At 35.0% G+C, this 57671-nt stretch carries 45 protein-coding genes (1 of these 45 cut by a window edge); 11 read left to right on the top strand and 34 right to left on the bottom strand.

The genetic code is table 11. From position 1 onward, the window contains the following. The 5 genes from C8P67_RS07400 to C8P67_RS07380 all read left to right on the top strand — a co-directional run. Positions 1-582, top strand: partial view of an MlaD family protein gene (locus tag C8P67_RS07400; RefSeq protein ID WP_115811887.1) — the 3' portion only. Its footprint begins 177 nt before the window's first position; 582 of the gene's 759 nt are visible here — the last part of the coding sequence; the start codon falls outside the window, past its left edge; the stop codon is at positions 580-582. Positions 583-705: 123 nt separating this feature from the next. Further along, on the top strand, positions 706-900 hold the full coding sequence (locus tag C8P67_RS07395) for a hypothetical protein (protein ID WP_115811885.1): 195 nt from the start codon (positions 706-708) through the stop codon (positions 898-900). Positions 901-936: 36 nt separating this feature from the next. Next, entirely contained in the window at positions 937-1398 is a 462-nt protein-coding gene (locus tag C8P67_RS07390; RefSeq protein ID WP_115811883.1) for a sll1863 family stress response protein, read from the top strand. Positions 1399-1416: 18 nt separating this feature from the next. Next, positions 1417-1569: a lmo0937 family membrane protein gene (locus tag C8P67_RS07385; protein ID WP_115811881.1), complete on the top strand. Its 153-nt coding sequence runs from the start codon at positions 1417-1419 to the stop codon at positions 1567-1569. 19 nt (positions 1570-1588) lie between these two features. After that, positions 1589-1822, top strand: a complete 234-nt coding sequence (locus C8P67_RS07380; protein WP_115811879.1) for a YtxH domain-containing protein — start codon at positions 1589-1591, stop codon at positions 1820-1822. An 83-nt stretch (positions 1823-1905) separates the two neighbouring features. On the opposite strand, the gene C8P67_RS07375 is transcribed toward C8P67_RS07380, so the two are convergent. Then, a complete protein-coding gene (locus C8P67_RS07375) occupies positions 1906-2211 on the bottom strand; it encodes a hypothetical protein (RefSeq protein ID WP_115811877.1) in 306 nt (101 codons plus the stop codon). A 326-nt stretch (positions 2212-2537) separates the two neighbouring features. Between C8P67_RS07375 and C8P67_RS07370 the strand changes: the two genes are divergently transcribed. Both C8P67_RS07370 and C8P67_RS07365 read left to right on the top strand, forming a co-directional pair. Further along, positions 2538-3416 (top strand): LytTR family DNA-binding domain-containing protein, encoded by an 879-nt coding sequence (locus tag C8P67_RS07370; protein ID WP_115811875.1) that lies wholly within the window; start codon positions 2538-2540, stop codon positions 3414-3416. Positions 3417-3550: 134 nt separating this feature from the next. Next, the gene (locus C8P67_RS07365; protein ID WP_115811873.1) at positions 3551-4726 is read left to right on the top strand and encodes an acyltransferase family protein; all 1176 of its coding nucleotides are present in this window, start codon (positions 3551-3553) and stop codon (positions 4724-4726) included. Positions 4727-4897: 171 nt separating this feature from the next. Here C8P67_RS07365 and C8P67_RS07360 read toward each other — a convergent pair whose 3' ends face one another. The 23 genes from C8P67_RS07360 to C8P67_RS07250 all read right to left on the bottom strand — a co-directional run bounded on the left by C8P67_RS07360 (position 4898) and on the right by C8P67_RS07250 (position 40918). Further along, positions 4898-5725, bottom strand: coding sequence for a leucine-rich repeat domain-containing protein (locus C8P67_RS07360; RefSeq protein WP_115811871.1), 828 nt, complete (start codon positions 5723-5725; stop codon positions 4898-4900). 302 nt (positions 5726-6027) lie between these two features. Beyond that, complete coding sequence (locus C8P67_RS07355; protein ID WP_115811869.1) at positions 6028-8064, bottom strand: family 2A encapsulin nanocompartment cargo protein cysteine desulfurase; 2037 nt, start codon at positions 8062-8064, stop codon at positions 6028-6030. Further along, complete coding sequence (locus C8P67_RS07350) at positions 8048-8965, bottom strand: family 2A encapsulin nanocompartment shell protein (RefSeq protein ID WP_115811867.1); 918 nt, start codon at positions 8963-8965, stop codon at positions 8048-8050. The genes C8P67_RS07355 and C8P67_RS07350 overlap by 17 nt, the downstream gene beginning before the upstream one ends. A gap of 137 nt (positions 8966-9102) precedes the next feature. After that, positions 9103-10023 carry a cysteine synthase A gene (gene cysK, locus C8P67_RS07345; protein ID WP_115811865.1) on the bottom strand — a complete coding sequence of 307 codons (921 nt, stop codon included), beginning with the start codon at positions 10021-10023 and terminating at the stop codon, positions 9103-9105. Positions 10024-10293: 270 nt separating this feature from the next. After that, entirely contained in the window at positions 10294-11118 is an 825-nt protein-coding gene (locus tag C8P67_RS07340) for a serine O-acetyltransferase (protein ID WP_115811863.1), read from the bottom strand. 56 nt (positions 11119-11174) lie between these two features. Next, complete coding sequence (locus C8P67_RS07335; RefSeq protein WP_115811854.1) at positions 11175-12437, bottom strand: YeiH family protein; 1263 nt, start codon at positions 12435-12437, stop codon at positions 11175-11177. Between the two features lie 12 nt (positions 12438-12449). Beyond that, a complete protein-coding gene (locus C8P67_RS07330) occupies positions 12450-14099 on the bottom strand; it encodes an arylsulfatase (protein ID WP_115811852.1) in 1650 nt (549 codons plus the stop codon). Positions 14100-14123: 24 nt separating this feature from the next. Further along, positions 14124-15209, bottom strand: a complete 1086-nt coding sequence (locus C8P67_RS07325; protein ID WP_115811850.1) for a formylglycine-generating enzyme family protein — start codon at positions 15207-15209, stop codon at positions 14124-14126. A 260-nt stretch (positions 15210-15469) separates the two neighbouring features. Continuing rightward, positions 15470-17083 carry a sulfatase-like hydrolase/transferase gene (locus C8P67_RS07320; protein WP_115811848.1) on the bottom strand — a complete coding sequence of 538 codons (1614 nt, stop codon included), beginning with the start codon at positions 17081-17083 and terminating at the stop codon, positions 15470-15472. A gap of 14 nt (positions 17084-17097) precedes the next feature. Further along, complete coding sequence (locus tag C8P67_RS07315; protein ID WP_115811846.1) at positions 17098-17811, bottom strand: thioredoxin domain-containing protein; 714 nt, start codon at positions 17809-17811, stop codon at positions 17098-17100. A gap of 13 nt (positions 17812-17824) precedes the next feature. Next, positions 17825-20131 (bottom strand): arylsulfatase, encoded by a 2307-nt coding sequence (locus C8P67_RS07310; RefSeq protein ID WP_115811844.1) that lies wholly within the window; start codon positions 20129-20131, stop codon positions 17825-17827. Between the two features lie 5 nt (positions 20132-20136). After that, entirely contained in the window at positions 20137-21204 is a 1068-nt protein-coding gene (locus tag C8P67_RS07305; protein WP_115811842.1) for a sterol desaturase family protein, read from the bottom strand. Positions 21205-21270: 66 nt separating this feature from the next. After that, the gene (locus tag C8P67_RS07300) at positions 21271-22329 is read right to left on the bottom strand and encodes a sterol desaturase family protein (RefSeq protein ID WP_115811840.1); all 1059 of its coding nucleotides are present in this window, start codon (positions 22327-22329) and stop codon (positions 21271-21273) included. 243 nt (positions 22330-22572) lie between these two features. Next, on the bottom strand, positions 22573-24489 hold the full coding sequence (locus C8P67_RS07295) for an arylsulfatase (RefSeq protein WP_115811838.1): 1917 nt from the start codon (positions 24487-24489) through the stop codon (positions 22573-22575). 309 nt (positions 24490-24798) lie between these two features. Beyond that, positions 24799-25392 carry a DUF1214 domain-containing protein gene (locus tag C8P67_RS07290; protein WP_115811836.1) on the bottom strand — a complete coding sequence of 198 codons (594 nt, stop codon included), beginning with the start codon at positions 25390-25392 and terminating at the stop codon, positions 24799-24801. Positions 25393-25414: 22 nt separating this feature from the next. Beyond that, positions 25415-25966, bottom strand: a complete 552-nt coding sequence (locus C8P67_RS07285; protein WP_115811834.1) for a DUF1254 domain-containing protein — start codon at positions 25964-25966, stop codon at positions 25415-25417. Positions 25967-26025: 59 nt separating this feature from the next. After that, on the bottom strand, positions 26026-27933 hold the full coding sequence (locus tag C8P67_RS07280) for an arylsulfatase (protein ID WP_115811832.1): 1908 nt from the start codon (positions 27931-27933) through the stop codon (positions 26026-26028). An 18-nt stretch (positions 27934-27951) separates the two neighbouring features. Beyond that, positions 27952-29424 (bottom strand): RagB/SusD family nutrient uptake outer membrane protein, encoded by a 1473-nt coding sequence (locus C8P67_RS07275; RefSeq protein WP_115811830.1) that lies wholly within the window; start codon positions 29422-29424, stop codon positions 27952-27954. 110 nt (positions 29425-29534) lie between these two features. After that, positions 29535-32666: a SusC/RagA family TonB-linked outer membrane protein gene (locus C8P67_RS07270; RefSeq protein WP_115811828.1), complete on the bottom strand. Its 3132-nt coding sequence runs from the start codon at positions 32664-32666 to the stop codon at positions 29535-29537. Between the two features lie 774 nt (positions 32667-33440). Beyond that, a complete protein-coding gene (locus C8P67_RS07265) occupies positions 33441-34847 on the bottom strand; it encodes a sulfatase family protein (RefSeq protein ID WP_115811826.1) in 1407 nt (468 codons plus the stop codon). 86 nt (positions 34848-34933) lie between these two features. Beyond that, on the bottom strand, positions 34934-36340 hold the full coding sequence (locus tag C8P67_RS07260; protein ID WP_115811824.1) for a RagB/SusD family nutrient uptake outer membrane protein: 1407 nt from the start codon (positions 36338-36340) through the stop codon (positions 34934-34936). 19 nt (positions 36341-36359) lie between these two features. Then, positions 36360-39455: a SusC/RagA family TonB-linked outer membrane protein gene (locus tag C8P67_RS07255; protein ID WP_115811822.1), complete on the bottom strand. Its 3096-nt coding sequence runs from the start codon at positions 39453-39455 to the stop codon at positions 36360-36362. A gap of 608 nt (positions 39456-40063) precedes the next feature. After that, positions 40064-40918, bottom strand: coding sequence for a leucine-rich repeat domain-containing protein (locus tag C8P67_RS07250; protein WP_245980392.1), 855 nt, complete (start codon positions 40916-40918; stop codon positions 40064-40066). A gap of 177 nt (positions 40919-41095) precedes the next feature. Between C8P67_RS07250 and C8P67_RS07245 the strand changes: the two genes are divergently transcribed. After that, a complete protein-coding gene (locus C8P67_RS07245) occupies positions 41096-41584 on the top strand; it encodes a DUF1761 domain-containing protein (RefSeq protein WP_115811820.1) in 489 nt (162 codons plus the stop codon). Positions 41585-41642: 58 nt separating this feature from the next. Here C8P67_RS07245 and C8P67_RS07240 read toward each other — a convergent pair whose 3' ends face one another. Beyond that, the gene (locus C8P67_RS07240) at positions 41643-41921 is read right to left on the bottom strand and encodes a 4a-hydroxytetrahydrobiopterin dehydratase (protein WP_115811818.1); all 279 of its coding nucleotides are present in this window, start codon (positions 41919-41921) and stop codon (positions 41643-41645) included. 260 nt (positions 41922-42181) lie between these two features. On the opposite strand from C8P67_RS07240, the gene C8P67_RS07235 reads away from it, so the two are divergent. Further along, a complete protein-coding gene (locus C8P67_RS07235; RefSeq protein ID WP_394338643.1) occupies positions 42182-43336 on the top strand; it encodes an 8-amino-7-oxononanoate synthase in 1155 nt (384 codons plus the stop codon). A gap of 8 nt (positions 43337-43344) precedes the next feature. On the opposite strand, the gene C8P67_RS07230 is transcribed toward C8P67_RS07235, so the two are convergent. After that, the gene (locus tag C8P67_RS07230) at positions 43345-44214 is read right to left on the bottom strand and encodes a diacylglycerol/lipid kinase family protein (protein ID WP_115811816.1); all 870 of its coding nucleotides are present in this window, start codon (positions 44212-44214) and stop codon (positions 43345-43347) included. 63 nt (positions 44215-44277) lie between these two features. Between C8P67_RS07230 and C8P67_RS07225 the strand changes: the two genes are divergently transcribed. Then, positions 44278-45240, top strand: coding sequence for an App1 family protein (locus tag C8P67_RS07225; protein ID WP_115811814.1), 963 nt, complete (start codon positions 44278-44280; stop codon positions 45238-45240). Here the strand turns inward: C8P67_RS07225 and C8P67_RS07220 are convergent. Next, positions 45235-47148 carry an ABC-F family ATP-binding cassette domain-containing protein gene (locus C8P67_RS07220; RefSeq protein ID WP_115811812.1) on the bottom strand — a complete coding sequence of 638 codons (1914 nt, stop codon included), beginning with the start codon at positions 47146-47148 and terminating at the stop codon, positions 45235-45237. The genes C8P67_RS07225 and C8P67_RS07220 overlap by 6 nt on opposite strands. Before the next feature lie 74 nt (positions 47149-47222). On the opposite strand from C8P67_RS07220, the gene C8P67_RS07215 reads away from it, so the two are divergent. Further along, complete coding sequence (locus C8P67_RS07215; RefSeq protein WP_115811810.1) at positions 47223-47606, top strand: DUF983 domain-containing protein; 384 nt, start codon at positions 47223-47225, stop codon at positions 47604-47606. Between the two features lie 3 nt (positions 47607-47609). Here C8P67_RS07215 and C8P67_RS07210 read toward each other — a convergent pair whose 3' ends face one another. The 7 genes from C8P67_RS07210 to topA form a co-directional block, all read right to left on the bottom strand. Then, positions 47610-48662, bottom strand: a complete 1053-nt coding sequence (locus C8P67_RS07210; protein WP_115811808.1) for an NAD(P)/FAD-dependent oxidoreductase — start codon at positions 48660-48662, stop codon at positions 47610-47612. A gap of 80 nt (positions 48663-48742) precedes the next feature. Continuing rightward, positions 48743-49732, bottom strand: coding sequence for a type IX secretion system ring subunit PorN/GldN (gene porN, locus C8P67_RS07205; protein WP_115811806.1), 990 nt, complete (start codon positions 49730-49732; stop codon positions 48743-48745). Between the two features lie 55 nt (positions 49733-49787). Next, complete coding sequence (gene porM / locus C8P67_RS07200; RefSeq protein WP_115811804.1) at positions 49788-51347, bottom strand: type IX secretion system motor protein PorM/GldM; 1560 nt, start codon at positions 51345-51347, stop codon at positions 49788-49790. Between the two features lie 48 nt (positions 51348-51395). Then, on the bottom strand, positions 51396-52025 hold the full coding sequence (gene porL, locus C8P67_RS07195) for a type IX secretion system motor protein PorL/GldL (RefSeq protein ID WP_115811802.1): 630 nt from the start codon (positions 52023-52025) through the stop codon (positions 51396-51398). 60 nt (positions 52026-52085) lie between these two features. Further along, positions 52086-53489 (bottom strand): T9SS ring complex lipoprotein PorK/GldK, encoded by a 1404-nt coding sequence (porK, locus tag C8P67_RS07190; RefSeq protein ID WP_115811800.1) that lies wholly within the window; start codon positions 53487-53489, stop codon positions 52086-52088. Positions 53490-53756: 267 nt separating this feature from the next. Continuing rightward, positions 53757-54908, bottom strand: coding sequence for a formimidoylglutamase (locus C8P67_RS07185; RefSeq protein ID WP_115811798.1), 1152 nt, complete (start codon positions 54906-54908; stop codon positions 53757-53759). A 57-nt stretch (positions 54909-54965) separates the two neighbouring features. Further along, the gene (gene topA / locus C8P67_RS07180) at positions 54966-57485 is read right to left on the bottom strand and encodes a type I DNA topoisomerase (RefSeq protein WP_115811796.1); all 2520 of its coding nucleotides are present in this window, start codon (positions 57483-57485) and stop codon (positions 54966-54968) included. Between the last annotated feature and the right edge of the window lie 186 nt (positions 57486-57671).

Genomic DNA, 57671 nt, shown 5'->3' with positions numbered 1-57671 from the left:
TTTTCTGGAATAAATGTTGGAACGGTCAGCGAAATTGAATTGGTTAATGATTCCAGCGTTGTCGTTGTTTTGACAATACAGAAAAATGTACAAAAATATATTAAAACAGATGCAAGAGCCAGTATAGGTTCTGATGGTTTAGTGGGAGATAAAATACTTGCTATTTCACCCGGAAGTTCATCCAATAAAATCATTAAAGACAATGCTTTTATCCAGTCGACAAGTCCAATAGAAATGGACGATTTAATGAAAAGCGTTAAATCCAGTGTGGATAATGCCGAAATTATTACCGGCCAGCTGGCGCAATTTACCTACAACATGAATAACGGAAAAGGTACTTTATCTAAATTAATGAATGACAAAGATTTTGCAAAAAAACTGGATGCTACTATGTCAAATCTTCAATCAGGAACAAAAGGATTGAGCGAAAATATGGAAGCGGCAAAACATAATTTTTTACTGAAAGGCTATTTCAACAAAAAAGAAAAGCAGGCTGCGAAAAAGAAAGAAGAGTTAAAAAAACAGGAATTGAAAAAGAAAGAAGAGGCAGAAAAGAAAGCCGACTCCATCAATAAAAAATAAATTTTAAAAATTTAGTAATAGAATATGGAAATAATATAATTTATCTAAAAAGTTATGTAAGGCTTTATTTCTTAAATCGGTTCATCTTTGTAATGTACTCCAGTAACTTCTAAAACTCTAAATATGGCAAACCGACTAATTACAGCTATGGAAAATAATTCTATAATTGAAAACCCGAAAGAAATTACAGTGCAGCACAGCACTGTAAAATATCGTGAAGAAACACTAGGATATAACGAAGTAATCAATCAAGTAGATCAGGAATATTACCATAAAATTCAAGGCTGTTCGGTAAAAGAGCACCAGCAATTTGGATAAAAACAAGAAGTATTTAAACAATTAAATTAGTGAAAAATGAAAAAAATAATATCTATTCTGCTGATTTCAGCATTTAGTACAGCACTATTTGTAAGCTGTAAACCTTCTACAAAAGAAGAAGAAGCCGCACAGGAAAATGTCGAAGAAGCAAAAGAAAATGTGCAGCAGGCTAAAGAAGATCTTGCTGTAGCCAAAGAAGAAGCGAACGCTGAAGAATGGGAAAGCTTCAAGAAAAACGTGGACACTATCATTGAAAAAAATGATGCCAAAATTGAAGTTCTACAGCAAAACATAAAAAAATCAGGCAAAAAAGCCAGTGCAGAATATCAAAAGAAAGTTGATGCTTTACAGGAAAAAAATGAGGAGCTAAAAGTTAAGATAAAAACATATAAAAATGATGCACACTCCGATTGGCAATCTTTTAAGCGTGAATTTAACCACGATATGGACGAAATAGGAAATGCATTTAAAGACCTAACAGTTGATAATAAAAATTAATCTTAAAAAATAGAAAACATGAGCAATTTACTTTATACCGTAGCAGTTATTTTAGTCATTTTTTGGGCAATTGGATTTTTTGCCTATAGTGCAGGATCAATCATTCATATTCTTCTTGTCATAGCAGTTGTTGCTGTTTTATTGAGACTTATTCAAGGAAGAAACGTTTAATTATAAAATAATATAAATTATGAGCGCAGGTAAATTAATATTAGGGATTTTGGGCGGCGTTGCTGCAGGAGCTATACTAGGAGTTTTATTTGCTCCAGAAGAGGGCAAAAAAACAAGAAAAAAAATCGCTGATAAAGGAAATGACTTTGCTGGCGAAATAAAAGGAAAGTTCGAGGATCTTTATAAAAATATAAAAAACCATCAGGAAGATCTTTTGCAGGACACTAAAAATTTAGCCACAAATAAAAAGTAAAATTAAACTTTGTCAAAAAAGTGTAATTACAAAAAAAGACTATTCGTTTGAATAGTCTTTTTTGTTTACTTCAAAGAAATAATTTAAGCCATAAACAAGGCATACTTATTATAATTGTATAATACTAAATCATAAGGAACTAATTTTGCAGCTATTTTTTCTGAGGAAGCATTAAATTTTATGTTATTATGTTTCCTAAATAAATAAATCTCTTTCAAACAATTAGACAGACTCTGATGGATTAAACTTGTAAAAATTGGCAATGGCTTATCTCCTGCCAATAAATCGATCTGGTAATTAGAACTGCTTTTGGACAGATTATTTCCAATGATTCTTATCGTAAAAGTTGTTGGAACACCATTTTGCTCTCCTTGATATTGTACTACCATAACTATTATGTATTAAAATGCGGTTAATTAAACTTTAAGTTAAAATTATTTTTCTGCTGAATTCTTTATTTAAGCTTTTAAAAATATGAAATTGATATAATAACAACCATTAAATCATCAATTCATCACAAAGCTACTTAATAAAATTATTCGAAACCGATATTGAGGGCTAAATTTTTCATAAAATATACAGGAGATAAATTAGGTCTTGAAAAACAATTAAGAGCTGTAGTCAGTACGATTATACATATATTTGCTTTAGAAATAAATTAACGATTCTGCAGAACGGAAAAAAGTTAACATCATACTTTCAAGATAAATAAAAAATGAATCAACAGCGATCACTGCAAGACTTTTTGAATCAGCCGTATCCGTTTTATTATGAAGGCAAAAAACTCCTTCAGATTGTAGGTATCATTTTTTTGATCTCTCTTTTTTTCAACTATATGCTCCAGCCTTTTGAGGTGAACCCGATGGAGCAAAAAATGCCTTACTTTTGGATTTGCTTTATTCATTCAGCATCACCAATATTCATTCTTTTGTGTACCGCATTAATCTGCAGATTTTTCCCAAAAGCCACTGATGACTGGAAAATTAAAAATGAATTCATTTTGGTTTTCTTTTTAGTGCTTTTTACGGGAATAACTCAATTTTTAATTCGGGACTTGATCTATAATAATCCTATGAATTGGTCCTGGAGGTATTTTGGAGAAGAAATATCTAATTCATTTATCGCAGGTATTTTCATTTGCCCCATAATCATTTCGATTAATTTAAATCGCCAGCAGCTTAAAAACAGACAAAAAGCAGAACAGATTTCATCTTCGATAACCAATACTGAAGAGCCATTACATAATACGCTGATAACTATTGAAACGGAAGTAAAATCAGAAAAATTTATTTTTGAAAGCCATAGTTTTATTTATGCAAAAGCTGAAGGAAACTATGCCGAAATATTCCTGCATAAAGAAGAAAAAGTAAACAGACTTATTAAAAGAATCCCAATCAAAAATTTGGAAATGCAGCTTAGTAGCTTTCCATTTATAATTAAAACTCATCGGTCAGTTCTATTAAATCTCAATTATATAGAAAATGTTTCGGGAAATGCGCAGGGATATAAAGTACAATTAAAAGACTGCCCCGAGACGGTTCCAGTATCAAGAAACTTCATTCAATCATTCGATTTGGCAACTTCAAAGCGATAAAACAGCTTGTTAGTTATCCCAAATAAGTGACAGTTGTCCCAAAACAGTGCCTTTCGTCACATAATCTTGCGATTCAGAACAAGTATTTGCAGTGTTCTTTTTTTGCTCACACATTTGCAAAAAACTTTAGAACTATGCGTAGATATGATTTAGACTGGCTTCGAGTAATAGTATTTGGATTACTCATTTTTTATCATGTAGGAATGTTTTTTGTGGCTCCAGACTGGGGATGGCACATCAAAAACAACATCACCTATGAATGGATTAAATATCCCATGTTATTTTTAAACCAATGGCGGTTACCTATCCTTTTTGTAATTTCAGGCATGGGAACATCTTATGCTCTTTCGAAAAGAACTGCCATTCAATTTGCTTTTGAAAGAACCAAAAAATTACTGCTTCCCCTAGTTTTTGGAATGTTAGTAATTGTACCGCCACAGGTGTATCTCGAAAAACTGTCCAAAGGACTCATTAGTGTTAGTTATTTCAACTTTTGGCCTGCACAAGCCTTTATAGGAACCTATCCCACGGGGAATTTAAGCTGGCATCATTTATGGTTTATTCCCTATTTACTGCTTTTTTCATTGGTACTGATTCCTGTTTTTATATTTTTAAGAAACAATCCCAATAATATCATTATTAAAACCACTGCAAAAATATGCCAAAACAGATGGAAATTATACTGGTTTATAACACCGCTGTATTTAGCTGAAGCTTTTATAGAACCGTTTTACCAAGAGACTCACGCTTTGGTCGGTGATTGGTTTGTTATCACGAGCAGTATCTTTTTATTCTTTATCGGATTTTTATTAATCTCCGTGAAAGAAACCTTTTGGAAAACGGTACAAGAAAATAGAACGATCTATTTAAAATGCGGTATTGCTGGCTTTACAGCGCTGCTATTTATCATCACTGCTTTTGAAGACGGATATGTAAGGCATTTTACAGAAGCTTTAATCAAGGTCTTTTCATTTTGGTCGTGGATTCTCACACTGTTTGGTCATGCCTCAAAATACCTCAACAAGCCAAGCAAAACATTAAGCTACTGCAATGAAGCTGTATATCCGTTCTACATCTTACATCAAACAATAACAGTAATTTTGGGTTATTTTTTAATGAATTTACCATGGAATTCTTTTTATAAATTCTCAATAATGTCCATTGGGACATTTGCAATCTCTTGGGTGATTTATGAGTTTTTAATTAGAAGATGGATCCTAATCAGACCATTTTTCGGATTGCATTATAAGAATAAATTGCCGACAGCTGAGTTTCATCATCAATCCTCGAATTCCATTTTTGCAGAATAATAAACAGACCTGAATGGAAACATTTCTGCTTTAATTATTTTAACTAATAGCTGCAGAAAAGTATGAAATTCTATAAAACGAAAAACCCTGTAACGTATGATTTTTACAGGGTATTCTAACTAATGTATAAAACAAACAATCTTCTTTTTCTCTACTCGCAGTTATTAAAATTTAACCTTTAATAACCGGTAAAGAAACTACATTTCCTATCTCGTTTCTCATGGTCATATTCAGCTTGTCTAATAGTGATAATCTATTAGAAACCATGCCCGTAAACAAATTATAAGAAATATTCATTTTTTTTAAATGGATCAATTTATCCAATTCCTTAGGCACCTGCCCTTTAAAATCATTATCAAAAAGATTTAAGTTTTCTAATAATATAAGGTTTCCAATGGCAGGACTTAACTTTCCAGTAAATCTATTGCTGTACAATGAAAGAAATTTTAACGATTTTAACTCATAAAAAGAAATAGGCAGTTCACCTTGAAAAGAGTTTTCATATAAGGAAAAATTTTCAAGTGCAGACAGTTTACCAATTTGCGGAGGCAGTGCACCAGATAAAATATTACGATCAAGAATAAGCGCCTGTAAATTAGGAAGTGTACAAATCGAAACCGGAATAAAACCTGTAAGCTTATTAAACGAAAGATCTAATAATTCCAGCGCTTTCATGTTGCCTATATTGAGCGGAATTTCTCCATTCAATAAATTGGTACTTAAATTGAGTTCCTGCAAATTCAGCAAAGTAGTAATTTCAACAGGTATGCGGCCTGTCAGGTTGTTATTTTTCAAATTTATGGAAACTACCTTGTCATCAACCACTTTTACTCCATACCATTTTTCCATTGGCGCAGAAAGATCCCATTTGTTAATCCACTTACCGCCGTTGGTAGCTTGGTTCAATTTTATCAGAACTTCCTTTTCAGCTTTAGAAACAGCAGAAACAGAAAACGAAAAAAATACAGTAAAAATTAGTAGTGTAATTTTATTACTCATTTGCTTTATTTAAAGTTGGTTAGTCCAAAATAATTAAAAACTTCGCTAACAAACAAAAAAAATCGATTAATTAACACAAATAAAATTACAATTAAAAAATATCTTACAAAAAAAGTGCAACGATTCAAAAATGAATTGTTGCACCTACAAAAAAAAAAATCAAGTAAAATAAACTAACCAAGTTTAAACTTTAGACAGGAAATTTTCACTTCCTGTTTTGGATATTTTAATCACAAAAAATATTTTTTACTAGCCTTAGTTTCATCAAAAGAAAATAAACAGGCATTTTTGTATTTAACTTTTTATACTTTTTTATTTTTTAACTTCCAGAGTGTTTCTATAAAAACATCCACATCCTGAGTTGTATTATAAAATGCTAATGACGGACGGACAGCAGTTTCTACACCCATTCTTCTCAAAATAGGCTGTGCGCAGTGATGTCCTGTTCTTACGGCAATTCCTTCTTTGTTTAACGCCTGACCAACCTCTTCATTAGTAAAACCCTGCAGATTAAAAGAAAGAACACTCGCTTTATTGGCAGCAGTTCCAATCAATCGAACGCCTGGAATCTGTTTCAGCAGATTGGTTGCATAGTCCAATAAAAAATGCTCATACTGCCCAATAACTTCTATTCCGATTTTCGAAACATAATCAAGTGCTGCGCCAAGACCGATGGCATCTGCAATATTTCCTGTACCAGCTTCAAAACGATTCGGTGCTTTGTGGTATTTTATCTCCTCAAAAGTCACATCCTGAATCATATTTCCGCCAGACTGATACGGTTCCATCTCGTTCAGTAAATCTTCCTTGCCATAGACAACACCAATTCCTGTAGGACCAAATATTTTATGTCCAGAAAAAACCAGCCAATCTGCATTTAGATAGCTTACATCTACTTTCATATGTGAAACAGACTGTGCGCCGTCCAAAAGTACTTTGGCTCCAGCCGCATGAGCCATCTCAACCATTTGTTTTGCTGGAGTAACTGTTCCTAAAGCATTTGAAACCTGAGTAAAAGCAACCAGTTTTGTTTTAGAATTCAGCAGTTTAGCATATTCGTCTAACAGAATCTGTCCGTCATCGTCCACAGGAATCACTCTTAGTTTCAAGCCTTTTTTATCGGCAAGACGTTTCCAGGGAACAATATTCGCATGATGTTCTAAATTACTGACAACAATTTCATCGCCTGCCACTAGATTATGATTTCCCCAGCTTTGAGCTACCAGATTGATTCCTTCGGTTGCACCGCGGACAAAAACTATTTCGTTTACAGAACGCGCATTCAGGAATACTTTCACTTTTTCGCGGGCCGCTTCATACGCATCCGAAGCTCTGGCTGCTAATTCGTGTGCCGCGCGGTGAATATTCGAATTCTCATGCTCATAAAAATAGCTGACTCTGTCAATTACTGATTGCGGTTTTTGAGTGGTTGCTGCATTATCAAACCAAATCAATGGCTTGCCGTTTACAGTTTCTTTCAAAATTGGAAAATCTTTCTTAATGATATGCGGATCAAAATTTGCCCCTCCAAAACCTTCAAATTCATTGTGGCTTACAGGAGTTACATCTGCTTTTTTAGAATCAAAACCAAAAGGATTCTGATTTAAAAAATAATAAGAACCCGGTGTGTCAATAATACCTGGAGTCGTTACCAAAGAAGGAATTCCAAAACTGGAATTAAGTGCTTCTAAAGCTGTTTTTAATTCAGCTTCAAAAGAAGAATGCTCCAATTCGAACGGCAGATAATTCTGATTCAAAGCCGATGAATTAGTATCATTTTTTCCAAGATTCACATCATTGAAACCCGTCTGAGGATTATCAAGATTGACATTATTTCCCGTTTGAACTCCCGATGGCGAAACCCCGCTCCCTGCAGCAGGTGCTGAAGCAAAACCTTCGCTGATATCAACATTCAAATCACCCAACTGCGAAATATTTTCGATACTAGGATCTGAAAAAGCATTATTATATCCTCCAAAAGCAGGTGCCTTTCCGTACTGCGTCACCGAAGGCGATCCGCCAAACCCGCCAAATGAAGGCGGTGTCTGCACTGACCCTATCGGACTGGCTGAAACTGCCGGCGTCGCCAATGGTGCAAAACCAGACTGCCCCGCCAAAGTATCGTGATTACTTACCGGAAAAACTGCATCTACACCTCCTAAATTGCCAGCTGATAAAAGCGTTTCGGCAATTTTGGTGGCACGAGGATGTTCACTTGCATTTGGGCTTAGCGAGATTTCTTTTGGAAATTCATTGGGCAATGCACTGAACAGCTCATTGGCTAACTTTTCCAAGTCATCAATATTCGGCAGTCCTGCTGTATTAGTATTTATACTCATGGTACTTACCTATTTCTACGTCTTCTAATACCGCGATAGCATCATCCACAGTTACTGCCAATGAACAATACAGTGATACTAAATAAGAAGCAATGGCTTTTTCGTTAATTCCCATGAAACGTACAGATAATCCTGGAGACTGTTCTCCTTGTAAACCTGGCTGAATAAGACCAATTACACCCTGACGGCTTTCTCCTGTACGCAATAAAATGATTTTAGATTTACCGTCTTTAATTGGTAATTTATCCGAAGGAATAAGCGGTACTCCTCTCCAAGTCAAAAATTGAGATCCAAACAAAGAAGCTGTTGGAGGTGGTACACCGCGGCGCGTACACTCACGTCCAAACGCAGCAATTGCTAACGGGTGCAAAAGGAAAAAACCTGGCTCTTTCCATACTTTTGTCAATAATTCATCTAAATCATCCGGTGTTGGTGCTCCTGTTCTTGTTTTTATAATCTGCGAAGGCGCAACACTATTCAATAAACCATATTCTTTGTTGTTGATTAATTCGCTTTCCTGACGCTCTTTAATAGTTTCAATAGCCAAACGCAATTGTTCAGAAATTTGATTATACGGTTTGCTGTACAAATCAGAAACACGGGTATGTACATCAACAATAGTCTGAACTGCAGCCAAATTATACTCACGAGGATTATCAATATAATCCACAAAGGTATTAGGCAAAGTTCTCTCGTCTCTCGCGGAACAATCAACTTCGATGTGGTTAGCATCTTTTACTTTATTCAAACGGTATACTCCAGATTCTACAGGAACCCAATGCAAAAGATGTGTAAGCCATCTTGGGCTTGTTGCCATTGTCGGTACCGAACGTGTAGCGATTGCTAATTGTCTTGCTGCTACGTCTCCTAACGCAGTCTGCTGTTTTTTTAATTCTGCCATTTTTTCTTGGTTTTAGGTTATTATGTAATACTTGAAATTCTTTTTTTACAAAAATCAACACTCTAATTTAATGTATTTCAATCAATTAGCAACACTGTTAATTCTTCTTTTAATCTTTAAAATAAGCCGATAAACGATTATAAAGCGGTATCAAATAACTCGTCTATCGATAAATATCGTTCTCCTGTGTCATAATTAAAAGTCAGGATTACGGCATCTTTTGGTATTGCACTCAACTTATTAGCAACAGCTGCCAATGCTGCTCCTGTAGAAATACCCGCAAAAATTCCTTCTTCTTTGGTCAGTTTTTTTGAAAAAGCAAAAGCATCTGATTTTTCAACTGTAATAATTTCGTCTATATATTCTCTATTAAAAACAGCTGGAACAAATCCCGCGCCAATCCCTTGAATCGGGTGCGGAGCTGGCAGTCCGCCACTCAAAACTGGAGACAAAGAAGGTTCTACTGCAATAGTTTTTAATTTTGGAAAATGCTGTTTTAAAATTTTTGAAACTCCGGTAATATGTCCTCCCGTTCCTACGCCGGTTATTAGATAATCAATTCCCTCAGGGAAATCATTTAAAATTTCCTGAGCCGTTGTTCTTTCATGAACTTCAACATTTGCAGGATTATTAAATTGTAACGGCACAAATGAATTTGGAGTTGAAGCCGCTAATTCATGTGCTTTTTCTACAGCACCTGCAGTTCCTTTTTCTCTTGGAGTCAGGACAAATTCGGCACCATAAGCATTCATTATTTTTCTTCTTTCAATACTCATCGATTCCGGCATTACCAAAATCACTTTGTAGCCTTTCACCGCAGCTACCAAAGCCAGTCCAATTCCAGTATTTCCAGAAGTTGGTTCTATAATTACCGAATCTGGATTTAACAATCCCTTCTTCTCGGCATCTTCAATCATTGCAAGCGCAATTCGGTCTTTGATACTTGAACCCGGATTTGCTCTCTCTAATTTTGCCCAAACCTGATGCGTTTTAAATAATTTATTCAGTCTTACATGGGGCGTATTCCCTATGGTTTCTAAAATACTTTGATATTTCATAATGTAGTTTTCATTTAATTAATTTCTCTCACGAAGGCTATCTTTTTTTTTGGGGCCACGGATTTAAAAGATTTTCACAGATTTTTTCCTAAAAATGCTCATCAGTATTACGCAATCTGTAGAATCCTTTAAAATCTGCTTAATCTGCGAGAAAAATTTTAGCACGCTGATTTCGCTGATTTTCACTGATATTTTAAAGTATTTACCAGTATTATTAATCTGTGAGAATCTTTTAAATCTGTGGCAAAATCTTCTTCATTACTCATTATTTCAAATCGAATAAAAAATAGGTTCTGGAAAAGGATTGTTATCCTTAATCTTTATTTCGTTTTTGTGATACACCACCGAGTTTGAAGGAATCGTATACGTCAGCCAGACATTTCCTCCTATAATAGAATCCCTTCCTACAGTAGTCTGTCCGCCAAGGATTGTACTATTGGCATAAATAATTACATTATCTTCAATCGTTGGGTGTCTTTTTACAGAGGCTTCTCCTTTTTTTACACTCAAGGCACCCAGCGTAACTCCCTGATATATCTGCACATTATTTCCAATGATTACTGTTTCGCCAATTACAATTCCTGTTCCGTGATCGATGGCAAAATCATTTCCTATTACAGCACCGGGATGAATTTCGATACTGGTTTTGCTATGCGCATATTCCGAAATAGTTCGTGCAAGAAGTTTCAAATCCTGCTGCCATATCTGATGCGAAAAACGGTAAATTGCTATAGCAAAAAAGCCCGGATAGGTATACAAAACTTCCTCTAGAGATTTTGCCGCCGGATCTTTTGCTAAAATAGTTTTAGCATCGTTTAGAGTCTGTTTATACAAACTTGGCAATGCATCGAAAAAAAATTTAGTCTGCTGCTGGCTTTTGTCATTTTTAGGTGTAAAATCCAACACCAACTCATTAAACAGCAATTCTAATTCTTTGAATTTATCCTGAATAATAGTCACATCCCCAAAAGATTTTGATGTATTTGAAAACAAAACAGAAAACAATTCATCTATAAAATGATGGATTAATTTCTTCTTTGGCAGAATCAATAAATCCTGATGCTGTTTGGCTATTTCCTGATAAAAAGAATTCATATTGGCTGCTTTTATATTTTAAACATCATTTAATTAATTATTCTTGAAATCATGATCTATTTGCCAAACAATAAAAAGGCAATCAAAAGCGTGATTACAATATTGAACAGCTGGGCTGTCAAAAAAGCGTACAATGGTTTTTTACTGTTATTATTAAACAAATCTTTAAAATTGGTTTCCAATCCAATGCTCGTAAAAGCCAAAGCAAACCAAAGTCCCTGAAGGTTCTTCAGACTATCTTTTACTGTATCTCTTGTTTCGGCTGGAATCAGAAAAGAAAAAACTAAAGAAGCTCCAATAAAACCAATCACAAACTTTGGAAAACGCTCCCAGATAACTCCTAAAGTTGGTTTGGCTACAACAGCATCCGATGATTTATTCTGGGCATATGTCCAATAAACAGATATTGCAAAAGCGGCTAATCCCAATAATACATTCTGCGAGAATTTCACGATTGTACTAATCTTTAAAGCTGTTTCTCCGACCAATGTCCCCGAAGCCACAACAGCTCCCGAAGTATCTATACTGCCACCGAGCCATGCTCCGGTAACTTCTTCTGCAAAATTGAAGTGCTTGGCAATAATTGGCATAAAAATCATCATTGGAATGGCTGTTACTAATACCATCGAAATAACGTATGACAATTTTTTTGAATCTCCTTTTATTGCTCCAGATGTTGCAATTGCTGCCGAAACACCGCAGATGGAAACGGCACTGGAAATCATTAAAGCTAATTCTTCGTCTACTTTTAACTTCTTACACACCCAAAAAGCAAAATACCAAACGGATAAAACAACTACAAGAGCCTGGATCAGCCCCAAAGAACCTGCCTTTAGTATATCTGAAAATATGACACTTGTTCCTAGTAAAACCAACCCGATTTTTACAAAAATTTCAGTTGACAGCGCAGTACGAAACCACTCTGGGAGTTTAAAAAGATTCCCTATAGACAATCCTATAATCAAGCTGAAAATAACAGCCTCCAAATTGAGCCCTTTGATTACAGTATTCCCCGCTATAATCAATGCCAAAACTGTTAACGCAAAAACTATAGGAAAGCCTAATAAAAATTTCTTAACCGATTTTCCAACCAAAAAAACACCAATAATTCCGATACCAAAAAAATAAAGAAATTGCAGGAAAAGCTCCTTTATGTTTTTAATGCTGAACACATCATTTTGTAAACTGGTGGTATTCGACCATTTGAAAACAGGAACTGACGGCAGATAAATAAAAAGCGAGATTCCAATTATCAAGAAGCCTAAGACTACTACTGCCCAATCTTCGTGTATAGTAAATTGTTTTGTTTGCTGTGACATTTTAAAAAAAAATTAATTTCTACTTGCAGCTGCTCCTGGAATATTTTCATTTCCCGGACTAATTTTACTAAACTCCACAACTCCTGTTTTATCTGCCCAAATAGCATAAGCACTAGAAAGCCTGTTAACAACATCTGGGTTAGCATCTGCAATATTCTGAGTTTCGCCTCTGTCCCTTTCCAGATCATACAGTTCCCACTTATATTTAGGATAAATAGAAACAATTTTCCATTTTCCATCTCGTACTGCTCTGTTTCCTGCTCTTTCCCAAAAAATAGGTTCTCCTCTATTGACTTCAGAATTGTTATCGAACAGTACTGGCAAAAGACTTTTTCCAGCCAATGGATTTGTTTTTACTCCGTTGTATTCTTTTGGATATTCAATTCCAGCCACTTCATAGAAAGTAGGTGCCAGATCAATGATGTGCCCTGTTCCTTTGTCAATTCTCCCGCCTTTTATTTTAGAAGGATACCAAGCTATAAAAGGAGAACTAAATCCACCTTCGTGCAAATCATTTTTATATTGAAGGTAAGGCGTATTTGATAATGATGCCCAATTCTGCTCCTGATAATCAAATGAACCCGAAGTACCTATTGGTCCGTCGTTTTTCACCAAACCTCTTTTGAGCGGATTATACGTATTGAAACCGCCCTGCGCTCCGTTATCAGAAATAAATACAATAATGGTATTTTGATCCTTCTTAAGGTCTTTCAGTTTCTTCAAAACCCTGCCTACATTTTGATCCATATTGTCTACCATAGCAGCATATACTTCCATTTTGACTTTCCAGAACTGCTTTTCGTCATAGGTTAGTTTGTCCCATTCCGGCACTTCTTCATCTCTTTTTGCTATGGTTTGATTAGGCAGAATAATTCCGTTTTCCTTTAATTTCTGGATTCGGTTTTCTCGCAGTACATCCCAGCCTTTATCAAATTTCCCTTTGTATTTAGCAATATCTTCCGGTTTTGCCTGCAATGGCCAATGCGGTGCTGTAAAAGCGAGATACAAGAAAAAAGGTTTGTTTTCTTTGTTTTGTTCTTCCAAAAATTCAACGGCATTTTTTCCTATCTCATCTGTAAAATAATAAGAATCCTGTTTTGGATTCAGTTTTTCATTATTTTTCAAAAGAGTAACCGGATATCCTTTTCCGAATGGAAGAGGATTAGTGTCAAAATAATTGGAAGCGCCTTTTAGGATTCCGTAAAACTTATCAAATCCTCTTTGGTTCGGCCATTGCGATTGGTCTTCGGAACCTACGTGCCATTTTCCAGATAACAAAGTGCTGTAACCACCGCTTCTAAAAACTTCTCCTAAAGTCAATGACTCTTTATTTAAATAACCCTGATAAGCCGGCAGACCTAAATTCACATCAAAATAACCCACACCCGCTTTGTGCTGGTACTGCCCTGTAAGCAGTGAAGCTCTAGTTGGCGCGCAGATGGAGTTATTATAAAACTCTCTCAATCGTAGTCCTTCCTTCGCCAGTCTGTCCAAATTCGGCGTGCTGATTTCCGATCCATAATTTCCTAAATCAGAATATCCCATGTCATCAACCAAAATCAAAATCACATTTGGTTTTGATGAATTACTAGCATTTTTATTTTGTGCCTGACCCACAACAGTAAATGCTATTAGAAAGTGCAGCAGTATAATTCTCTTCATTTTTATTTCTTTAAACACATTTTATTATTTATCCGTCACACAGCGAAATCCTAAGTGATTGCAGGCACTTGTCGTTTCTCCTTTTCCGCGGCTTCCCGCCACATATCGGATACAGTATTGATCGCTGCACAAATAAGAACCTCCTCTTTGAACGCGCTTTTCAACTCCTGGCTCTTCAGGATCATGACTCGTCGAAGGTCCGGTAGGGTTATTATCTGCACTGCTTTTATAATAATCATCTCGGTATAAATCGTTACACCATTCCCATACATTTCCCTCCAGATCATAAATTCCATATGGATTTTTTGGAAACGATTTTACGGGAGCTGCTCCTGCAAAACCGTCTTCGGCAGTATTATTATCCGGAAAAGATCCCTGAAAAATATTTGCTGGCCACTTCCCGTTTGGTTTGAGTTCCGTTCCCCAATAATACTTAGTAGAAGGTCTTCCTGCTCTGGCTGCAAATTCCCATTCGGCTTCCGTTGGAAGTCTTTTCCCTGCCCAGTCGGCATATGCTTTAGCATCCAGATAACTAACCTGCACTACAGGACTATTTTCTAAACCAATGATACTGCTTTTCGGTCCAGTAGGATGCTTCCAGCTGGCTCCCGGAACATACTGCCACCACTGCTGTATATTATCCAAAGCTACTTTTCCCGTTGGTGGTACAAATACTGCGGAACCCGGCACTAAATTTTCCAGCGGAACGCCTGGGTAATCCTTTGGATCTAATGGTCTTTCAGCAATGGTTACATAGTTAGTTTCCTTCACGAAAGCGGCAAACTGCGCATTTGTTACTTCATGCTCATCAATCCAATAGCCTTTTACTGTTACTTTATGAATAGGTTTTGCATCTGGATAATCATTAGTTCCCATATTAAATTCGCCTCCGGCAATCCATACCATTTCAGATACAGAGCTGGTCTTATTTCCCTTAGAAACTGAATTAAGTGATTGCAGCAACAATGCTTTTTTGGATGTATTTGCCTTGCACATAGCTTGGCAGCTAGTTTCTGTAACAGCGGCTAATGTTTTATTTTCCTGACTATAAACTGATAAAAAACCTGTAAAACCAACTGCAGCAATTAAACTATATATATACTTATTCATGATATGTAAACTCAAAATAATCTGGAATTTATTCTATAAAAAAAATTAATAATTAAAAATCAGCAACAATAACAATACATAAGGCAAGGAATACCAAATGCCAACAAACCTTGCCTTTTCTCTAAAGAGATGTATTGAATTGCCATAATTTTTATCATGTTTAAGCAGAATTTAAATTCTACTTATTCCATAGAACAAAGATATATTAAATATACAGACTTCCAAATTTTAAATTATTTTTTTTTGTAAGAAAATTAAAATTACAAATCCACAAAATATTTTTGCGCCCCAAAATCAAACTCATAATAGGTCAAATTCGGCCATAAAGGCTTCACCAAATCTTTCTCCCAATTTTGCAAAGCGATTTGTAATTCCTTGACTTTTTCCGGATTTTTTGAAGCTAAATCAGTTGATTCAGATTTGTCATTAACCAAATTATAAAGCCATTGCTCATGCGTTTTTCCACTGATGATTAATTTCCAGTCGCCGCTTCGAATAGCTTTCGCATCTCCGGAACGCCAATACAGATTTTGATGTGCTGTTTTATTATTATTGACAGTACTGACTAAATCTACACCATCATATACCCTGTCTGATGGCAATTTTGAATGTATCGCCGCCGCAATCGTGCTAAAAATATCCAGCGAAATAACCGGCGTTTTATAAACTGTATTTGGCTTAATCTTTCCTTTCCATGACAAAGCAAACGGTACATTGATTCCGCCTTCAAAATGCGAAAACTTACCGCCTTTTAACGGTGCGTTTGTAGTGGCAAAAGTATAATCGGCACCTCCGTTATCACTTGCAAAGAAGATAAGTGTATTTTCTTCTAGACCTTCCTTTTTTACCTTCTCTCTAATTCGCCCGACGGCATCATCCAGTGCACTAATCATAGCAAAATACACCCGTTTGTTTTCGTCTTTTTCATTAGGAAAGCGGTCATAGTACTTTTTGCGAACCTGAAAAGGAGTATGCGGCGCATTAAAAGGAACATAAAGCAGGAATGGTTTCGTTTTATTCTTATCGATAAAAGTTTCTGCTTCCTCAGCAAACTTCTCGGTTAAATAGGCCTTCTCGTCTATAATTGTATTACCGCGGCGAATCTGTCCAATTCCAACACGGCCATTTCCCCAAATCATTTTATCGGTAAAATCTTTATGATGATGATTGATAATATCCGGATTATCATCTTCGGGAGCAAAAAGTGAAAACGCCTGATAAAATCCATAATGATAATCGAAACCTCTGTCCAATGGAAAGAAACCTTTGTTATGTCCCAAATGCCATTTTCCAATAATACCAGTGCTGTACCCCTCTTTTTTGGCTAAATCTGCAAAAGTAATCTCAGATTGGGGCAGTCCCTGAGTTGCTATTGAAGCTTCATTGGGATATTCAATTTTTGGATTTAAATTCCAATTATTGGTATTGATTAAATATTTGAAACCATAATATTCCAAGTTGTTTTTTGGATAACGGTCGCCCGGCTGGAATTCATGACCAAATCGTTCCTGATAACGTCCAGTAAGCAATCCCGCTCTTGAAGGCGAACAAATTGGAGCCGAAACATATCCATTAGTAAAAGTAACTCCCGAAGCTGCCAAAGCATCTATTTGAGGAGTTGGTGTGGATTTTCCACCGTAGAGCGAAATATCATATTTCCCTAAATCATCGGCCAATAAAATAATGATATTGGGTTTCTTTTGAACAGAAGAATCTTTTGAATCCAAAAATTGCTTTTTGCCTTCGGCTAGTTTTTTATCGGGCAGAATCAAGGTTCCATCTGTATTTATTGGATAAAATAAAAACACGGCAGCAACTGAAATTACCCCAAGAATTGAAAAAACTATTTTTTTATTTACTTTAAATCGTGCCATCTTTTTGATTTTTTTTAATGAGCCAAAGCAACATCAACATCTTTTTTCAAATCGGCTGCACCGTCTTTTTTGAAAACGATTTTACCGTTTTGGTACAAAATCAAAGTTGGAAAGACCTTTACTGTTTTCAAATCGGCGATAACCTGCGGATTGTCTTCTAAATCAATTTCGACTATTTTTAAGTTTGTCCCATATTCAGCTCTAATCGTTTCCAAAACAGGTTTTACTATTTTACAGCCAGCACAATAACGTGACCCAATATCTACTAAAACTGTTTTGTTATCGGCTATAATTTTATTGTATTCTGCTACAGTCAATTTACTTTTTGAATTGGCATAAAATGGCTTCCCGTTACCAATCCAATTTGCAATTCCACCTTCCAGACTATAAGCTTCTTTAAAACCTTTTTTTAATAAATCGTCTGCAAGCCACACGCTTCTTCCCGCTCCGATAGAATAGGTAAATACTGGTCTTGACTTATCCAAAGCGGCAATACGCTGGGCATAATCTTTGGATTCCAAATTGAAATTTACTGCTCCGTTAATATGGTTTAAAGCAAATTCCTCAGGACCTCGGGCATCTATTATCTGCGGATTCTTCTCACTTTGAATTTTGGCATAATAAACGTCTAATGAGACTGTATTTGAGCTTTTATTTTGAGCTAAGCCAGCAATTGTGATTAAAAATACAATTGCTGTGATACTGTTTTTGATTATTTTATTTTTCATATTTTATTAAAGATTATATCCCTTGTATTATTACTTTTTGCAATTTCCCTGTAAAATCAAACGGCACTTTGTACTGCTCGTCATCAACCGGCGTATTCGAATCTTTTCCGACATCCAATCCTTCATCATAAGTAACAAACAAGAGCGGACCTGATTTTTTAACAGCAGTTTCAGCTGTTTTTTCACCATTAATAAATAATTGAAACTGCCCGTCTGGTGATGCAGCCGAACCAGCTGTATAACTAAACTTCAGCTCATTTTTACCTGTCGGAATGTTTTTATCAGAAGTAAGATGTATTCTTTTGATTCCATCTGTATAAGACAAATGCAGTTTGTTGCTTTTCACATACAAACTAACGCCGCCAAATCGGCCGCCGCTAGCCAGTAAAACACCTTCTGCTCCATTTGCAGCTGCTTCGGTTACAGCGGTTACTGAATATGAATTAAAATTTAATGACGGCGAACCCGGTGCATACAGCTGGCCTGCTCCTGGATATAATACATAACTGTTTTTGCCTAGGGCACCTGAAACAAATCTAAAAGCACTCTGCGAACGGCTGTCCTTAAGCGGATACACGTTGTATTTCAAAGCGTCACTTTCAAACAAAGCTTTTAATTCGGCTAGCTTTTCTGGATTTTTTGCTGCCAGATTATTTGTCTCTGTCCAATCTTCATTCAAATTATACAATTCCCATTTGTCAGCAGCGAAGTCTTTATCGGCTGTTTTGTTTTCACTGTGACTTGCAGCAGCTTTCCAGCCGTCTTTATAAATAGACCGGTTACCAAATATTTCATAATACTGCTGCGTATGTTTTGAAACCGCTTTGGCATCATTGACAGAATTTGCCAGACTTACCCCTTGAATTTCATCTTGTTTGTAACCGTTGATCTGTTCCGGAATTTTAACTCCTGTCAATTCTACTGTCGTTGGCAAAAGATCAATTACGTGTCCATACTGTGTGCGTATTCCTCCTTTTTCTTTAATTCCGTTAGGATACGAAATAATAAGTGGATTGTGAGTTCCTCCTTCTGTCTGCGCATCACTTTTCCAATGGTGAAAAGGAGCATTTGCTGCAAGCGCCCATCCAAGCGGATAATTTGGCGAAGAATATTCGGTACCAATTTTATCGATATTTTTTTCGATTTCTTCTAAATTTTCAGAAGCATTAAAAATAGCGCTTAATCCTAAACTTGTTCCGTTATAAGTTCCTTCTTTACTGGCTCCGTTGTCGCCAATTACAACTACAATTATGGTATTATCCAGCTGGTTAATCTGTTTCAGATAATCAACAACGCGTCCGATTTCGTGATCTGTGTGGGACAAAAATCCTGCATAAACTTCAAAAAATCGTGCATACACCTTTTTTTGCTGCGGTGTTAAAGTATTCCAGGCAACAATATCATCATTCCGTTTTGCTAATTTTGTTCCTGCAGGCAGTAATCCTAATTTTTGCTGACGGGCAAAGACTTCTTCTCTGTACCAATCCCATCCTTTATCAAATTTTCCTTTGTATTTATCAGACCATTCTTTCGCAACCTGGTGGGGACCATGAGTTGCGCCTGGCGCTAAGTATAAAAAGAAAGGCTTTTCAGGTGATAATGACTTTTGATTAGCAATATAATTAATAGCTTTGTCAGCTAATAATTCTGTCAGGTGTTTGCTGTTTGGTTCAATGTCAATTTTTTCGACACCATTCCATAACTGCGGATGCCACTGATCAGTTTCGCCTCCCAAAAATCCGTAGAAACGCTCAAAACCTCTTCCGGTTGGCCAACGGTTAAATGGTCCTTTGGCTGTAGCATCTTCAACAGGAGTCAAATGCCATTTGCCTAGAGCAAAGGTATTGTACCCATTTTCTTTGAATATTTCAGCTACTGTTCCTGCTTCAAGAGGAATGCGGCCGTTGTATCCCGGAGTTTCAATTGCATTTTCGGTAAACGATCCCATACTTACAGCATGAGAATTTCTGCCCGTAAGCAAAGCGGCTCTAGTAGGAGCGCAAATTCCTGTTGTATGGAAATTGGTATATTTCAGTCCATTACTCGCTAAAGCATCAAATGTCGGTGTTTCAATGAGTCCTCCAAAAGCACTTGATGCGCCAAAACCTACATCATCCAATAAAATCCAAACTACATTCGGCGCATTAGCGGGAGCTTTTATACTTTCTGGTTTCCAAGTTTGAGTTTCTTTTTCAGTTTTTCCTAGTTTTCCTTTAAATGATTGTCTAGGGTCGCTTTGAGCTATCGATATTTGGCTTACGCCAAAAACCAAAACAGCCGTCGTTTTGATACTATTTTTTAATATTTTAATTTTCTTCATGATTTTTAAGATTGAACTTGTTCATATACATTTGAATCTACAAGTACAGTTTCCTTTTTTTGAGAAACTGGTATAGACAGAACGCCTTCAGCCAAAGCGCTTCCTTCTTTTTTAGATTTGAATATCGGCCAAAGAAACTGTGCATACCACTCTTCCTGCTTATAAGATCTGATTCCGTATGATTTTGGAAATTTGCGAGTAATTAAACCTGTTCCGAAAATTATATCCCAAATGAAAAACATATTCCCAAAGTTGCCTTTGAAATTTCCGATTCCGTCACCGCTCGTATCGGCATGATGCGCATGATGTGTAGCTGGAGTAGATATTAAACGTTCCAAAACCCAAGCAATTGGATGCAGTACTTTGTACTTATAAAAAGGTTTGTCCCAAGCTATGCTCGAATGAGCCCCAATAATTATTATACTTTTTAAAACTCCAACAAACAAAGCGGGCAGTCCTAATCCTAAATAAACTAAAGTGGCTGTTAAGTAAATTTGAGAGAAAAAAACAGTGTAAATAAAGTTTTGTCTATTCAGCATGGCTATTCCCATGTATGGAGCTGAATGATGAGTTCTATGAAAACGCCATAAAAAAGGCACCTGATGATGCAGACGGTGGTACCAATACTGCGTTAAATCATCGGCAACGGCAATCAAAAAAAAGCCTCCCCAAAACGGAACCCATGAAAGTGTGTTTGCAAAATTTGGAAACAAAACCGGTAAAAGTGTTAAGCTAAAAAAAGCAATAACAGGCGGAAAAATTAATTTTGGAGCTAAAAAAGAAACAATATCAATTTTGCGTTCTTCCCCTGTCCATTCATCATCATATAAACCTGCTGCAAATTCGATAATTCCAATAACTATCATAAAAACTGGCAGTCCCCAAGTTTGTAAGTTGGCAAAAACAGGTTTTGCAAATTCTAAAAAGGATGGTAACGTAAGATGTGATTCACTTACAATTCCATTATTTAATTTAAAATAAAGATAAATCGCCAAAACCGGCAAAGTATAAATTAATAAACTAATACTTAAATCTCTCTTTAATGTTTTTTGTGTTTTCGAACTTAATGCCATGATTTCTTATTTTAAAAAACAGAGCTATCAAACTGAATGTTTAATAACTCTGAATATGTTTATTTTTTACGATTGAACTGGTTCGTAAATGTTTTTATTTGTTGAAACAGTCTCTCCTTTTTGAGAAACCGGCAGAGAAAGAACTCCATCAGCCAAAGGGCTTCCTTCAATTTTAGATTTGAATATCGGCCAAAGAAACTGTGCCTGCCATTCCTCGCTTTTGTATGTTTTAGTTCCATATGATTCAGGGAATTTACGAGTGATTAAACCTGTTCCGAACATTACGTCCCATAGGAAAAACATGTTTCCAAAGTTGCCTTTAAAATGTCCTACACCATCTCCGCTGGTATCAGCATGATGCGCGTGATGTGTTGCAGGAGTCGAAATTAGGCGTTCCAAAACCCACGCAATTGGATGTAAAATTCTGTATTTGTAAAAAGGTTTGTCCCAAGCAAGACTGGAATGCGCTCCCAAAGTGATAAAACTTTTCACTACCAAAACAAATAAGGCCGGAAGTCCCAATCCCAAATACGTCAATGTAGCCGTTAAGTAAATTTGGGAGAAAAACACCGTGTAAATGAAGTTTTGTCTTGACGCCATTGCCATTCCCATGTACGGAGCTGAATGATGAGTTCTATGAAAACGCCATAAAAAAGGTACTTGATGATGTAAACGGTGGTACCAGTACTGCGTTAAATCATCGGCAATGGCAATCAGGAAAAAGCCTCCCCAAAAAGGAACCCAAGAAAGCGTATTAGCCAGATTTGGAATCAAATAAGGCAGTACCGTTAAGCTAAAATAAGCTGTTACTGGCGGCAGAAGTAATTTAGGAGCCAAAAAACAAATAATATCTATTTTACGCTCTCTTCCTGTCCATTGGTCATCATATAAACCTGCGCCAAACTCGATAATACCTAAAACAATCGCAAATACAATTAATCCCCAGCTTCTTATATTGGTAAAAACAGGCTGGAGAAATTCTAAGTACGATGGTAAGGTAAGATGTGATTCTGCAGCTATACCATTATTTAATTTAAAATAAAGGTAGATTGCCAAAACCGGCAAGGTGTAAATAAATAGACTGATGCCTAAATCTCTTTTTAATTTTGTTTTATCTAATGCCATGATTCCTTATTTTAAAAGTTGATTTACTAATGCTAAACCGCCTGCTAAAATGAGCAGCGGCACAAAAAAGACAATCAGTCCTACGATAATCTTCTTTCCTATTATTTGAAAATCTATTAGTTTCATTTTTTTTATTTTAATGATTAGTGTATAACAATTAATCAGAATCAAAAATGAAAATATCACTCCTTTCTTCCGATTAGACCTAACAGGTTTTAAAAACCTGCTAGGTCTCCAATCTAATTAATTACTGCTTCCTGCCTGAGTTGCTTTATGAATCAGTTCCTGAAGATTTTGATTTTTGTCTCCTGTAGGATTGTGTATTTTTCTTCCTAATACATCCTGCCAGTCGATTAATGGATAAACATTATTCTCTTTGGCCTGCTCCTCGAACAGTTTTTTAAGTTCTTCCAATTTTTCAGGGTATTTTTTAGCCAAATTATTGCGCTCGTTAAAATCTTCGTTCAGGTTGTATAATTCCCAAACATCAGTGTCAAAATTGCTTGGTGACGGTACTTGATTTTTGCCAGCAGCACTTGGAGAAGTAAAAGGATTTGCATGTGCTGCAGCCGCTTTCCATCCGTCTTTGTAGATAGCTCTGTTTCCGAAGATATAGTAATACTGCACTTTATGTAATGATTCGGCTTTAGCATCATTTAAAGAAGCATATAAAGACGAACCCTGAATAATATCCTGCTTAATTTCTTTGATTGTTTCAGGTGCTTTGATTCCTGCAATATCCAGCGTAGTAGGAAGAATATCTGTTACGTGGCTGTATTGATTTCTGATTCCTCCTTTATCTTTAATTCCTTTTGGATAAAAAACAATCAGCGGATTACGCGTTCCGCCTTCTGACTGTGCGTCTTGTTTCCAGTTTTTGAACGGTGCATTCGTAGCCTGTGCCCAGCCTAACGGATAATTTGTATTCAACCCTTTTGCAGTACCAATCTCTCCAATTTTAGCCAAATTAGACTGAAGATTTTGCTCATCAGTAACTCCCTGAGAAAAAAGACTCTGGCTGATTGTACCTACCTGACTACCTTCTTTACTAGCTCCGTTATCACCAATGGCAACAAAAATCAAAGTGTTATCTAATTGATTGGTTTCTTTCAGATAATTTACAACTCTTCCAATTTCGTGGTCTGTGTATGTAAGGTATCCTGCATAGACTTCCATAAATCTGGCGTATACTTTCTTTTGGTCCGGAGATAATTTTTTCCATTCTCCAATAATTGGATTACGTTCTGGCAATACAGCATTAGCAGGTATTACACCCAATTTCTTTTGGTTTGCTAATACTTTTTCACGGTAAACATCCCAGCCTTCGTCAAATTTTCCTTTATAGGCATCGCTCCAAGAAGCTTCCACTTGATGCGGTGCATGAGCTGCTCCCGGTGCATAGTACAAAAAGAATGGTTTTCCAGGTGCTGCTTTTTGCTGTTTAGTAATATAACTAATCGCTTTGTCTGTAATCAGTTCATTTAAATGGCGTCCATCAGACTTGATATGTGTCTGATCTTCTACCAAATCCGGGTTGTACTGATCGGTCTGAGAACCTAAGAAACCATAAAAGTGATCGAATCCTTTTCCGGTTGGCCATCTGTCGAATGGACCAGCATCAGTAGCATCTTCATCTGGTGTAACGCCATATTTACCTACTGCAAAAGTGTTGTATCCATTCTCTCTTAAAATCTCGGCAATTGTACCTTTATCAGATGGAATTCTTCCGTCCCAGCCTGGGAAACCTGCTGATAAAATGGTGTGTGAAAATCCGCTGACATGAACTCTTCCTGAATTTCTTCCTGTCAATAATGCTGCACGTGTTGGCGCACAAATTGCTGTCGTATGAAAGTTGGTATAACGCAGTCCGTTATTTGCAAGAGCATCAAAAGTTGGTGTTTCGATTAAACCTCCAAAAGAACTTGAAGCTCCAAAACCCACGTCATCAAGCAATATCCAGACAATGTTAGGAGCACCTTTTGGAGCTTTTACAGGCTCTGGCCAATATTCTTTGGATTCAGCTAATGTTTTACCAATAACTCCATTATAATCGGCGTCCGGCTTATTTTGTGAAATACCCAGCTGGGCAGCGAGTAAAGCTGTAAATAAAAATCCTTTCTGGGGAGTTTTCAGCTTTGTGTTAAGTTTAAATTTTTTCATGGTTTTGTTTGTTATAGATTATTAGTAAACCCACTTCCGGGCTGTTGTTTCATTAATTTTAGGCAATCAGATATTTTAATTTAATTAATCCTATAGATTTAGTATAATTTTAAATAATAAATTTACGGCAACTTTAAAAAATATAGAACAATAACAGCTGTTGTTAATTTATTTTTTAGCGGTGAATTTTAGTGCTTTTCCAAAAAACGAATTATAGAAAAGACCCCCATCAAAACCAATAAGAGAAACAGATAACCAATTGTCCAAATAGATTTCATTTTCTTCGATTTCAAGGTTGATTCTTTAAAACTACTTTACCTTTTGAATTATCGGAAGACTTTCCTTATTCAAATTATTTCTAAGTTCATCTGATGGCTGATACAATCGTATCACCAAACCTATTTTTTGAGCTCCGGCCGTCGGAAGCCAATTGGAATCTTTCTTAACAGCTGATAAGTTTATTTTATAAGAAGTACTGTCTTTTTCATATTTTACATCCTCAAAATTGTAACTGTATTTCTCAACAGGATTTTTTATCAAAAAGCCATCCTGATCATACGCTGTAATACTCCAATATCTGGCATCGAATTTTTTCCCGCTTATAACGTAATCTGATTTTGGATCAATCACGTTCCCATCGCTGTCTGTACTTGTGTTCAGATAAATCACTTCTTTCTTTGTCAATGGATAAGTCGCATAAACTGATATTTGTGCTATCGACAATAAATCGGCGTTATTTACATCTTTGTCTTTTCCTATAGTCTGCCAGTTTCCTATGTTGTCCTGTGAACTGTTTTTCCAAGTCCGAATACTGTAAACAGCACTCCCAATCCCCGCAGCTATTGCTGCAATTACGGATAAAGACAAGATAATACGTTTTTGTGTTTTTGTATTTAAAGCCATTTTGAATGTTTTTAAGTTAAAATTATTCAGCTAATTTTTCTGCTTTAACACTGTGCTGTAAATCGACAAGTGTATTAAACGGATATGCTTTTGATATTAAATAGCGAAACAATATCAATCCGCTTGCAGTTGGGCTGTAAATTATTTTTTCTTTCGGAATATCTTTCAGCAAAGCAGAAGTACTTCCTTCTTCAGCCAAATAATATTCAAAATTACCATCAGCCTGACTGTCATTTGCAACAAAAAAATTAGTTGTATTAGATTGATAAGCTGCTATAGACCAATAAGTAGAATCTGGAACTTTTCCTGTAATTTTTAAAACACTGTCCTTAATATCGTAATTGATAGAAGAATATAAAAAATCAGGATTAGGCAGAGGAACTACCCTGTTATTTTCCGGCGAAGGTCTTTTTGCAAATCTCAAAGTATTAACATCAGGACTTCTTTGCGATGCAATTTTATTTTGCACATAATAAGGCGTAACCCAAATCGTGAGGTAGTAAAAAACTACCGCTAACAGAACGACAGCTACTCCGTAGATACCTTTTCTTGTTATGTTTTTTGTTGTTGACATATCTTATTTTTTTAAATTTCAGAGCTGTCGAATTTAAATTCTACAGCTCTAAAACAGTTTTACTTATTTGCTTTGTACAGTAATTCTACAGCAGACTGTCCTTCTGTAGCCTGTGTTCTGTGTATTTTTCTTTGGTAAACATCCGACCAGTCAATTAATGGATACAGATTGTTTTTCTTAGCCTGTTCATCAAACAGTTTCTTCAATTCAGCTAGTTTTTCAGGATATTTCTTAGCCAGATCTTTTCTTTCGTTGAAATCTTCATTGATATTGTATAATTCCCAAACATCTTTGTCAAAATCAGCATTCAAAACATTTGCTTTTGTTTTATCATTCAATGCCTCTTTCACTTCGATTGAGTTTGGATGATGTGCTGCTGCCGCTTTCCAGCCATCATTGTAAATTGATCTGGCTCCAAAAATGTAATAGTGCTGGATTTTATGAGACGAAACCACTTTGACATCATTCAAAGAATTATAAAATGAATAGCCCTGAATGGTATCCTGTTTAATTTCTCTGATAGATTCTGGTGCTTTCACCCCAACAACATCAAGAGTAGTCGGAAGGATATCAATTACATGGCTGTACTGATTTCTGATACCGCCTTTCTCTTTAATACCTTTTGGATAATAAACAATCAGTGGATTGTGCGTTCCACCTTCAGAATTAGCATCCTGTTTCCAAGATTTAAAAGGCGTGTTCGTTGCTTGTGCCCAGCCCAAAGGATAATTTGCATAAGTTTGAGGAGTTCCAATTTCGCCAATTCGGTTTAAATTATTCTGGAAAACCTGTTCTTCAGTTTCTCCGGCTACATAAGTCTGTCTGTTAACTGCTCCCTGCAATGTCCCTTCTTTACTGGCTCCGTTGTCACCTATTAAAACAAAAACAACAGTATTATCCAATTGATTACTCTCTTTCAGATAATTAACCAATCTTCCAATTTCATAATCAGTATACGTTAAATATCCGGCATATACTTCCATGAATTTCGAATATACTTTCTTTTGATCCGCTGTTAGTTTTTTCCAGTCAGCAATAAGCGAATTACGTTCAGGCAGTTCGGCATTGGCAGGAATAACTCCTAATTTCTTTTGATTGGCCAATGTTTTTTCGCGGTAAGCGTCCCAGCCATCATCAAATTTTCCTTTGTAAGCATCACTCCATTTTGCTGCTACCTGATGCGGTGCATGAACTGCTGCAGGAGAATAATACAAAAAGAATGGTTTTCCCGGAGCGGCTTTTTGCTGTTTTGTAATATAACTGATTGCTTTATCAGTAATCTGTTCGCTCAGGTGTCTTCCGTCCGGCGTAATGTGTGCCTGATCTTCTATCAGATCCGGTTTATACTGATCTGTTGCCGACCCTAAAAAACCAAAGAAATGATCGAAACCTTTACCAGTCGGCCATCTGTCAAACGGTCCTGCATCTGTGGCATCTTCATCTGGAGTTATACCATATTTGCCTACGCCAAAAGTGTTGTATCCTTTGTCACGCAAAATCTCGGCAATTGTTCCGTTTTTTGAAGGCAGTCTTCCATCCCAGCCCGGAAATCCCGCAGACATAATTGTATGTGAGAATCCGCCAACATGGACCTTATGAGAATTACTTCCTGTCAATAAAGCAGAGCGTGTAGGAGCACAAATAGCTGTAGTGTGAAAATTAGTATATCTCAGTCCATTGTTGGCAAGACTCTCTAGTACTGGTGTATCTATCAGCCCTCCAAAAGCACTTGACGCTCCATATCCTACATCATCTAAAACAATCCAGACAACATTCGGCGCGCCTTTTGGTGCTGTAACCGGTTCAGGCCAATACTCTTTTGATTCTGCCAATGTTTTACCGATAACTCCCTTGTAATCAGCATCGGGTTTGTTTTGGGCAAAGCCAAATTGAGCCACAAGCAAAGCGGTAATCAAAAGCCCTTTCTGCGGGCTTTTGATAGTACTATTGTATTTGTTTTTTTTCATCTTTTGAAACTTAAAAGATTAATAACCTGGATTCTGAGGCAACCCTACAGGATCTATATTTCGCTCACTCTGAGGAATTGGGTACAAATTATTTCTTTCAGAAACAGAGTTTTTTGCTGTTACTTTTTTGATTTCGGTAACCAAAGTTCCCCAGCGTACCAAATCAAACCATCTTTGTCCTTCCTGCACAAATTCTTTTTTGCGTTCTTCTCGAATGGCATCTCTTAATTGAGCAGTTGTAAGACCAACTAAGTCTACTGTTACATCCGGTGTTGAGATTGCTTTTCCAAAAGCTCTTCTTCTTACCTGATTCACAAGTTCATGAGCTTCTAAAGTTGCTCCGTCTTTTTCATTAATAGCTTCTGCAAGTGACAATAAAATATCAGCATAGCGGATTAATGGGAAGTTGATCGCCACATTTCCCGGTGTTGCTAAATTTGTCAAATCAAGATATTTGCTAAAAATTGGCTTTGGGAAAGTATACAATGTTCCCGTGGCTGGATTCAATAATTGCTTTTTATAAGTCACATCTCTTCTGGTATCCTCTGCATCATAAATGTCATAAAACAAAGCTACATCCGAAATAATATCAGCTGGTTCTGTTGCAGTGAATCCAGTAAATGAAGTCGCTTGAAAAGTACTTCCGCTGGAACCGTTTCCTGCCTGATTCCTTTCGAACTGAACAGAAAAAATATGTTCTTTCCCATTCTTTTTTGCTTTATTGAATATATCCCCAAAATTTTCAAATAATGCATATCCGTAACCTCCATTGATAACTTCTTTAGCTTTAAGAATAGCATTTGGCCAATCTTTTCTAGTCAGATAGACTTTTGTCAAAATCGCTTTTGCAGCTCCCGAAGTGGCACGTCCGGCTTCATTCGCAGGATAAGCAGCAGGCAGGCTTTCTGCAGCTGTTAAATCTAAAATAATCTGTGCATAAACAGCATCTACCGTGGCTCTTTTTGATTTTAGACTTTCTACATCAATCGAAGTCGGCTCGTGTAAAACTATTGGCACACCGCCCCATAGACGAACTGCCTGAAAGTACAGCAGTCCGCGGATGAATTTTGCTTCGTTTATCAGTCGTGTTTTTACAGCATCGGTACCTGCTACTTTTGGAATATTATCAATTGCCACATTGGCTCTGTTTATTCCGGCATAAATTTGGCGCCAAGCTACCTGAACACGGTCTGAAGTGGCATCATGAGTCAAACTGCTCAATGCTCTTACCTGAGGATTTGTAGCCGAAACTCCTGCTGCAGCATAATCGGAAGCCATATCGGTAAGGAAATAAAGGTTTCTTCCGAATAAACTCTGCTCTCCCGGATCAAGACTCAAAGAAGCGTACACTGCAGTTACACTGGCAACAGCATCATCCTGAGTTATAAAAAAATTATTTTCGGTTGTAAAAGAGGTTGGTGTGACCTCCAAGTCGGTGCACGATACAAACAGACCCGCACTTAATATGAATGTTATTATTATCTTTTTCATCTTTTGCTATTTTATTATTTTAATTGGCCACATGTAATTCGCATAGTGTCATTGGCATTTACTGCTAATGTATATTGATGCTTATTTCATTGCTCAATATTTTATTTTACTTAAAAAGTTACGTTTAATCCTGTGATGAACGTTTTAGAATTTGGATAAGCTCCAAAATCAATTCCAGGATATAAATTGTTTTGTTCATAAGAACTTACCTCTGGATCATAGCCTGTATATTTAGTCCATGTAATTAGGTTTTCGGCAGATACATATAGTTTTAAACTTTGAACACCAATTTTTGAAGTAAGACTTTTAGGAAATGTATATCCGAAAGTGATTAATTTTAATCTTAAAAAAGAGGCATCTTCTACATAGCGTTCCGAAACTATTCCCAGTGGTGAACTTGTAGCTCTAGGAATTTCGTTACTTGGATTCGCTGGCGTCCAGCGGTCTAATAAAGTAGAAGCAGCATTAGTTCCAAGGGTAGAAATTTCCAATTGCTGGTTTAAAGCATTAAATATTTTTCCACCATAAGCACCTTGGAAAGAAAAGGACAAATCAAAGTTTTGATAAGCAAGCGTATTGCTAAAACTTCCAACAAATTTTGGCTGTGAAGTTCCAAGATCACCTTTATCTGTAGCTGTAATTACCCCATCTCCATTGGTATCTACGTACTTTCTGTCTCCAATTTTTGTATTGGCAAGACTGTTAATTTTAGGCTGTGTATTGATTTCTTCCTGAGTCTGAAAAATACCGTTAGTACGATATCCCCAGAAAGTTCCCAAAGGCAGTCCTACTTTTACCGTTACAGGCTGTTGCTGCAACAATGAACCATTTGGAACTACAGGGAAGAATTGATTAACCCCATTTCCAATTTCGACAACTTTGTTTCTATTAGCAGAAAACACAAAATTGGAATTCCATGAGAAATTATCTGTTTTTATATTTTCTGTAATCAAACCAATTTCAATTCCTTTATTTTCAACTCCGCCAATATTCTGCAGAACAGTAGCATAACCAGATGTTAATGGAACTGGCACATTGATAAGCAGATCGTTTGTTTTTTTATAATAAGCGTCAAAAACGAAGTTTATTTTTCGGTCATATAATGATAAATCCAAACCGATATTGTACTGATCTGTTTTCTCCCATCTTAAATCCGGATTTGCCAGACGCGTTGGTGTCAATCCTGTCTGCAATGTCCCTCCAAAAGCATAATTAACAGAACCTATGGAAGCTAGAGAAAGATAATTTCCAATCTCCTGATTTCCTGTTGTTCCTGCACTCAATCTTAATTTTGCATCAGTTACAACACTTTTAATACTTTCCGCAAAATCTTCATCGGTAATATTCCATGAAAAACCTGCTGAAGGAAAATACCCCCAAAGTGACTCTGATCCAAATCTTGAAGAACCATCAGCACGTGCTGATACTGTTAAATTGTATTTTCCTTTATAAGAATAATTCACCCTAGCCAGCCAAGATTTTAAAACGCTTTCGAATGCTTCACTATACGGTTTGACAGCCACACCATCCTGCAAAGCGTCATAAGTATTATTATCATTTACAAAACTGTTTGCTCCTGCATTTACTACTTCACCCTGAGTGTATTGAAGTGTATATCCTGCCAAAGCTGAAAACTTGTGGTCCTCACCAAAATGAGTATTATAATTCAAGGTGTTTTCATTTAGCACTGTGCTCACTAACCTGTCACCAACCGAAGCAAGTCCTTTGGTTCCTGCGCCGCTTGTAGTTGTAGACGGAGCATAATAATTTTGTTTGGTATTAATCACATCTCCGCTGACAGCCACTTTCGCCGTGATTTCTTTGTTTATTTTGTATTCACCAAATAAACTGGCCAAGACTCTATCGATTTTAGTTTCGTTGATAGTGTTCTCCAAATCATTGATTGGATTCCCTATAATTCCATTAACTGCAGTAGAATAAGGATTATTTGTCAAGTTATAAGACCCGTCATCATTTTTAATAGGAACTACAGGCGGCTGATACAAAGCAACAACTAATGGGTTAGGCTGTCTGCCGGCAGCAGCACCGCCATTTGTTCCAATACCATTTGACAATGAATTTGTATAATTGGTATTCACACCAAATTTAAAATTTTGAGAATAATTTCGTTCGTAATTGGCACGAAGCGAAATTCTTCTGAAATCTGAGCCTATTACAACTCCTTCCTGATCAAAATAACCAGCCGAAACAGCGTATCTGGAACGGTCATCACCTCCGGAAAATGTCAATTGGTGATTTTGAACCGGAGCAGTTCTAAAAACAGCCGACTGCCAGTCATAACCGCCTGAAATTCTGAGAGCCTCTATTTGATCAGCGGTAAAAGAAGGAGCCTGCCCTATACTTGCCTGAACATCATTGCGAAGGCTGGCCCATTCGCTGGCATTCAATAAATTAAGTGTTTTCGAAACCTTCTGAAACCCAATATAACCCTGATACGAAATCTGATCCCGCCCTTTGGTTCCTTTTTTAGTAGTAATAATAACTACTCCATTCGCCCCGCGTGAACCATAAATAGCAGTTGCCGAAGCATCTTTCAATACCTCAATAGACTCAATATCACCTGGACTAATCGTTGATAATACATTGACACCCGCTCCAGCATTTGCCACTCCCGCTGTACCATTATTATTGTCGTTATAAATCAATATTCCGTCTACAACATAAAGCGGTTCGTTACCTGCCGTGATTGAGTTTCCTCCTCTAATACGAACACTGGAAGTAGCACCTGGCCGTCCCGAACTTTGAGTCACAACCACACCCGGCACAGCGCCTCTCAGTAAATTATCTGCCGAAGAAGTAACTTGTTTTAGATTAGCTTTTGGAACCGAAGATACTGCACCTGTAATATCCTTTCGTTTTTGAGTTCCATATCCAACTACGACTAACTCATTTAATTCTTGAAGATCTTGTTCCAGACTAATAATAACCGGACTTCCGTCTGCAATAAATTCAGTCTTTTTATATCCAATGTAAGTTACGATTAAGGTATATGGAAGTTTTTGGCCAGTTTGAAAATAAAATTTTCCTTCAGCATCAGTCACCACTCCGTGAGTAGTTCCCTTAATAGTTACCGAAGCACCTGATATTGGTTCATTTGTGATTTTATTAATTACTTTTCCATCGAGTTTGGACTGAATTAAAGGCTTTGTATCTTGTGCATTGATTCCAAATGAAATCAGAAAAATAAAGAGCCATGAAACATTATATAATTTTTTTTTCATTACTTTGTTTTTGGTTTAATAAATAAGGATCCCTGAAAGTCGATTAATCAGCTTTCTATCCTTTTTGAGATGAACATTTCTTTTTTAAACTTCGCCATTTCTGTTGCCGCAGAAATGGCTTTTTTTTAACTACAGCATATTTGTTTTTTCATTTTATTTTATTGCTTATTGATTAGTATTATTTTTTGTAATTGGGATATTATTTTTAAAAGATATACATCATACAGTCAAAATAATTTATCAATCGGATAAATCACTTTGAAACTGAACACAAGAATAATGTAAGGTAATAACTTGAAGACACTAACAGCAACAATACATTCGACGAAGAGTGTCGAATGATACAGATTCTTGCATGCTCAAAAAATGGATGTTTTTGAAAGTCTTCACGATTTTAGTATTAAGTGTTTATATTATTTAAACTCTACTATTTCTATAGACAAAAGTAAGTTAAAAATGTTAACTGCCAAAAAATAATTTAACTTTTTATTTTAAATATGTTAATTAAAACTAAAACAGTATTCAAAACAATGAATATCAACATATTAAATAAAATAAAATTTTAAAATAACTGCAAATTATTTTGAAAGTTAGCTTTCATACATTTAAAAAAGGCATACTTCATCATCTGTTTTTAACAAATAAAAAAAACAGCATTATCATTTTGATTAATGATAATGCTGTCAAAAAAAAAATAAAAGTATTGTATTAAATTTTTAAACCGTTCATTAAATGAAAGTCGTTAAAGCTTTCTAATGATTTTTTCAGATATAATTAATTTTTTGCGGTTATTACGCCATCAAGATTACTTTTAACTGGAACGACTGTAGCAAGATGTTTTGCAACTGCTTCTTCAATTTGAGCAACAACATCTGATTTCTTATCAATAATATTGTTAGTTTCAGATGGATCAACAGCAAGATTAAATAACTGTAATTTTTCCAATTTCTCCAGTTTTTGAGGATATCCAACCGGGTCATTTTTATAATAGTATAATTTGTAATCTCCTAAACGCGCAGCGAAAAGTTTTGTGCCATGATAGAAAAACATTTCATTTCTTGGATTACTGTTTTCCCCTTTTAGCACTGGGGATAAATCATATCCATCCGTTTTTAGATTTTCAGGAAACTGTACATGAGCAAGACTGCCTATTGTAGTTAATAAATCTAATGTACTTCCTATTTTAACCTCAACTTTTGGCTTCAGATTTTTTGGTGACCAAATAATAAACGGTACGCGTGTTCCTCCTTCATAACTTGTTCCTTTAGCACCATACAATGTGCCTGATGAGCCACCTTGTTCTTTGAATAGTTTCCAAGGGCCGTTGTCTGATGTAAAAATCACATAGGTGTTTTCATCTAAATGCTGCTCTTTTAGCGCTTTAATAATTTCACCAACGCTCCAGTCTAATTCTTCAATTACATCGCCATACTTTCCGCCTTTACTTTTTCCCGCAAAATCTTTTGATCTAAAAAGAGGAATATGAGGCATTGAATGCGCTAAATACAAAAAGAAAGGTTTGTCTTTGTTCTTCTTTATAAATGCAACCGATTCTTCGGTATAGCGTTTAGTTATTGTTTCCTGATTAGCCGGTCTTTCAATAATATCTTTATTTCTGATTAACGGCACATTGAAATCATTAATACCCGTATTATAATCAGGATCAAGAAGTTTTTGGTAAGGAATTTTATCATCACGGTCCATATCATTAGAATATGGAATTCCATAATAATAATCAAATCCATTATTTAATGGTGTATAAGGCTCTAAATGACCCAAATGCCATTTACCAATTGCTGCCGTCTGATAGGATGCTGTTTTCAATAATTCGGCAATCGTGGTTTCAGATTCTGGCAGCCCTCCTGACGAATTAGGAAACAAGACACGTTTAGTATCACTTTCCATTCCAATTCTAACAGGAAGCTTTCCGGTTAATAATGCCGCTCTGGATGGTGTACAGACATTTGCAGCAACATAAAAATTAGTCCATTTTTGACCCTCGCTTGCCAATTTATCTAAATTGGGAGTCAGAATTGAAGGGTTTCCATAAGTCCCTAAATCTCCATACCCTAAATCATCAGTAAAAATGATTACAAAATTAGGTTTACTGTTTTTTTTCTGACTGTGTGCAGCATTTAGAGTCAGCAATAATGCTCCTATAAAAATTATTGTTTTTTTCATAAAACATTCTATTTATTTGTTGTGAAGGGTGGATTTTCCACCCTTTGAAATTATTTATTTTACTATTTTAATTATTTGGAAATAAATTAATAACCGGTGTTTTGAACCAAATTCGGATTTGCGTTTATCTCTGTAAGCGGAATTGGGAATAAGACATGAAAAGGCTTGGCCGCGCTTTTACCTCTTGCAATTGCTCCCGAGATAAATTTCCCCTGTCTGATTTGATCCTCTCTGCTTTTGCTTTCGCTGTAAAACTCCCAGCTTCTTTCTACTAATAATTGATCTCTCAATGACTCTTTATTAAAATCTGCTTTGTTCAGCGAATTAATTCCAGCGCGGTTTCTAACTTTATTAATAGCATCGATTGCTTCATCAGTTGGACCATTTAATTCATTTACAGCCTCAGCATACGAAAGCAGAATATCAGAATATCTAATTTCGGGAAGGTCATTACCCTGAACAGCACCAACCGAATTAGGATCAAACTCATACTTATACGGAAGGGTCTGATTATTTCCTAAAAGCTGAAATGTAACACCAGAAGTATTCGTGTACTGTCTGATCATTAAATTTTTTCTAACATCAGTTTCTCCAAAAGAATTAACAAAACTGTCAAAGAAATAAGATCTCGCTGCAAAAACCTGATTGTTGCTGTATGGTAATGGGTAATCTGTTGGAAAGGTCAAAGCAACCAAATTATGACCCGATTGAGGATTAGCCGATATTGCCCAAATAATTTCTTTATTCCATTCATTAGTCAATGAAAAAACACTTTTATAGTCAGGCAGTAAAATATAAGTTTTAGAATCAATAATCTGACTGGCTATAGCTGCGCTTTTCTGCCACTGTTTTGTATTTAAATAAAATTTACACAGCAGTCCAAGAGCAGCTCCTTTTGTTGCTCTTCCATTTTGAGCCGCCTTTACCGGCAATAGAGCCGAAACTTCCAAAAATTCTTTTTCTATAAAGGATTTTATTGCTTCATCACTCGCTCTTGGAAGCAGTAAATCTTCATTTTTTGAAGACACTACTAATGGAACAGAACCGTACCAATTGTACAAATAAGTCAAACTCAGCGCTCTAATAAAACGTGCCTCAGCATTTAATAATTTTTCATTATTATCTATTGTTGATGTATTGTCAATCACGATATTAGCATCGCGGATTGCCGCATATAATTGTGCCCATGACTGGCTGAACCACTCATGATTACTATCCCAGGTAAAATTACTTAAAGGAGTAATTACAGATTCTATGGCCCCGCCTCTATTCCACTGCTCTCCTGAGGTATAAGGAGACAGAAAAAAAGCATAAAACCCTTTGATCTGAGCATTTCCGTAAGCGGAATTTAAAACCGCATTCTTTCCGTCGTAGGTATTTATGAAATTACCAGGCGTAAGTTCTGAATACACATTCTCTTCCAATAAATCATCACAGCTGGAAAGTGACAATAGAGCAATTGATATGTAAAATATATTTTTAATAAGTTTCATCTTTGATAAATTTTAATTGTTAGAAATTAGCATTTAAACCCAGTAAAAAGGTTTGGGCCAATGGATAACCGTTATAATCCACTTTAACATTTCCTCTTCCTAATGCACTTGACTCAGGATCGAATCCGATGTATTTTGTCCACGTGTATAAATTCTGAGCTGTAAAAGAGATTTTTAATGATCTAATAAAACTGTCTTTTTCCAGTGGCAGATCATACGATAAATTCACGTTTTTTAATCTCACATAAGAAGCGTCCTGCAGTACCAGACTATTAATTTTGCCTCCTCCGTAAGAAGTTGGGTTAACAGCTGACGGCCATTTTGCATCTGTATTAGCAGGCGTCCATCTGTCCAAAATCATTTCAGACATTCTGTTTCTTCTAAAATTACTAGGATACATACTTTCCAAAAGGTTTATATTTAATGTTTCGCCTCCCTCTTGTCCCTGTATAAAGAAACTAAACTGAAAGTCTTTGTAAGTAAATGTATTCTGGATTCCGTAAGTAAGATCTGGGTAAGGATTTCCAACAATAACCTGATCAAGAGGCGTAATTTTATTATCACCGTTAACATCTCTAAAAATTGGATAACCCGGTTTAGAAGTTGGCTGCGCTGAACCGCTTACCTGCTGCGCATTCTGGAAAATCCCGTCAACTATATATCCGTAGTAAGAGTACGCCGGAGAACCTTCCCTAACAATTGAAGTGTTCCCAACTCCTTGAATATTACCCGTAATAATTTCATTTACCACGCCTAAATCTGTAACCTCATTTTCTATAGCGGTAATGTTTAGGTTAGTACTCCATTTAAAATCTTTGGAATCTATATTTAATGAATTTATGGAGAATTCAAATCCTCTATTCTGCATTTCACCTACATTTTTCAAAATAGATGAATATCCTGTAGCTTGAGGCAAAGGCACATTCAAAAGTAAGTCCCGTGTATTTTTAATAAAATAATCGGCAGTGATATTTACTCTTCCTTTCCATAAACCTGCGTCAATTCCAAAGTTTAACTGTTCCGTTGTTTCCCATTTCAAATCTGGATTTGCAATTCTGGAAGGCTTGGTTCCTGCAACAACTGTGTTGTTAAAAACAGGACTTGCTCCAGAATTATAAGTGGTTAACGAAGCATAATTAGCAATATCCTGATTTCCTGTCAGACCCCAGCTGGTACGCAGTTTTAAATCACTAAATACGCTTGGAATAAATTTTTCTTCACTTAGTCTCCACGCCAAAGCTACAGATGGAAAATATCCGAATTTGTTATTTTCTCCAAATTTTGAAGATCCGTCTGCTCTCAAACTTGCCGTTAGCAGCAGCTTGTTGTCATAAGAATAATTTGCTCTGGTTATAGATGACAAAAGTGTGTTATCTTCTTGATTAGAGCTCAAATTGTCATTATTAGTATTTCCTAAACCTAGATTATCAGTTCCTAATGCATCTGAAGGAAACCCTCGAATATCCCCCGCAAAAGATCTGCTGTTAAAATACTGATAAGTAAATCCCTGAAGAATGTTGATTTTATTTTTTTCGCCTAATTTCTTTTTATAATTCATCGTATATTCAAAAAGAAAATTTGATTTTTCTAATTCTGCAATACTTGCAATTCCTTTTGCAGCAGAACCGGCTAACGTTTTGGTAGAATTATAAACATCTCTTCTTGTCTGCTGTCTGTCAGAACCTAAATTTAGTTTGGCATCTAATGCTTCGGTTATCTTATAATTAAGAAAAAGATTTACAATCGTTCTATTGGTCTCACTATTGCTTTTTACTCCATCAATAAGACTAAGAGGATTATTTATCGTTAAATTTTTTGATTGGCTGAAGGCAGTTCCATCTGCTGAATAGATAGGTTCAGTTGGGTCATACTGCTGTGCTGCATTGATAGGTCCAGCTCCTTCATTTATACTGACACCATCTAAATTATTTCCGTCTTTAACTAAACTGGTGTTGAAATTAATTCCAAAATCTAATTTATCAGTTAGTTTTCGATCTAAATTTACACGAGCAATAAACTTTTCGATACCCGTATTTTTAACCACTCCGTCCTGATTAAAATAATTTAATGATGCAAAAAATGTTGTTTTGTCATCTCCTCCCGAAGCCGAAATATTATGACTGTTAATTACTCCTGTCTGATAAATCTGTTTTTGCCAGTCTGTACCATTTCCAATTGAAGCAATTTGTGCCGGAGTAAATTCAGGAGCTCTTCCTTCGGCTACAGATAATTCATTCATTGCAGAAATATACTCAGATGTTGACAAAATATCTATAGTTTTATTCACTGTCTGAAAGCCCGAACTCAAATCATAAGTTATTGAAGTTTTTCCATTTTTACCTTTTTTGGTAGAAATTAAAATTACGCCGTTAGCACCTCTGGAGCCGTAAATAGCGGTAGCTGATGCATCTTTTAAAATCTCAATCGATTCTACATCATTGGGATTAATTGAATTAAGAGGATTTCTAGGGTTTAAGTTTGTTCCTGTTCCAGCTTCTCCGCCCGAACCCGAAAGTAAGTTCGAATTATCAATTGGAAGACCGTCAATAACATACAATGGTTCACTGCCGGCATTTAAAGAGCCCTGACCTCTAATCTTAACCGATAATCCTCCGCCAGGTTCTGAGCTGGTTTGGTTTATTTGTACACCAGAAGATTTTGCCTGAATCATTTGATCGATAGATACATTAGCACCAATATTAAAGTCAGATTTCTTTAACGATGAAACGGCTCCTGTTATATCGCTCTTTTTGATGGCTCCATAACCAACAACAACCAGTTCATTTAGTTCTTCGACATTTTGTGCTAATTTTACAACAACAGGACTTCCGTCTACAATAAGCTCTTGGGTTTTATACCCTAAATAACTTATTATTAAAGTATATGGAAATTTTTGTCCCGTTTGAAAGAAAAACTTTCCGTCTATATCTGTATTGACACCGTGTGTTGTCCCCTTGATGAGTACGGAAGCCCCTATTATGGATTCATTAGTAATTTTGTCTACAACAGTTCCATTGAGTTTCGACTGTATGAGCGGTGTGGTATTTTGCGCATAACTTCCTATTGAAACTAGTAAAATATACAGCCACACGTGTATGTTTAATATCTTTTTCATTACTTTGTTTTTGGTTTAATAAATAAGGATCCCTGAAGGCTGATTAATCAGCTTTCTATCCTTTTTCTGAGATGAACATTTCTTTTTTAAGCCTCGCCATTTCTGTTGCCGCAGAAATGGCTTTTTTATTATTTACAACATAGACATTTTTTCATTTTTTTATTTTTTAGTTATTACTATTTGATCTATCTAATTTCAGGAAAGGGCATATAACAAAAAGTTAAAATAATTTATCTGCTTTTATAAATTATCTTCAAAAGAGTATTTGAGAATGTAAATTGAAATAATTGGAAAACTAGCGGCAACAGCACATCGGATTAAAATTTTCGAATGATGAAGATTTTTGCTTGATTGAAAAAAAGATGTTATTGAGTGTTTCCAAAATGTTTGAATTTAGTATTACTATCGTTTTTTAAAACTCTACTATTCCTATAGACAAAAGTATGTTAAAACATCAAACTACCAAAATTTAAAATAACTTTTTTACCAAAGAATTGTTAATTACTAAAAATGCGTAATAATTCGAATGAATTTCATAAACCAAAAAAGCGCAATGATTTAAAATCATTGCGCTTAAATAAATTATAAGACTATACTATTTATTACGTTTATTCGTCTGCAGCAAAAGTTCCTTTACCGGTATTTAAAACTTCTAATTTAAAAGCAACGCCAGATTCGTTTCTCATCATAAGATTAAAACCATCTTTCTTTGCCAAAGTATTTGGTACAAAGCCTGAAAATGAATTGTACGCTAAATTTACTTTCTCCAAATTTTCCAATTTACTAATATTGAAAGGAATTTGTCCGCTCATCTTATTATCAAATAAAATTAATTTTTCTAATGAAACTAAATTTTCAACATTTTTGCTAATATTTCCAGAGAAATTATTACTGCTTAATGCCAGTTCTTTTAAATTATTCAATTGATATAATGATGCTGGAAGTTCTCCCGATAATTGGTTATTAAATAAAGACACCACTTCCAATTCTTTTAAATTCCCCATTTGGCTTGGCAATTCACCAGAAAGCTTATTCATGAAAAGTTTCAAAGTTTTTAAATCTTGAATTTCGCAGATGGAATTTGGTATAGAACCTGTCAGTTTGTTAAACGCCAGATTAAGTTCCTGCAGTTTTTTTAATCGGCCGATATTTACTGGTATTGTTCCGGAAATTTGATTTTTAAATAAGTCCAATTCTACCAAATTTTTCAAATCAGTAATTTCAGCAGGTAAAATTCCAGCCAGATTATTATTAGAAAGGTTTATTCCAACCACTTTATCATTTTCAATTTTAACACCGTACCAAGTCGAAACCGGAGCATCAAGATCCCATTTTACATTCCATTGACTGCCATTTGTATTCTGATATAATTTAATCAGAATCTTTTTTTCAGTACTTGATACATTCGCCAGAACAGAAATAGAAAACATAACTGTTAAAAATACTGCAGTAAAATTTTTCATAATCCTTCATATTTAGATTTGACACTACAAAGTAACTCTTAAACACATTTAAATGCAAATTTTATCGATAAAATACACTTTATTTTATTATTTGTAATATTAAATTTATAATACTTATTAAAAAATGTTATTTAAAAATTAATTACATTTGAAGTTATAACCTTAAAAACCTAAATTATGGAAATGAATTGGATTGCAATTTTTGTAAGCGCATTAGCAACATTAGTGGTTGGATTTGTTTGGTACCATCCAAAAGTATTTGGAACTGCATGGATGAAGGAAACGGGGCTCACTCAAGAAGAATTAGCGAAAGGAAATATGCTTAAAATCTTCGGGCTTACCTACATTTTTTCTCTTTTTATAGTTATAATAGAATCGTCTCTTACGATACATCAAACAGGAGCTCTTGGCATGATCGGCGGACCTCCAAAACTTGCCGAAGCACTTCCTTCTTTTAAAGCTTTTATGGCAGATTACGGAACAGCTTATAGAACCTTCAAACATGGAGCACTACATGGATTCATGTCAGGTTTGTTATTTGCATTCCCAATAATTGCAATAAACGGACTATTTGAAAGAAAATCGTGGAAATACATCTGGATACATGCCGGATTTTGGATTGCAAGTTTAACTATTATAGGATCGCTGATCTGCGGATGGGTTTAACCATTTGTTTATTATAAAGAAAGCCTTATTTCCACACTTTAGAAATATGGCTTTCTCATTAAAATAAATTTTCGATTTGTCCGGCTAGTTCAATATCTTTTGTAGTAACGCCACCTGAATCATGCGTATTTAACCGTATTTTGACTTTGCTATACACGTTATAAAGTTCAGGATGATGATTCATTCTTTCGGCCAAAACTCCCACCTGCACAATAAAACCAAGTGCCTGCGTGAAATTTTTAAATTTAAATTTCTTTTCAATGGCATTTTCCTTAAAATGCCAATCCTTCAAGGTATCCAAAAAAGGACTTACTGATTCTTCTGTAAATGTTGTCATCTCTTTCTATTTAAATGAATTGGATATAAATACAATAAAGCATCAAGTAACATTCTACCAAAAAAATGCCACCCGATCGATCAATATCAAGGACATAAAATCATTGTTATGTCATTCCGAAGAATGAGGAATCTCACGTTATGTGATAGCTTCAAAAAACATTTTTATTGAGTAATAATTATTCATAAAAATAGTTAAATAAAAACAATTGTATATTAACTTAATATTATTAGCTAATTTTGAATTATATACTTTCAGAATTGAAAACTGCTATTTCTTATCAAATTTACGAAACTAAAGAACAGCTTCCCGAAAATTGGGAAGAACTTGGCTGTCAGAATATTTTTTTATCGAAAGATTATTTTGAAATCCTCGATAAATCGGCTCCAAATAATATGATCTGTCATTATATAGGTCTTTTTGAAGAACAAAAATTAGTTGGTGTTGCAATATCTCAATTTTTGGATTTAAACAAGCTGGAATCTTTTGGAGAAAGAGACCGATGCATAAAAACTACTGCACGGAAATTCATTTTAAAAAATTTTGCTTCACATGTTCTGCTCATAGGCAATAACATGCTTACTGGTCAGAATTCATTTGTTTTTTCGGATAGTATTTCAAAACCTGAAGGCATAAAAGCTTTGAAAAAAGCGTCTATTGATTTAAAACATAAATTTAAATCAATGGGCAAAAAAGTACACATAATTACTTTTAAAGATTATACTGAAGAAGATATTGAGAAATTTGCCATTGATTTAAACCTCTTTAAAAACAATTACAAATACAGTACACAGCCTAATATGATTTTCAATATTCCATTTGAATGGAAATCGGAACAGGATTATATAAATTCATTGCTCAAAAAATACCGCGATCAGTACAAAAGAGCCCGAAAAAAGGCTGAAGGAATCGAGAAACGAAAACTACATTTGGAGGATATTATCGTTCACGAAGAGACAATTTATAATTTGTACTATCACGTTGCCAAAAATGCGCCTTTCAACACTTTCTTTCTAACCAAAAACCATTTTAGGATTTTTAAGGAAACTTTACAGGATAAATTTCTGTTTTATGGTTATTTCCTAGACGGAAAACTGATTGGGTTTAATACTTTGATTAAAAACGGCGATACAATTGACACCTATTTTTTAGGTTATGACGATACTATTCAAAGAGAAAAGATGCTGTATCTGAATATGCTGTATGATATGATTGCTTATTCAATTAACAAAGGTTTTAAGGAAATCATTTTTGCCAGAACTGCATTGGAAATCAAAAGTTCTGTTGGGGCAAAGCCAATGAAAATGTTTGGTTTTGCAAAGCATAGCAGTTCTGTTGGAGATCTTGTTTTTGAAAAAGCATTTAATTCGCTTGAACCAAAAGTTGTATGGCAGGAACGTAATCCGTTTAAATAATTACTTATTTACGGAATTGCTACTTTCATCTGATGGTGCAGAATATGAATTTCCAGCTCACTTTGAGCACCACAGTATTCTCCATCAATTTGAAAATTAATAGGACGGTCAGTTTTCACTATTGCTTTTTCAGTTGAAATTATTACAATATCATCCGAATCGATTGGCATATTTCCGATGATAATTTTCCCGAGCAACACTAAATCAAGGCTTTTTAAAATAATCAGTTCAAATTTTCCATCGTTCATACTTCCGTTTGGATTAATGGTAACGCCCGTTCCGTATTTTTGAGAATTGGCAATCACAATCATTCTGGCAGTATGTTCTACAGTCTGTTTATTTGCTGTTATCGAAGCTAAAAAAGGCTCTTCTGAATCTTTTAACGTGGTATAAGCCTGCAAAGCGTAACCCCAAAGTCCACGCACTTCGCCTTCTTCATAATTCTTAACCAAATCGGCATTAATTCCAATATCGCTCAAATGAATACACTTTTTACCATTGATACAAATCATATCCATTTCGATATAATGATGTAGAAAAGCAACTTCTAAATTTTCTTCCAAAGTAGTTGGCAGATTCAGATCCACGGCTAATCCATTGGCAGAACCAGCAGGCAGAATCCCAATAATAACATCATGCTTTTCCATCGCTTCGGCAACCATTTTTATAGTTCCGTCACCTCCAGCTACAATGATCCGCTCGGGATTATACTCGTTGTAAAGCGATTGAATCGCAAAAACATCTTTTTCACCAACAGTTTCATAAACCACCAAATCAAAATTATGTACTGCTGAAAATTCCTGTACAGCCTGCAATAAATCGGATTTATCGATATCTCCCGAAATGGGGTTTACAACGAATATGATATTCTTTTTCAAAATTTTATATTTCTAATTGATTAAAATTAATTAATTTACAACTTCTATAAAAGTACATAATTAATGAAACCAATTTTACAATTATATCGAGGTTATGCCAATGAACAAGAATTAATTGTAATGGGACATGTTTTTAAAAAAGGATACGATTACGATTTCCAAAAAAAAAGTTTTAAAAATGCCACCTCTATAGTTAATCTTTTTCAGGTCAAAACGATTAAAAATTTTGATGTTTATCTCAAATATGGAGATTCAACAATCCATACTAAAACTTTAGATGACGGTTATTTTAATTTTTGTATTCCGCTTGAAAAAGAATTTGGTTTTGGATGGATGGAATATGAAGTGAGCATTAAACATGCAAATCAAAATATTAGTTCAACTGGCAGTTTCATTAGACCTCACAAAGGAAATCTTGGAATTATATCTGATATTGATGATACTTTTTTAGTTTCGCACACGAATAACTTCTTCAGAAAAATTTACATTTTATTATTCCGAAATGTGAATAAACGTAAAATATTCAAAGATGTTGTTCCTCATTACCAAGCGTTGAGTTCTGCCGGCAGAAACAACAATGATGAACAAAATGCTTTTTTTTATATTTCTAGCAGTGAATGGAATTTATATCGTTTTATTGTAAAGTTCACAAAAATTCATCAACTGCCAAGAGCTGTTATTTTATTAAAAGATATTAAAACTGGTCTTGCCGATTTTTTTATGAGCGGAAGAGGGGATCACAATCATAAATTTGAAAAAATAAAACACGTTTTGGAGTTCTATCCCAATCTGAAATATGTGTTATTAGGAGATGACTCGCAACACGATCCGATGCTATACGAACGAATCTGCAAAATATTCCCTGTTACCGTAAAAGCGGTTTACATTAGACAAACGGGCCAAAATCAAAAAGAAACCACAAGATCAATTCTAAAGAACTTAGAAAACCTTGAAGTTTCTGTTTGTTATTTTAAAGACAGTAGTGAAGCCATCATGCATTCTAAATCAATTGGACTGATTTTATAAACCTGCATTATCAATTTCTTCCTGAACAATTTCCCAATCCAAAAGCAATTGATCTAAATCAGCTTTTTTCTTGTTGTATGCAGTAAAAAAAGAAGCGTCTTCTATATGCTTATCATAATTCGAAGCCAGCATTTTATCATCGTGCTGAATATCTTTTTCCAATTGCTTGATTTGGCTTTCAACCTTGCTCAATCTATTTTGCAAAGCTTTACCTTTTTTCTGATCTTCATAGGAAGATTTATTACTTTCTTTGGAAGCTGATGCTTTTGCAATATCTTTTTTCTCAACTTCACGCATGTTTTCAAGATTGCGCTGTTCCAAGAAATAATTAATATCGCCTAAATATTCTTTGATTTTTTGATCTTTAAATTCATAAACAATATTAGACATCCCCTGAAGAAAATCCCTATCGTGAGAAACCAGCAATAAAGTACCGCCAAATTTCTGCAAAGCGGCTTTCAAAACATTCTTGGACTTAATATCCAAGTGATTCGTCGGCTCATCCATCAGCAAAACGTTGATAGGCTGTAACAATAATTTACAAAGTGCCAAACGGTTTCGTTCGCCTCCGGAAAGCACTTTCACTTTCTTCTCGACATCATCCCCTCGAAACAAAAAAGAACCGAGCATATCACGCACTTTCATACGGTTAGTATCAGTTGCAGCATCTTCCATTGTCTGCAATAAAGTAATCTCGCCATCAAGATACTCTGCCTGATTTTGAGCAAAATATCCTAACTGTACGTTATGACCTAATTTGATAGTTCCATCATATTCGAACTCATTAACAATAGCTTTAATAAAAGTAGATTTCCCTTGGCCGTTCTGACCGACAAAAGCAATTTTACTTCCTCTTTCTACTAATAAATCAATGTCTTTTATAATTACATGATCACCATACGCTTTCGTCACATTTTCTACTTCGACAACAACTTTTCCAGGCTCTTTTGAAACAGGAAATGAAATATTCATTACTGAATTGTCATCTTCATCAACCTCAATACGTTCGACTTTGTCAAGCTTTTTAATTAAAGACTGTGCCATAGAAGCCTTAGAAGCTTTTGCTCTAAACTTTTCTATTAACTTCTCGGTTTCTTCAATTTTCTTGGCTTGATTCTTTTGAGTTGCCAATTGCTTTTCACGAATTTCATGGCGCAGTTCTAAATATTCAGAATATGGTTTATTAAAATCGTATGCTTTTCCTAACGAAATTTCAATTGTTCTGTTGGTAACATTATCCAAAAACATTTTATCGTGTGAAACGATTACTACGACACCAGGATAATTACGCAAAAAACTTTCTAACCAAATGATACTTTCAATATCAAGGTGGTTCGTTGGCTCATCCAGTAACAGTACATCATTATTCTGCAGAAGCAATTTTGCCAGCTCAATACGCATTCTCCAGCCTCCAGAGAAAGTTTCAGTCTGGTTATTGAAAACTTCTCTTTTGAAACCCAATCCTAATAATATTTTTTCGGTATCACCTACATAATTATAACCGCCCAACAAATCAAAACGATGTGTGTAGTCCGACAAGTCCTCTATGATTTGGCTATATTCTTCACTTTCATAATCGGTACGGGTCACTAATAAGTGATTAATTTCTTCGAGCTTCTTCTCAACTATCTTAATTTCTGTAAACGCTTCGTAGGCTTCTTCCAAAACAGTACGTCCGCGTTCAAAATCAATATCCTGACGCAGAAACCCCATTCGAATATCCTTCTCCTGAGAAATAACCCCTGAATCTGGCGCAAAATCTCTTGCCAGCATTTTGAGCATAGTAGATTTTCCTGCACCATTCTTCCCCACTAGACCAACTCGGTCTCCAGCTCCTAAACGAAAAGTTACTTCTTCAAACAAATAAGAGCCACCAAACGAAACCGATAAATTATGTATATTAAGCATGTATTAATTATTTTATTCCTTTATGTATTAGTAAATTTGTCATCACTTGATACAACAAATTATTTATTTTGCAAATGTTAAAAAAAGGATCCAAATTATATAGCATTTTAACAGGAACTTGTCCGAAATGCATGAATGAGAGCATGTATACAGATCAAAACCTGTTACATATTGGTTCAGTGCTCAAAATGCATGAAAAATGCAGCCATTGCGGACTGAAATACCAAATTGAGCCTTCTTTCTTTTATGGAGCAATGTATGTCAGCTACGGATTGAATGTTGCAGTCGGAATTGCTGCTTTTATAGTTTCTTATCTATTTTTGGGAGCAGACATTCAAACCTCTTTCATTACAATTATCGTTACCTTAATTTTATTATTCCCGATTGTTTTGCGTTTATCTAGGAATATATATATCAATATGTTTGTTTCCTATGATCCAACAACAAAAAAGAATTAAAAACTACTTTTTCCGTTTGTTGTAAAATCGAAGAATATCAATTTCCTTATCAAGCGAAACATCGCTTTCGATTTTATCAAATAATGCTTTAGCCATTGCTGGTCCTAGCATTACTCCCCGTGTCCCCAAACCGTTCAACACATGCACATTTTTATAATCCTTATGAGTTCCTACTAAAGGTCTCCTATCTTTTACAGTTGGCCTGACTCCTGCATAATGTTCTACTATTTCAAACTCACAGGAAATAATCTCTTTAATCCTGTCTGTCAATTCTATTCTTCCTTCCTCAGTAGGTAGATCCGTTTTGTCTTTCCAATTATAGGTTGCTCCCACTTTAAACAAATCATTTCCTAATGGTAAAATAAAAACACTGGTATTCACTATAACATCAAGTTCCAGATTAGGTGCTTTAATTATAAATAGTTCTCCTTTCGTTCCATCTAATGGAAGTTCATTAAAAAAAGGATTTGCATGAAGACCAAAACCCTCTGCAAAAACAACATGTTTAGCTTCAAGATCCCTATATATCAATCTGTCATTTTCAATAATTAAAGCATCATAATCAAACGATTCTAACTTTAAAAGATTTAAAGACTCGAGATATTCCTGATACTTGGATAATAATAATGCTGTATCAACAAATCCAGTCTGCAATACTTCACCATAACCATAGGGAGAATCGATGCCACCGTATTTATTAAAACATAAAGAAGTAGATAAAAAGGGAGCAAGGGCTACTTTGTCAGAAGCTGCAAACCAATTATTCTGCTCTTCAATAGAAAAAAACTTTCTTAATATAGGTGTTTTAAAATCGAACTTATCATGTATTCTATTACTCAAATTAGAATAAAAATCAGCCATTAATTCCAATTGTTCCTGAGCTCCCCATACTTCACTAAACCGTTTTAAAATAACAGGATTATATAATCCTCCGGCAATTTTAGACGAATTTTGAGAGTCATTATTAAAAACTACAAAACTTTTCTCTTGCTTAAGAGCAGTCTCACAGAATGAAATCCCAGCCAAACCAGATCCAACAATTATATAATCAATCATGAATAATAAAAAATATTTAAACAAACAAAAAAACTCTTACTTGAATAAAGTAAGAGTTTCTTTCAAAATTATTTATGAAATTAGTAATTCCACATGTCGTGCTCAAAATCACGAATTTTATCTTTAATTCTGTCTGATTCCAATAATTGGTTCAAAGCATTTTCATTCACATACTCTGTAATCAAACGGTCACCATAAACATTTTCTTCTTTGTAAATGACACCACTAAATTGACGTGAATCTAAAATCCTGTCAAAAGAGATCGGCATAGAAGAATTCTTTTCATTGAATGCTAAATACTGGTGTAGGTAATCGCGAATGGATGGATAAAAAATCCAAAATAAATCAATATAATCAGGATTCTCACTTCCAACCTCTCTTGCCTCAGGAGCAATTGGACAAATACCTAATAAACGATACTTTAATTCACTCTGACGTTTGTCAAAATACCAATATCCTTTTAATTTATAACCAGTAATATCTTGCGATGTAAGTTCTCTTTTATCAATAAACTGCGGATCTAAAACTTTAGCAACAGGAACAGTAGCAGGACCAACAACTTTTACTTTTTTACCTTTAACAGTTTTATAAGTAATCGAGGGTTTAGCTTTTGGATAATACAAATCTCTATTGGCATTTACTTCTTCTCTACCAGCATTTGTGGTATCAATGTAAGTAAAAGAACTGCTCATATCTTTGAATGTTTTTTTTGTATTAAAATAATCATCAGCATATACTTCAGTTATTTTATTAGCTTTAATACCTTTAATTAAAACATCAAATAATGATCTTCTGTCTTTTCCTATATTAGTAGAATCGATTGGAAAATAAAGAGGGAAATTAAATCTTTCACTCAAATCTACTATTTCCCAAGTAGTTTTTCCCATTAATATATCTCTATCATCTACATAACCATAAGCTAAAGGCTTATCATTATCAAGAGACACTTGAGATTTAGTTTTTACACCAATTTGCTCAGGTGTTTTAGCATTAAGCAAATTAGACTGTGCAAATGAAGAAAAACTCCCTGCAACTAATGCAATAACTACTACTAAATTTTTAGTCTTCATCTTATTAATTATTAAGTTATTTAAGTTAATGAAATTTGAAATTTCAACTTAAATATTATTGTATTTCGTAAATTACTACTGCTGTTCTTGAAAGCATAATATCAGAACCTACCAATTTAGTTTTGATATCAGAAATGGTAACTTGATCTCCTCTTGTTGCTCTTGCTAAAGCTGTTTTACATTGTGCATTAACTCTGTCACCAGACACGATTACCGCCGCTTGACCAGCAACTTTTAAAGTAAATCCAACAACATTCAAGTTAACATTAAAATCAAAATCTGGTAATTTAGCAGAGATTTGTGAAACTTCTAAACGAGATTTAGCTCCTTTAACAATTCCCATTTCACCACCAATAGCACCAACTGGAGCAGGAATACCTTTAATTCTAAAAGATCTTTTATCTGACACCTTTGAACCATCAGGCAATGTTCCTGTAACGTTAATTACAACTTCAGAACCTTGACCAGGGTTCATGTTATAACTTCCTGCTTTACCAGCAGAAGATAATCCTGGTGCAGAAGCACTAACTTTATCAGGAGAAATTCCTGCGAAAGAAATTGTCATCGGATTAATAACACCTCTGTATACTACATTCATTTTATCAGCAGAAATAGTAGCTGAGTTTGGTTTTGGTACAACTACATAGTTTCCTAAAATTGGAATTGCAACTGGTTTCCCGTCTTCCATAAAAGTAAAGTTACCATTGATGTCGTGTTCTCCAACATTTCCAGCACCAAAACTAAAATCAACTTGACCATCATGCAATGCTGTTGCTAAATTTAAATTCCCTCCGTTAACAACAACTTTAGTTGGAACTGTAGATTTATCAAAACGTCCTAAAACAATTTTTCCTTTTACAGCTTCTCCAGCAAAGAAAGCAGATTTTTCAGGGATAACAATAGCAGTATAATTTTTCATCGATGCAGCAGCAACAGCTGTTGAACCAGTTAATCTTCCTAAAATTTGGTTTTCAATCGTATTAACATCATTTTGAATAGCTGTTAATTTTGCAACTGAAGCAATTAATGGAAAATGTTTAAAATTATAATCTAAATTATTTTTAGTAATACCTTCTTTATCTTTAACATCACCTGTATTAAACTTAGTATTAAACTCAGTTAAAATGTCTTGAAATTTAGGATCTGTACCTAAAGCGGCTTTAATTGATGCTTTATAAGTTTCTACAGCAGCAGCAACTTCTTTACCTTTAGCTGATAAACCATCACCACTGAACCAAGATTCATCTAACTTAGATGAGTTATCCATTTTCTCATATGGCAATTTTCCATCTGGCTCTTTCTCAACATCTTTAGTCAAGTCTACTTTAAGAGACTGAACATATTTGTAGAAAGTAGTAGTAGCACTTGCAACTTTTTTACCAATTTCATTCGGTACTTTATATTGCTCTGGTTTATCTTGTGCTTTAAGATCTAAATCAGCTAAAATAGCTTCATTTGAAGTTAATGCTAAACCATTTGCAGTTTCGAATCTTTCGTTTATTAATCCAAAAGCAGATAAAACTTCTTTGGACATATTTAATGCTAACATTGCAATGAAAACCAAATACATAAGGTTAATCATCTTCTGTCTAGGGGTTAATTTTCCTCCTGCCATTTTTTCTAATTAGTTTATTATTAAAATTAAATATAGTTAAAAAACTAATTATCCTTTATTACTCATTGCAGAAAGCATTCCGCCATAAACATTATTCAAAGAAGCAATATTAGCAGTCATAGATTGCATTTGCTCTTTTAATTTACTTGCATTTTCAGCTATTTCTTTATTTGCTTCAGCATTTCTAGAAGCACTTTCTAATTGTACTTTGTAAAGACTATTTAAAGATTCCATTTGTGCAGCTGCCATAGATAGTTCTTCACTATATTTTTTTGTTGCAGCGATTGAATCAACAGTTGGAGAAATATTTCTTGAAGCTGATTCAAAATTACGAATACTGCTTCCTAAGCTATTCATTAATTCACCATCGATTTTTGCTTCTTTTAATAAAGCATCTAATTTTGAAGATAACATTCCATCTGCATCGTCAGAAACAACTTCTTTTTTTACTGCTTTTTCACCACCAGCTAATTCTGGATATACTAAAGACCAATCCAATTCGTGATCAACAGGTTCAAATGCTGAAAGAGCAAAAATAAAAGCTTCAGTACAAAGACCAATTATTAATAATTCACTTGCTCCAGGATAATGCTGTATTTTAAAAAGTGCTCCAATAATTACTACTGCCGCTCCCATACCATAGGTGAAATTCATTGCTTTTTTGCTCAATAATGCCATCTTTTAAAAATTTTAAAGTTAATTTATAGGTTATTTTTATTAATTGATTTAAGGGAATATTTATTTTTTGCCGTTTTTAGTTGTTTGAGTTCCCATATAATCCTGCACGGTTCTAAAACCAATATAACTTCTTGCAGAATCAGAATACTCGAAAGCGCGGGTACTAACTTGTAAGAAATAAGAAACATCTTTCCAAGATCCTCCTCTTACAACTTTACGCTTGTTAGAATTATCTATAATTGCTGGATTCATAGTAGACATGAATTCATATGAATTTGAATCGTAAGCAGAATCAGTCCATTCAGAAACATTACCTGCCATATTATACAAATTATAACCATTTTGTTCGTAAGACTTCGCTTCAACAGTATATAATGCCTGATCAGCTGCATAATCTCCTCTATTAGGTTTGAAATTAGCTAAGAAACAGCCTCTATCACTTTTTGTATATGGTCCACCCCAAGGAAAAGTAGCAGATTCTAAACCTCCTCTTGCAGCATATTCCCATTCAGCCTCAGTAGGCAGTCTGAATGAATTTACATTATCATAATGACTTTTCTTAGATTTTAAATAACTATTTTTATTCAATGTTCTCCATTCACAAAAAGCTTTGGCTTGCTTCCAAGTAACACCTACCACAGGATATTCTCCGTAAGCTTTGTGCCAAAAATAATCATTATGCATTGGTTCATTATAAGAATAGCTGAAATCCTTTATCCAAACAGTAGTATCAGGATAAATCTTAACCTCTTCAGTTTTTAGAAAATCTTGTCTTTTACCGACTTTAGCTTTAGCGGCAGCTTGTATATCCATCCAAGTATAACGGAATTTAAGCTTATTTACGTCCATAGTTCGTAAACCATTATAGGAAGCTTCTAAAGGCAAATACATAGAATCCATTACTTCAACATAATATTCATCTGGGAATTTTTTAGAATCTTTTATAAGTTTTGTCTTTTTATTTAATCTCTTATAAGCATTTGGATCCTTGTCTGTTCCGATACTATAATAGTTGTCAAACATGTATTTATCATACGCTGTCATTTTTTCTGTATCAGAGTCCTTGAATGAATAATCTGCTATGCTTCCAGTGTTTTTTCCTTTACCAGCTGCACCTGTCGCAGCACCTTGACCGCTGTCTTCCGCCAAAATAGCTAAACGCAGACGGATCGTAGAATCTTTTACCCATTCCACAAACTGACGGTACTCATTATTTGTAATTTCTGTTTCATCCATATAGAATGACCTAACAGTAACTGTTTTTGTTGGCGCATCACCAACATTAGCGACATCATCATCAGATTTACCCATGATATACGATCCACCAGGCACTAGTGTCATTCCATAAGGTTTTTCAGGATGCCATTTTGCTCCTTTTACACCAACCAACTCACCTTTGTCGCTTGATCTGCCACAGCTAATTAACACTGTTAAAATTGCCGTAAATGCAATGAAATTCTTCATAAAAATTGGGGTTATCTATTCATTATTATCAGACTGTAAACCTATTTATTTTTTATTTAAAAAACAATTTTTTTTAGAGTCTAAAATTATTGGGTCAAATGTATGTTAAAAATTCTTAAAAAAAAATAATTTATCGCTCAAGCGTTAAAAAAGAACGACAAAAAACACACTTTTAAAAAAATTGTAAGCATTACGTAATTATTTTAACTATTGCCATAAAATTAACATTTTTAATAAAAAATTGTTAATTTAAAAAATGTTAAATTTTTATACGTTGTTTTTACGCTGTGCTTTCCACCATCTTTCTGGCATTTCTTGGTTACAAGCTGCCAAATATTCCTCGTACGAACACGGTAATAACGTGTTTTTCTTTAATTTATTGCTTACACTTACTATGTAAGGTATCTCAATCCACCATCGATCTGTTTTATCACTTTTATAAAAGACTAAATCCTCTTCTTCCAGTGGCACAATATACTTTAAATAATTATCTCTGCTTCCAAAAGGGTATTCATTTGAACGATAATGATACCCTTCAATGAAGTACCAGCAAATTTGAGCAATAATTACTGATTCCTGCCGTGAATTATTATGATTAAAAACACCGAATGACGTTACTTTATCACTTATACCAGCATATCTAGCCAAAGAACATATTTCTTTCCCATTAAAACCATTTGGATTAAAAGCAGCAAAATTACCCGAATCGGAAGATTTTACAGCATTTAAATCGATACTCACTAAATCAGCATCTCTAAAAACGGGTTCTGAAATCGAAATGTTACTTGAAACCTCACCTAATCGATAGGCATCAAAAAACAATTTTTCAATCAAATCTATTTCCTCTTGGGAATTATAATATGTTTGATATCCAATATTACAAAAATTAAACAAGTTATTGGGTTCATCAATAATAATTTTTGTTAAAAAAGAATTAGCACTGATATCTTGATTTTCTTTCCCAAAATCAAACTTACTATCTATAGAAACCAAGTTAACCATTTGCTCCAAATCATCATAAGCTCTATAAAGCGCATAGGTTATATCTTGCGACCCGCCTATGATTATTGGAATAATTTTCCTTTTTATTAAACCAGAAGTTATTTTTTTTACTGCAAAATAGGTATCCTCTACTGAATTACCAGCAAGGACATCGCCTAAATCACCAATACTTACCTTCCAATTACCTGGAAACATACCGTACAATTCTTTTCGTACAGCATTTAAATCTACATCTGTTTTTGCATTTCGGTCTCCTCTATTATCAAGCACACCGATAATTGCAATACTAATTCTATCTAAATCAGGAACTGAGTCATCTGTATGTAATACAATTTTACTGCCCAAATGCTGCGCAGACAATTCGTGTATGTACTTTAGTATTTCATTATTTAATGGTACTAAAAAATCAAACTCCATCTTTATACTTATTTCTATTGCCTTAGAAAAATCTAAGATTAATTGAATCTAACTTATTTATTTCTTTTTAACCGCTGCTTTTTTAACGGCAGGCTTCTTAGCTGCAGCTGTTTTTTTTGCAGCCACCTTTTTTGCCGGAGTCTTTTTAGCAATCATTTCCTGTACTTCAGCCAATGTTAATTTTGTTGCATCGACATCCTTACTTAGTTCAATTTTTATCTTCCCTTTTGTAATCACTGAGCGTCCCCAGCGTGCTTTCTCTACTAGTATCCCTTCTTCTTCCCAATTATGAAGCACTTTATCAATATTTTTCTGCAGTTTATCTTCAATCAAAGCTTCTACATCTGATTGTGAAAGATTATCAAAATTATATTTCTTGCTTACGTTTATAAAAATACCATTCCATTTTATAAACGGACCAAAACGGCCAGTCCCTTTTTGAACACCTTCTCCTTTATAAACAGCAATCGGCGCATCAGCAATAGCTTTTTCATCAATTAGCTCCTGAGCTCTAACCATTGAAACATCAAGCGGGTCTTCTCCTCTTGGCAGTGAAATAAAAACACTTCCGTGTCTCACATAAGGACCATAACGACCATTACTAACTTCTACTTCTTCTCCTTTATATACACCTAAATTCTTTGGAAGCAAAAACAGGTTTAAAGCTTCTTCCAAAGTAATATTACCAATATTTTGTTCATGTCTAAGACTGGCAAACTTTTTATCTTCATCTTCTGCATCTCCAATTTGAGCCATTGGTCCAAATTTACCTAAACGAACCGAAACTGGCTTACCCGATTCTGGATGGACACCTAGGATGCGTTCTCCGCTTTCCCTATCGGCATTTGCCTCAACATCTTTTACCGTAGGGTGAAATTGATTATAGAACTCCTGCATCATCTTAGTCCACTCAATATTTCCTTCGGCTATTTCGTCAAAATCATGTTCTACTTTGGCAGTAAAATTATAGTCCAAAATGTTTCCAAAATTCTTAACTAAGAAATCGGTAACAATCGTTCCGATATCAGTAGGCACAAGCTTTCCTTTATCAGAACCTGTATTTTCCTTTAGCAACTTCTCGTTTATCTTATCGGATTGCAGAGTCAATTGAGTATAATTTCTTTCCTGACCCTCTAAATTTCCTTTTTCAACATAATTTCTGTTGATGATAGTAGAAATAGTTGGTGCATAAGTTGAAGGACGGCCAATTCCCAGCTCTTCTAATTTTTTCACCAAAGAAGCTTCTGTGTATCTGGCAGCAGCTCTGGAATATCTTTCGGTTGCAGTAATATAATTATTTTGAAGTTTCTCATTCACTTTCATCGCAGGAAGCATTCCTTCTTGCTCTTCTTCATCGTCATCATGTCCTTCAAGATAGACTTTTAAAAACCCTTCGAAAAGCAAAACCTCTCCCGAAGCAGTAAAAATTTCATCGTGATTATTGGCTTCAATTTTAACGTTAGTACGTTCCAGCTTAGCATCACTCATTTGGGAAGCTAAAGTTCTTTTCCAGATTAAATCATACAAACGGGCTTGATCTCTGTCAATATCCACAGTGTGGCGAGACATATCCGTAGGACGGATCGCTTCGTGCGCTTCCTGTGCTCCTTTGCTTTTATTTACAAAAGTACGGGGAAACGAAAATTCTTTTCCGTAAGATTTAATGATTTCTGCCTGAGCCGCATCCATAGCATCCTTGGATAAATTTACACTATCCGTTCTCATATAGGTGATAAGTCCAGCTTCATACAAACGCTGAGCTAACTGCATAGTAATTCCAACAGGCAGATATAATTTCCTGGCAGCTTCCTGCTGTAAAGTAGAAGTCGTAAATGGAGCTGTCGGAGATTTTTTGGTAGGTTTAGTTTCTAAATCTGCTACCTTATATTTAGAACCGATATTTTGTTTTAAGAAATCTTCGGCTTCTTTTTTAGTATTAAAATTTTTTGGGAGTTTTGCTTTGAAAGATTTCCCGCTTTCATTTGTAAACTCAGCCACAACTGAATAAGATGCAACAGGGGTAAAATTTTGAATTTCACGTTCTCTCTCTACAATCAATCGAACAGAAACCGATTGCACACGACCAGCTGACAAACCGCCTTTTACTTTTCTCCAAAGAACCGGTGACAATTCATACCCAACTAAACGGTCCAATACTCTTCGAGCCTGCTGCGCATTTACTAAGTTATAATCAATTTCACGAGGCTTATCAATCGCTTTAAGAATTGCGGTCTTAGTAATCTCATGAAAAACAATACGTTTGGTTTTCTCTTTTTTAAGTTTCAATTCTTCCGCCAAATGCCAAGAAATAGCTTCACCCTCGCGGTCCTCATCACTTGCTAACCATACCATATCGGCATTTTTAGCTAAAGTTTTTAACTTGGACACTAATGCTTTCTTATCTGAGGAAACTTCATATTTGGGTGTAAATCCGTTTTCTACATCAACACCTATTTCTTTTGAAGGTAAATCGGCGATATGACCATAACTAGACTCCACCTGATATTCACTTCCTAAAAATTTCTCGATTGTTTTCGCTTTAGCGGGGGACTCAACTATCACTAAATTCTTTGCCATTTTGCTTTTGTTTGAATCGCAAAAGTAATTTTTTTTTTTAAATATCAGCCTTTCATTGATTTTAAATGCACTTTAAATGTGAGAAACAATCAATATTTAGTACCAAAAACAAATTATTCATCAACTTACAGCCATAAACGCATTAATTATATTTATAAAACAATAACAAACTGAAAACTGTACTAT

It is taken from the genome of Flavobacterium aquicola, from assembly GCF_003385115.1.
GTDB classification, from domain to species: domain Bacteria; phylum Bacteroidota; class Bacteroidia; order Flavobacteriales; family Flavobacteriaceae; genus Flavobacterium; species Flavobacterium aquicola.
Note: the sequence above shows the minus strand (reverse complement) of the source record. Positions and strands in the feature narration are given on the sequence as shown.

Excerpts from the sequence above, each read along its gene's own strand:
- C8P67_RS07395 (WP_115811885.1), top strand. The coding sequence starts at position 706 with ATGGCAAACCGACTAATTACAGCTATGGAAAATAATTCTATAATTGAA.
- C8P67_RS07390 (WP_115811883.1), top strand. The coding sequence starts at position 937 with ATGAAAAAAATAATATCTATTCTGCTGATTTCAGCATTTAGTACAGCA.
- C8P67_RS07385 (WP_115811881.1), top strand. The coding sequence starts at position 1,417 with ATGAGCAATTTACTTTATACCGTAGCAGTTATTTTAGTCATTTTTTGG.
- C8P67_RS07380 (WP_115811879.1), top strand. The coding sequence starts at position 1,589 with ATGAGCGCAGGTAAATTAATATTAGGGATTTTGGGCGGCGTTGCTGCA.
- C8P67_RS07375 (WP_115811877.1), bottom strand. The coding sequence starts at position 2,211 with ATGGTAGTACAATATCAAGGAGAGCAAAATGGTGTTCCAACAACTTTT.
- C8P67_RS07370 (WP_115811875.1), top strand. The coding sequence starts at position 2,538 with ATGAATCAACAGCGATCACTGCAAGACTTTTTGAATCAGCCGTATCCG.
- C8P67_RS07365 (WP_115811873.1), top strand. The coding sequence starts at position 3,551 with ATGCGTAGATATGATTTAGACTGGCTTCGAGTAATAGTATTTGGATTA.
- C8P67_RS07360 (WP_115811871.1), bottom strand. The coding sequence starts at position 5,725 with ATGAGTAATAAAATTACACTACTAATTTTTACTGTATTTTTTTCGTTT.
- C8P67_RS07355 (WP_115811869.1), bottom strand. The coding sequence starts at position 8,064 with ATGAGTATAAATACTAATACAGCAGGACTGCCGAATATTGATGACTTG.
- C8P67_RS07350 (WP_115811867.1), bottom strand. The coding sequence starts at position 8,965 with ATGGCAGAATTAAAAAAACAGCAGACTGCGTTAGGAGACGTAGCAGCA.
- cysK (WP_115811865.1), bottom strand. The coding sequence starts at position 10,023 with ATGAAATATCAAAGTATTTTAGAAACCATAGGGAATACGCCCCATGTA.
- C8P67_RS07340 (WP_115811863.1), bottom strand. The coding sequence starts at position 11,118 with ATGAATTCTTTTTATCAGGAAATAGCCAAACAGCATCAGGATTTATTG.
- C8P67_RS07335 (WP_115811854.1), bottom strand. The coding sequence starts at position 12,437 with ATGTCACAGCAAACAAAACAATTTACTATACACGAAGATTGGGCAGTA.
- C8P67_RS07330 (WP_115811852.1), bottom strand. The coding sequence starts at position 14,099 with ATGAAGAGAATTATACTGCTGCACTTTCTAATAGCATTTACTGTTGTG.
- C8P67_RS07325 (WP_115811850.1), bottom strand. The coding sequence starts at position 15,209 with ATGAATAAGTATATATATAGTTTAATTGCTGCAGTTGGTTTTACAGGT.
- C8P67_RS07320 (WP_115811848.1), bottom strand. The coding sequence starts at position 17,083 with ATGGCACGATTTAAAGTAAATAAAAAAATAGTTTTTTCAATTCTTGGG.
- C8P67_RS07315 (WP_115811846.1), bottom strand. The coding sequence starts at position 17,811 with ATGAAAAATAAAATAATCAAAAACAGTATCACAGCAATTGTATTTTTA.
- C8P67_RS07310 (WP_115811844.1), bottom strand. The coding sequence starts at position 20,131 with ATGAAGAAAATTAAAATATTAAAAAATAGTATCAAAACGACGGCTGTT.
- C8P67_RS07305 (WP_115811842.1), bottom strand. The coding sequence starts at position 21,204 with ATGGCATTAAGTTCGAAAACACAAAAAACATTAAAGAGAGATTTAAGT.
- C8P67_RS07300 (WP_115811840.1), bottom strand. The coding sequence starts at position 22,329 with ATGGCATTAGATAAAACAAAATTAAAAAGAGATTTAGGCATCAGTCTA.
- C8P67_RS07295 (WP_115811838.1), bottom strand. The coding sequence starts at position 24,489 with ATGAAAAAATTTAAACTTAACACAAAGCTGAAAACTCCCCAGAAAGGA.
- C8P67_RS07290 (WP_115811836.1), bottom strand. The coding sequence starts at position 25,392 with ATGGCTTTAAATACAAAAACACAAAAACGTATTATCTTGTCTTTATCC.
- C8P67_RS07285 (WP_115811834.1), bottom strand. The coding sequence starts at position 25,966 with ATGTCAACAACAAAAAACATAACAAGAAAAGGTATCTACGGAGTAGCT.
- C8P67_RS07280 (WP_115811832.1), bottom strand. The coding sequence starts at position 27,933 with ATGAAAAAAAACAAATACAATAGTACTATCAAAAGCCCGCAGAAAGGG.
- C8P67_RS07275 (WP_115811830.1), bottom strand. The coding sequence starts at position 29,424 with ATGAAAAAGATAATAATAACATTCATATTAAGTGCGGGTCTGTTTGTA.
- C8P67_RS07270 (WP_115811828.1), bottom strand. The coding sequence starts at position 32,666 with ATGAAAAAAAAATTATATAATGTTTCATGGCTCTTTATTTTTCTGATT.
- C8P67_RS07265 (WP_115811826.1), bottom strand. The coding sequence starts at position 34,847 with ATGAAAAAAACAATAATTTTTATAGGAGCATTATTGCTGACTCTAAAT.
- C8P67_RS07260 (WP_115811824.1), bottom strand. The coding sequence starts at position 36,340 with ATGAAACTTATTAAAAATATATTTTACATATCAATTGCTCTATTGTCA.
- C8P67_RS07255 (WP_115811822.1), bottom strand. The coding sequence starts at position 39,455 with ATGAAAAAGATATTAAACATACACGTGTGGCTGTATATTTTACTAGTT.
- C8P67_RS07250 (WP_245980392.1), bottom strand. The coding sequence starts at position 40,918 with ATGAAAAATTTTACTGCAGTATTTTTAACAGTTATGTTTTCTATTTCT.
- C8P67_RS07245 (WP_115811820.1), top strand. The coding sequence starts at position 41,096 with ATGGAAATGAATTGGATTGCAATTTTTGTAAGCGCATTAGCAACATTA.
- C8P67_RS07240 (WP_115811818.1), bottom strand. The coding sequence starts at position 41,921 with ATGACAACATTTACAGAAGAATCAGTAAGTCCTTTTTTGGATACCTTG.
- C8P67_RS07225 (WP_115811814.1), top strand. The coding sequence starts at position 44,278 with ATGAAACCAATTTTACAATTATATCGAGGTTATGCCAATGAACAAGAA.
- C8P67_RS07220 (WP_115811812.1), bottom strand. The coding sequence starts at position 47,148 with ATGCTTAATATACATAATTTATCGGTTTCGTTTGGTGGCTCTTATTTG.
- C8P67_RS07215 (WP_115811810.1), top strand. The coding sequence starts at position 47,223 with ATGTTAAAAAAAGGATCCAAATTATATAGCATTTTAACAGGAACTTGT.
- C8P67_RS07210 (WP_115811808.1), bottom strand. The coding sequence starts at position 48,662 with ATGATTGATTATATAATTGTTGGATCTGGTTTGGCTGGGATTTCATTC.
- porN (WP_115811806.1), bottom strand. The coding sequence starts at position 49,732 with ATGAAGACTAAAAATTTAGTAGTAGTTATTGCATTAGTTGCAGGGAGT.
- porM (WP_115811804.1), bottom strand. The coding sequence starts at position 51,347 with ATGGCAGGAGGAAAATTAACCCCTAGACAGAAGATGATTAACCTTATG.
- porL (WP_115811802.1), bottom strand. The coding sequence starts at position 52,025 with ATGGCATTATTGAGCAAAAAAGCAATGAATTTCACCTATGGTATGGGA.
- porK (WP_115811800.1), bottom strand. The coding sequence starts at position 53,489 with ATGAAGAATTTCATTGCATTTACGGCAATTTTAACAGTGTTAATTAGC.
- C8P67_RS07185 (WP_115811798.1), bottom strand. The coding sequence starts at position 54,908 with ATGGAGTTTGATTTTTTAGTACCATTAAATAATGAAATACTAAAGTAC.
- topA (WP_115811796.1), bottom strand. The coding sequence starts at position 57,485 with ATGGCAAAGAATTTAGTGATAGTTGAGTCCCCCGCTAAAGCGAAAACA.